Raw genomic sequence first — 57,133 nt, 5'->3', positions numbered from 1 at the left:
TTCTAAGGGGCAGAGCGCAAGGAGGAATTGCTATGCATCAACATTCATCACAAGTACACTCACATGATCATAAGGATCATACAGCTTGCAGCGATCAGGGAACTCGCAAAGGCCACAATCACGCACATGAAGGCCATCATCATGGGCACGATCACGGGCATCACCATCATGGGCATGGGGGAAATAAACAAGGACTGCTTATTGCACTTATCATCACAGCAGGCATTATGTTTTTGGAATTTATCGGTGGTTTATGGACGAATAGCTTGGCGCTGCTCTCGGATTCTGGACACATGCTGAGCGATGCCGGGTCGCTTGCTTTAAGTCTTGTGGCGATGTGGTTCGCAGCCAAGCCTACCTCTGCCAAGAAATCCTATGGCTTCCATCGGACCGAGATTTTGGCAGCCCTCTTCAATGCGGTGACCCTCTTTGTTATTGCGGGGTTCATCATTTGGGAAGCTGTCGGGCGATTCCTCCATCCTCCTACGGTGGCCAGCGGTTCCATGATGCTGATTGCCAGTGTAGGTTTGATAGCCAATCTGCTGAGCGCATGGACTCTCATGCGCAAAGGCGATGTGCACAGCAATTTAAATCTGCGCAGCGCTTATCTGCATATTCTTGGAGATGCACTGGGTTCTGTCGGAGCGATCGCAGCTGGAGCTGTCATGCTGATTTTTGGCTGGTATGCAGCCGATCCAATAATAAGTGTCCTTGTATCGCTGCTGATTCTAAAAGGAGCCTGGGGAGTACTGAAATCGACCATTCACATTTTAATGGAAGGAACGCCGCAGAGCGTCTCATTAGGGGATGTCCAACAAATGCTTGAGGGGATTGAAGGTGTCATTAATGTGCATGATTTGCACATATGGACGATCACATCAGGTCTTGATTCACTTAGCTGTCATTTGCTCATTGCCGATCACTTGGATAGTCAAGCCATTCTGCAGCAAGCCATTCATCTGCTGGAGGAACGCTTCCAAATCACGCATGCGACGATTCAAATCGAAAATTCAACAACGATCCATGCGGAATTGAAAGTATAGGAAAGAAGGGGATTGAACATATGTAGATCGGAAGTTACACAGCATGTGGCTGCTGCTTCCGATGGCTTATTCACGATTCGGGCCTTTCGGCTTTTCTTTCTTCCGCTTTTTTTGAATTTTGATTCAGTATCCACATGGCATATTCCAGCGGCCTTGAAACCGCCTTCTGATAGGTGGAGCTTTCGCCAATTTTGCGGAATACTTCTCTGGAAGGTTTGGGATTGACTTCGAGCAGCCAGATATGGCCGCCAGGATCTATGGCAATGTCCAACCCAAGCTCAACTAGCTTGCCGAATTTATTTTCTAGAAACTCAGCGAGTGTGTGGGCAAAGGTGTTCATTTCGTTCTTGATGGCATCAATTTTGCTTGCTGATGAGAAGCGATAGGATAATAATTTAGTTTGACTAACTGCGCTGCCGCCGCCGTGCAGGTTCGAGGTGATGCTGCGGTGTGGGCCGATGCGGCCTGCACACCCGGTAACTTCCCATTCACCCCGGCCATTTTTCTGAATAAGCAGGCGATAATCATGGACACGGCCGTCTTTCAACGTTAAGCGGATTCCTTGCTGCACAACATAATCAGAACTTAGTTTCAGTGTATGCAGCTTAACCATAAGCTGCTTTTCTGTTGCTTTGTAAGGGGCGATGATAGTTCGCTGCTCATTCCTTCCTTGCAGTAAATAGAGATCTGAATCCAACTGCTCTATGCGCAGAATCCCTCTTCCTCCCGTGCCATTCTTGGGTTTCGCATAGATGAGCTTATGTCTTTTCAAAGTTTTCACTAAATCTTGCACGGTGCTGAAGCGGACTGTTGCCGGTAAATAAGGACGAATGCTTTCACTCTCGGAAAGAATTTGATGCATCGCCCATTTATTTGCCAAGGGTCTGCTCAGGAAAATTAGCTTCGAATGACGGTTTCGAAATGCTTTGAGCATGCGGTAATTCGCCGCGGCTTTGTACCTGCAGCGATCATAGATGACGGGCGGCATAGTGGTTCGCCGCCGAATCCATTTCCTCAAACCGGGGTCGAAGGTTAAGGAGCGAACAGTATTGCCGCTTTCCACATCAACCGGGGAGAAAACTTCCACTTGAACACCGATTTTATTCCCTTCCTTGCTTAGCCTCTGGAAATAAGAGAGCTCCTCCAGCCGTGATTTGCCTAAATAAATAGCGAGTACGCCCAGTCGTTGTGAAGACAAGCATAATCACCTTCTTCTCCCATTATTCATTAAGTAGAGACTGTATCTAATAATACGTTCCAATGATTTCTGGCGAATGTTCGGTTCATCGAATTTCATCGGTTTGGAATTGGCCTCGAAGAACCAGATATGCCCGTTCGTATCCACACCGATATCCATGGACATTTCACCGAGCTGGTTCCCGGACGATTTTTCGATTTGTGTAGCAAGCGTAACGGCAGCTTTCCGAACGCGCAATAAAATGCTTTTGGCTTCTTTGGCTCCGAAGGCAGCCGTCAACAGTTTCAGCGGTTCGTCGATTGAGCCGCCGCGTGGGACGTGGGTCGTAATGCTGGCTTTGCCTGCAACGCGGGCACCTACACCGGAGACGCTCCATACACCTTTGCCCGTTTTTTGAATCAAAGCACGCAAATCGTATGCCCGCTGTTTATAGCGGGTTAACATGATTCCCTGCTGAACGATATAGTCGTGGGAACCTCTGTGTTTATCCCACTCAGTCCAGATATCATCAGCCGAGCTGTGGTAACTATAGGTCATTTTCTTATCTTCCTGACGACTTAACCTGTAATGAGATTGGTCGTTTTTGGTCGTTATTCGCTCAATACGCATAATCCCTCTGCCAGCTTTGCCTTTGACAGGTTTCAGATAGAGCACAGGATGCTTGCGCAGCAGCTGCGTAATGTCTTTGGCTTCGCTTAATTGCAGCGTATCAGGCATATAGACTTTACTTTCCTTGGCGCTGTTCAACCAACTAAACAATGTCCATTTGTTGAAGAAGGATGGATTGAATAACTGCACGCTGGAGCTGCGATTACAGGCTTGAATGGTTTGTTGGACTTCAGGCTTCATTTCCATTTTACGATATGGTATACGATTATAAACAACTTGCGGAGCGGGAACGAGTTCCCTGCTCCATTTCTTAGCTGCCGGTTTAAATCTATAGCCATAGATATCTGAACCCGAGAGGTTAAAATCTTTGGTTGTGACGACATAGACGTCAACACCGAGCCGCTCGCCCGTTTGAATCAAATCGAGAAAGTTGTTTAGATTACCGCGGAAGACCCGATTGCTATCCTTAACAGTGAGAATGCCAAGAGTAGGCTTTTGTCCTCTCTCATGCAGGATGAAGCCCATTAGTTTTCCCTCCTTGAGCGGAAGCGACTCAGATAGAGGCAGTGCTCGTAGATGTTTTGGATCGTGGCGATGTCCCCTTCTTTCAAGGAAGGGTGCTTAAAGATGGATCTTCCCGGTTTGGCATTGGCTTCGAACATCCAAATTTTCTCATTCTGATCGATCCCAATATCGAATCCCAGCTCTCCGAGCAAATGGTTGTAGTTGTTCTCGATGCCTTCGGCGAGTTTAATCGCGGTCTCTTTGGCATTCGTCAACACTTGTTCCGCTCGATTGCCATAGATCTGACGGAGTACTTGCTCCGGTGTCATTAACTGGCCTCCATTGCGAATATGGGTAGTGACGCTGCCTTTCCCTGATTTTTTGGCGCCAATGGCGGCAACGACCCAGTTGTTGCTCCCATTCTTCGTCAGGTGGAAACGGAAATCGATAGGACAGCTGTCAATTTCAATGAGGCGAATGCCTTGTTGGGCGACATAGTTGGTGAGGCGTCCGCGACCCGTTCCCAGCATTTGCATCAAGCCATCAAATTTACCGTAGCGTATGAGCACATTTTTGCCGCCTTTGCGATAACGGACGAAGTAACCGCGTTTTGGATTATACGTAACACGGAAAATACCGATCCCCAAGCTGCCTGCGGTTGGCTTCAAGTAAATGAATTTGTGCTTATCCAGCATTTCTTTGATTTGCTCGGCAGATGGGTTAATCCGTGACTCCGGAACGAAGCGGAAGGCATCGTCACCATCCAACATTTTATAGACATCCCACTTGTCAAAAAAGCTCCAGTTGAAGAGGGGGATGCCTCTTCGCACAAAACGATCTTTGAAGCCTTCCATGCCTGCCGATTTTTCTGCTTTCCGACTGGATAACCGGTTGTAGACGACGTCTGGCAAAGGAAAGGTTTTACGAATCCAGCCGCCGCCTTCTTTGGGAATCATTCCTGTTACGGTTTCTTGAACCCAGTTCACATTCTTGGGGCTGAACGCGAAAACAAAAGATTTGTTTGAACCCATATTGATAATCTGGCGAATAAAGCCTGTTTTGGTGCCGAAAGGGGACGCGCCACTCTCTACATTCGTAAGAATGCCAATGATAGGGCCAATGCGAAGTTCTTTATTGCTCGTATTGGAAACCAGAACGCTTCCTGCTCGCGGAATTCGCAAAGTTGCCATTAAAGAAAGCGGGATGTACATATGCTGACCACTTTTTTTGATCAGGCGGATCGGTAGATTGGTGGTTTTACTGCCGACCTTTACAGTAATCGATTTATTGCCGGTTAACCGTAAAGCTTTGACGAGTTCACTTGTTAAGTAGACCGATCTATCTGTTCGTTGTACGGCGTGGAGCATACACGTTGTCAAACTCATTAGGTTACCCTCCTAAACTTGTTGCCCTACGGGGCTTTCCGTGTCAAAACAGGCAGACATCACCCATCTGCCTGTTTTGACACTTACCAGCGAAGCCAAGCTCAGCTCAGCTTTTTGTGTAGTAAAAATCCAGCATAATGTATGGGGTTTGCAATTGCTTTTGTGCTTGCTTTGTCATTGTGCATGCGGGCAAAAATCGTCCGACCAGGCTTTGAGTTCACTTCCAGAATCCATACTCGCCCGTCGGCATCAATGCCGAGGTCGATCCCCAGCTCAGCCAGACGTCCATGGTGGGTTTCCAGTACATGAGGAATACGGCTGGAGAGGCTCCTTAGCGTTTCAATAAGTGCCGCCGCTCTAGCTGCTCCGAATTCTTTGGTAAGGAACTGGGAGACTTCCTCAGCGGTGCCGCCTCCGTGCAGGTTGGATGTGATGCTGCCCGGCTTGCCGATCCGCACGGCCATTCCTGTGCTTTCCCATAAACCCTGGCCGTTTTTCTGCACAAGGGAGCGAACATCATAGGCCATGCCCTGAGAGGAATGTAGGGTCAGATATACTTGGATAAGGTAGGGACGTGTTCCAATCGTCGTGCGAAGCCAGCTCCAGCAAGCATCGAAATGATGAAATTGATGCTCGATAGAACGGTTATGGGCATCGCGCCCTTTTATATGAAAGGTCTCATTGCCTTCCGTTGTCCTTAGATGGTGAAGGTGCAAAGCGCCTCGGCCCTGACTGCCGCCTTGAGGCTTAAGGAAGATATCGCTCCTTGTTTCGAGCCAGCGTTTTAACTGTAAACGGCCTGTAAGCAGACTCGTTTCGGGTAAATAGAGGTGCAGATCATGATCTTTCTGCAGGATTTGACCTACTTCCCACTTCCCGCTTAAACCATAGCCAAGAAAGCGAATATGAGGCATTTCACGAAGCTTGCTCACATGGTGACGGTATTGCTGATAGCTGCGCTTATTGCTGAAGAAGCAACGATCATAGATGAGGGAGGGGAGTGGGAAGAGCTTCATGATCCATTCTTTTTTTTCAAACGCATAGCTGTACCCTCGCACTAAACCCTGCTGCCAATCGATACGATTCGGAGAGAAAACGAATACCTCCAACCCCTCCTTGGCACCATGATACGTAAGATGCTTGTAGAAGTCCGAACTTGCAAAGGGCAGCTCTCGATTCAATTCCGTCACCATAATCCCCAGTAAGGGACGTTGTGCGCTTTGCCGCATGATTTCACCTCAGAATTTCGCCAGATACCGTGCATACTGCACGATTTGTTTGACGGATGGCCTTATTTTGCGTTCATTATTCAGTGCGGTATTGTCATCCTTGGATGGTTTGGAGTTGACTTCGAGCAACCAGACTTTTCCCGATTTATCAACAGCCAAGTCAATCCCGAGTTCGCCAAAATGGAAAGGGATTTGGGTTTCGATGCCTTTGGCGATGTCCAAAGAAGCTTTGCGCAAACGGGCTGTAATAGCGACGCGCGTGGCTGAGGAGAACGATGTTTTGGCAAGCGCGCCTGAAACGGTAGTCAGGCTTCCGCCACGCGCCAGGTTTGAAACGAAATGCTGAGTGCCTGCTATGCGTCCAACGATGGAGGTAATGTCCCATTGACCTGTGGAGCCTCGCTGAACGAGTGCTCGGAAATCGACAGGATTCCCATCGGCTGTGATGAGATCAAGCCCTTGCTGCAGTTGGTATCGTTGTGCCTTGAGCTTGCCGGACAAGGCTTGGAAGACAGCCGTTAACGAAGGGAAGGCCTGCCTGCGAACGCCGGAGAGATTGGTGAAATGGCAGGCATACGAATCTGCCGCCTCCCTGCGAATACGGATAATGCCTTTGCCCAGGCTTCCGGTAATCGGTTTAAGGAATAGGACCGGATGGCGGGCTGCCATAGATTTCAACATCTGATAGTTTTTAAATAGATAAGATTCGGGTAAGTATCCATGTAGGCTGTTATCTTTGCGCAATGCTTGAAATACTTCCGTTTTGTCTAAATATTTTTCATTGAAGATTTCCGTTTCATAACGGGTTTTGACATCTTTCATGAATAGTTGGACATTCGCTCTGTTCTCGAATCTGCGCGATGTTAGCCGATTGTAAATTACATTGGGAATCGGAAACGTTTTTTTGCTCCATGAACCATTGGAATACGAATAGGCGGAAAGGGATTGGGCATTGGCCCGCATTTCATCTGGTGGGAAAAAGCATACAACAGCACCAAATTGTCCACATGCATCCGTCATTTCTTTACAAAAAGCGGTGATAGCACCGAATGGGCGATCCTGTGAACTCGCATAAACGCGGCTAATCATAACGCCAATCAGAGGTCCAATCGACAAGGTGCCCGTACTTTGCCTATAATGAAGATTAAGGCGAGCTCCTTGATGCAGACCGATTTTGGAGGCGATCACAGGATTTAATCGTAAGCTGTTCGACGTAGCGGCTGTAACCACTTTGACATCCTGTTTGGCTGAGCCAAATCGCATGGTAATCGTTTGATTGGACGGAACTTTCCATTTTTTTGCAATGGCTTCACTTAGAACAACGGTCCGATCATCCAAATAGATGCTGGTGCCTTGAATGGATATTCCAACTTTCGTCCTGGTCAATAGCGAACACTCCTTCCAGCATGAGAAACCCCTATCGAGGCCATTCAAGGATGATCGACCGCGTTTAAAGGTAGGGTTTATTGCCAACAAGCAAAGTAAACTACTCCATCATATGAGGACATATATCCCTTGGTGCTTATGTATATGCCTGAAAGTGCAGTAGGAAAAGCCCAACCATAAAGGAGACAATTGAGGAGGAAGTCGAGTATGAATGTACATGATAAAGCGTATGAATTGGCTAATGCCATCAAGACCAGCACAGAATATCAGGATATGAAGGAAAGCCGCGCTCAAGTTGATCAAGATTCATCCAGCAAAAGTTTATTGGAAGATTTCCGTTTGCGTCAAAATGAGCTTCAACAGCAAATGGCTGGAGGCCAAATGCCACCGCAAGAGGAGATGGAACAGCTGCAGAAGCTGTACGAGCAGCTTGCGCTAAACCCGCGAATCAATCAGTTGTTCGATGCGGAGCGCAGGTTATCTGTGGTGCTGGAAGATGTGCAGCGAATTATCGCAGAGCCTTTGCAAGCGATGCTGAAATAAAGAAGAGGCTATCCGTTAAGTAGTTGATCTACTACTTAACGGATAGCCTCTTTTCAGTTAATTTTCAGTTACTATTAAGGGGAAATTCAGACGATCTAAGATCGTATTGATTATAATGAAATCAAGCCCATGCAGGCAGAGCGGAGGTACGATTGCAATGAAGAAAACCAAATGGACCAAATGGCAACTGGGAATTGTTATCGCAGCTATTCTCTTTTATTTATTCCAAGAAGTTAAAGCAAGTCCTCAATTTCTTGCAGCTGTCACAGCCGCTAGTTTGTCCCAAGGGCAGAAGGCCCCTGTAACCGTGCAAAAGGAAACGGATACTACGCGGGTTACGGGCCGCACGAATACGAGGATTAGGAATCAGGATCAGGCGGCGAGCGGTAGATCGGAATCTTCGCCATCAACGATGAAAGCCCATACCAGAAGTCAAGCTTCTTAATCATCAAGGAGTTGAGGGGACATGCATCAAACGATAAGCTTTCGGGCGATGAATACACAGATTCAAGTTCTGGTTGAACCCAAGAGTGAGGGAGTGAATCTGGCGTCGCACATCAGGCAGTATTTTGCAAATGCGGAGGCAAGGTTCAGTCGATTTCTCCCGGATAGTGAATGTTCGCATCTTAATCGCCATGCAGGGAGTCGCTGTTTGGTTTCGCTGGAGATGGCCGAGCTGCTGGAACAGTCTCAATATCATTTCGAACGGACAGAAGGCATATTCACGATTGCCATCCTGCCGGCCCTCGAGCGTGCTGGCTATGTTGGCAGCTTCGAAACGTTGCAGCAGCATGAGATAGAAAAGTTCAGCGGTTCCGATCCGTTGATCCCCGTTTCTGCCAAACACACGCACCTCGACTATGATAGAAAAATGCAATCGGTCCTGTTAACCTCACAACAGCGAATTGACCTAGGCGGTATTGGCAAAAGCTGGACCGTGCAAGGATTGGCTGCCGATCTTCGCAGCGACTGGCAGGTTCAGAGAGGGCTTATACAGGCTGGCGGAGATGTTGAAGTTTGGGGAGGCGCTGCGGATGCGGAGCCATGGGTGATTGCCGTTGCTAATCCGCAAAGTGAAGACCCATTGGATGAAGCGCTGCTTTGGATGAGAGACGGAGCTATAGCGACATCCAGTACACAGCGTAGGCGCTGGGAGACGAGCGAAGGGAGCAAGCATCATCTCATTGATCCTCGTACGATGGAGCCTAGTCAGTCTTCCGTGGTTCAGTGCTCAGTAGTCGGAGCGCACTTGGTGGATTGCGAAATTTGGGCCAAGGTCATGTGCATCCTAGGTATCGAAGAGGGGATTGCGCTCTTTAAACGGAAAATAGAACGAATGGAAGCTGTCATGTATACGAATGATGGGGCAGTTCATCATGTAAAGCCTGCTGCGAAGTGGTTCTATGGGGAATGGATAGGTCTGCGCGCAGATGTCGTGCACGAATAAAATAGGAAGGGAGGACATTAAACATGATTCAATGGCTGGTTGATTTACCTACATGGTCGCTTATTCGTGTATTTGGCATCCTCTCCTATCTCAGTCTATTTGTAGGGATGGCTATCGGAATTTCCTATAGTCTTCCATATTGGAAGGGCCCGAAGAAAGCGCAATTGCTGCGCTGGCATACATATGCCAATTATACGGGGACATTGCTTGCTTTAGCGCATACGATCCTGTTAGTTATAGATGCGTTCATGCCTTTCGAGTGGAAAGAAATTCTGATTCCATTTACCGCTAAGCAATCAACAGGGTTGAATGGTATGGGGACAATCGCGGTATATGGCTTGCTGCTGCTCATTCTAACAACGGATCTTCGCAACAAGTTACGAAGGAAGCTGTGGTTGGCTTTTCACATGCTGTCGTATCCGATCTTTCTTCTAGCTTTACTGCATGGATTGTTCATTGGAACTGACAGCGCGAATGTTTGGATCAAAACCATGTATGTCAGCACCTTTCTCCTATTGGTAGGTTTAACAGCTGCTCGCGTGTTTATAGGGGCCCGCAAACGTCAAGTCGTCAAGCCGAAAGTGTATCAGGCATAGTCAATCAAGCGTTCCTATTTCTACAAATAGGGACGTTTTGTGCGAGTGGATATTGCGAAACATGCCGGAAATGTCTATAGTTAAAGGGTATTTATGAGGAAAAGAGGATTTGAAACCGACATGGCTAAAGCAAAAATCACGGAGCTTGATATCGTAAGAGCATTTGCCATCCTTGCTGTCGTGCTGATTCACGTGACAGCTGATTGGACAGTGGATCCGGCTCTGAAAGGCAGCAGTACACAGCTGCTCGCATTATTTGTAAACAAAATCAGCTATTTCGCAGTTCCTGTTTTTATTTTCTTGAGCGGCATCGTCTTGTTCTATATTTATACAGACAATTGGAGCGCAAAGCAGGCAGGCATCTTCTATTGGAAACGTGTTCGGCAAGTTTTGATCCCTTATATTGTTTGGTCATTTTTCTACTATTTATATAATCCTTGGTTATGGACGCCTGAACATCCGGTAAAGCTTGATTTCAGCGTGTTTTTGGAGCAGCTGAAATGGGCGGATTCCGGGTATCACTTGTATTTTATGATCATTATCGTCCAATTTTATGTCCTGTTTCCATTGTTGGTTTGGGCAGTCAGGCAGGCAGCATGGTTCAAGCGAACATTGGCTTTGTGGGGACTAGCCATTCAAGCTGGCGTGTATATTTATAGCCATTGGTTCGGTACGATAAGTCACAAGCCAGAACTGTGTATCACGTATTTCGGCTACTTCCTCATTGGCGGTGCCATCGGTATCAACTATGGAGCCTTCCGCGCCTGGTTGGATCGCAACAAAGCATGGGTGCTCCCGGCAACACTCCTTATCGGGCTTACGTATGCCTCGCTGTATTTGCTTGGATTAAGAGGATATCAATTCGAAAATACCTGGTTTGAACTATTATGGCTGTTATACAGCGTAGGCATTGGTGTCAGCTTTATTTGGATCGCCAAATGGATGCAGCAGCAAATGGCTGGCTTAGCACGCTTCTTTGTTTCCTTGGGTTCCGTATCATTCGGTGTATATCTCATGCACCCAGCGCTGCTGTCTTTATGGAAATACAAAGTTCATGTGCCTGGCTCGATTCTTCTGTTCAATTTGTACAATGTAATCGTGTTTGTGCTCATTGTGGCAATTCCTTGGATATTAACACTGGTATATAGAAAAGCAAGGAAATGGTTGTCTATTTGAAGGAAGCTATGGAACGTAAGCCCTTCAAGCTTGCGTATTGAGTACAGATTGAGAGAGAACCTAGCCTGCGGCCTGCGGCTAGGTTTTTTGTGAATATTTTATATGTCTTGGAGTGATCGAGGAGTTAGCCGAGTTGCTCGAGTTGCCGGAGTTGCATCGTGCAGGGAGGGAACTACAGTGCGCTATAGTAGCAAAAAGTGACATGATCGGGAGGGAGGGGGAACTACAGTACGCTATTTTGCTGTTTGCTGGGAATTTTCAACGCTTTCTGTGGAAATAAGACCCTGTAGTTCCGCTATTACCCTCGCATCCCTGCTTTTTGCCTAATTAGCGTCCCCTAGTTCCCTTAATAAGATCTGATACTAGTAAGAGGCTCATTTCTTAAGGCAGGATGGCCGGTTTTCTTCATACCTATTGACATTCGTGAGCAATAAAAATACAATGAAACCAAGAAATATACTCGAGTAAATTACGAGGAAGGAGGATGTATGGTTACACGAAAAGATGTTGCAGAGCGCGCTGGTGTCTCCGTTGCTGTTGTATCCTATGTGATGAACAATAAGAACAATGTCAAGGAAGCTACGCGCAACAAGGTGCTGGCTGTTATTAAGGAATTGGATTATCGACCCAACCTTGTAGCCAGAAGTATGAAAACCAAGAAAACCCAACAGCTCGCTGTGCTCGTCAATAACCTAGGAAACCCTTTTGAAGCAGGGATTCTGATTAGTCTTGAGCGAAGCGCGATGGAACGCGGCTATTTTCTGTTCTTTCAAAAATTCCAATCCCAACAAGAAGAAATTCTCAAGTCGTTGTTTGCTGGAAGAGTAGATGGGATTATTCTTTTGGGTCAAAGTCTAGCGATGACAACGATTGAATATTTCCAACAACAAGGTATCCCTATTATTTCAATTATGGAGCCTAGCTCCAACGAGAAGGGCATTGTTCCGTTTCTTGATATTGACTGGGCCTCTGCGATGAAACAACTGTTTGTACATTTGAAAAGTCGCGGCTACCGTTCCATCGCTTATCTGACAGCAGGTCAGCAAATGAGCTCACAGCATTATGAAGTGCGTAACCGAGCATTGATTCATGCGGCTGGCGAAGAGGATATACAACTCGATGAATTGTTTGAGGTCGATTCCTGTAATTTCGAGACGGCTTACAGGCATTTGGTGGCCAAATGGACGTCGCAGTCCGATTTTTCTTATCAAGCGCTTTTATGTGTCAATGATTTAACGGCTGCAGGTGCTGTTGCTGCTTGCAAACAGCTGGGAATTGCTGTACCCGAGCGGTTGGCAATCGTAGGCTGTGAGGATATTCTCATGTCATCCCAGACATCGCCGACAATTACCACGATTCACTACCCAAGAATAGCCATAGGAGAGGCGACGCTTGAGCGGATGCTTGCGCTTATTCAAGGTCAAGCGGTTAAGAATGAAATCTTAAAGAATGAGTTGGTTGTTCGTGAAAGCACGTAGGAAGTGCCCCCAGAAATAGGGGGAATATTTTTTAAGTTAAAATTTACTCGAGTAAATAATGCGAATCCATGGAGGAATACGAGATGAATCAACGTACATTGGAACTTGCGCCTTTAGTTAAACAGTTTAATCAAGACGGTTATCTAATCTTGCGGAATATCCTTTCCAGTGAGCAAGTTGCCCATTTGAATGGGGCCATTGACCATATTCTCTCGGAGGAGAAACAGTCTCTGGCTCACAATATTTATCATAGCGTGGAGCGGCATCCGGCGATTGCTTCTCTCATCGATGAACCGACACTGCTGCCGCTTATCGTAAATTTGTTGGGGTATAACATTCAGCTGCATATTTCTCATTTGACGGTTCGGGAGCCGAATCCTAGTGATCTGAAGACGGAGACGAATAGTTTCATCAATTGGCATCAGGACGGTCCTAGTCCCCATTTTCCAACGATCAATGGACTAACGTCCATGTATTATATCAAAATCTGCTATATCCTTAGCGATATGTCTGAGCCGGACAGAGGCAATACGAAGATCATTCCTGGCAGTCACCGGATGCCTGATTATCGTCCTGTTCAGGGCAATGTTGATCTGCCGCTCGAAGGCGAGACGCAGGTATGCGGCAAACCGGGGGATGTGTTTATTTTTGCACAGAACCTGTGGCATGCGGGGGGCGTCAATCGCTCGGAGTTTACGCGCAGACAGCTGTTCATGGGCTATAGCCCAATTTGGATGAGACCGATCGATTACCACAAGGCGTCAGAGGATTTGCTGAAGAACGCGTCGCCCGAAGTCCGTCAATTGTTAGGGGATATTAGCCCGAATCCCTTTAAGCATTATGTGCCGGATGCAGATAGTGTGCCTTTGAAGAAGCTCTTTGTATAGCAAAAAGATTGCCAAACCACCAGTCCCTTAGGCCGGTTGGCTGTGGCAATCTTTTTTTGTTGCGGTTTGGCCCCCAGATAAGAGTCTCTAAGAGTCTGTCCGACGAAACAGGAATTAGTCAAACAATTCCGAATAAGTAGTAATAAGACTTCAAAAGGATGTGTCGTAGGCATGGCTAAATTCAAAGCATATACCACAGAGCAAGGTGAACTTCTACCTATCTATTTAAGCGAGTGGGTAACAGATGATCATGAAGTTAGACTTGTCAGCGACATCGTCGAGCAGTTAGACCTATCTGCCATTACTAACAAATACTCCAAGCGTGGAGAAGAAGCCTATCATCCTGCCATGCTGCTCAAACTGTGGTTCTATGGGTATGCGACAGGCGTCTTCACGTCTAGGAAACTTCAAATAGCTACGAAAGAAAGCATTCCTTTTCGCTGGTTATGTGGCGGATACCTGCCAGATTTTCGTACGCTGAGTGACTTTCGGAAGAACCACCTGGATACCCTTCCAGGTTTATTCAAACAAGTCATACAAATCGCTATGGAACTGGGCTATATCTCGCTCGGGCATGTGAGCATTGACGGTTCTAAAATAAAGGCAAGCGCCTCTAAACATAAATCGATGTCACGTGAGCGTATGCAAAAACGCCTCGTTCAATTGGAAGACGAAGTCCGGCAAGCATTGGAGTATTCTGCTACCGAGGAAATGTTGGAGGAACCCCATCCGACGAGTCCTTCCCTATCGTTGGAGGAACGCTATGCCCGCATCGCGCAAATAAAATCTGCGCTGGAGAATTTGGAAGAACAGCGGCCAGCGGAACAGGCCGAATCTCCTCAGAGCGATCAATTTAATTTTACCGATGCCGACTCTCGCATCATGAGCACGCGGAACCAAGGTGTCATTCAAGGCTACAATCCACAAATTGCCGTAGACAGCGATCATGGCTTCATCGTTGGACTTCAAATGAGTAACCAAACAACCGATCAACAGCAGTTTGAAAACGTGCTTCATTCCATGAAAACAATGACAGGAGATAGGCCTCAGAAGCTGAGTGCTGATGCAGGGTATTTTAGTGCGTCCAACATTGCAGCGGCGCTGGAGGCTGAAGTGGATGCCTACATTGCTGCCGATCGCGAAAACAAAAAAAAGAATAATGCCTACGACAAGACCAACTTCACTTATGTACCTGAGCTAGATTATTATCTCTGCCCTGCTGGCAAAGAGCTTACACGGAAACGAACCGTGCATGCGAATGATGCAGATAAGCCAACGACTTGGGTTTATGAATGCAGCGTCTGTAGCGAATGTCCTTTTCGAGACGAGTGTGTAAAAAGTAAAACAGGGAAGCGTTCCATCACACGTAGCGAGCATGATCCCCTGCGAGAGGAAATGCGAACGAAAGTGCAAAGTGATGAGGGAACAGCCGTTTACCGAATGCGTAAGGCGATCGTTGAACCGATATGGGGGCAGTTGAAGGAGGTTCAAGGATTTCGTCAATTCCATTTGCGGGGCGAGGATAAAGTATCTGGGGAGTTCATACTGCTCTCTCTAAGCCACAACATCCGCAAATTGCATGCGGCGAAGTATCCCAAACCAGCCACTTTGTACAAACGGGAGAGGTCTGCCCGTAAACAAAGAGTGGCTGGATGAGAGGGAGTAGGCTACGGAAAAACCAGATTGAACAGGGAAAAGCTACAAAGCTACACATAAAGAGCACTCATCGTTCAGTTTCACGATGGAGTGCTCTTTTAATTCTTTTCGTCGGACAGACTCCTAAAGACTTCTATCCATGTAAAATGGTCGCTTTTTTCGCAAATAGGAGCTGCTGGAGACTCTTATTCCTTCGTTTGTGGGGAGTTTTGCGTGTTTCTTCGGCGATAAGAGTCTATCGGGACTTCTATTCATGAAAACTGCCCCTTTTTTCCGCAAATAGAAGCTGCTGGAGACTCTTATTTGCCAATAGAGGGGCTGCTTCTAGGCTATGTGACTATTGTGACAGCCTTATCTTAGTAGGCCCGGATATACGGCTGCGGGATGCTGGTGTGATTGCTTTTCAAGGCAACAGCAGCATGTGTTGCCCAGTAAGGGTCACGCAGCAGGCCGCGCGCAATGGCAACCAAATCGGCATCTTCGTTGCCGATAACGGATTGAGCGAGCGCAGGATCCTCGAGCATGCCGACTGCGATGACAGGGACTTGCAGCGCTTCACGAATCTGGCGCGCGAACGGCACTTGATAACCGGGATGGTTGCCCGGTTTTCTTTGGCCGGCAGGGCCCTCTCCTCCTGTGCTCACATGAAAAGCATCGACGCCAGCAGCTTGATAGGCTTTGGACAGCTCGATGGCATGATCAATATCATAGCCGCCGTCCGCATACTCGACGGCAGAGATGCGGAAGATGAGCGGCATATCTGCCGGCATTTCTTTTTTCACCGCCTGAATGACTTCTACGCCGAATCGGGCGAGATCCTGACCGTAAACATCTTCCCTATTGTTCGTGAGCGGTGATTGGAATTGGTGAATCAAGTACCCATGAGCGCCATGAAGCTCAAGTGTATCTACACCAGCTTGGACTGCGCGGCGGGCAGCATCGGCAAATTGGCCAACCACTTCCTGCACTTCGCTTGTTGTCAGGGCATGGGGCATTTTGTAAGGAGCGCCTGGAAATTGGATCGCGGAAGGAGCTACAGGTACTGCCGCATCTTCGGCTTTACGTCCCGCATGGGCAATTTGAATGCCGATTTTGGCGCCATGCGCATGGACGCCATCTATGATTCTGGCGAATGCCGGGATATGTTCATCTGACCAAATGCCCAAATCACCATCGGTAATTCGACCGTCGGGATGTACATCCGTCATTTCCATGATTAAGAGCCCAGTACCGCCAATTGCGCGGCTTACATAATGGACATAATGCCATTCATTCGGTTTGCCATCTTTTTCGGTAACGGAATATTGACACATCGGCGCCATCACGACGCGGTTTTTTATATGGAGACCCTTGAGGTCATAAGGTGTGAATAAATCTTTTTTCATGCGAAATTCCTCCATCCGATAAATCGTGCTCTTTTTCTCTAGTGGCAAGTTGAGGTTCTGGTGATTATTGCGGATTGGTTGTCCAAATACCCGCTGTTTTAATGAATACACGGTCAGGCAGTTTCAAAGTGGCCATGAGGAGTTCAGCTACATCCTCAGGCTGCATCATGCGATCTTCGTCTCCGATGGGAAGTCCGGTATTGACGGCAAGATCAGTATTAACTGTACTAGGCGTTAGGGCAGTAACACGGATGTTCGATTTGCGCACCTCTTGCATCAGGGCTTCTGTCAAACCAAGGATGGCGAATTTGGAGGCGCAATAAGCAGAACCTGTGGCAAATCCGCGCTCTCCTGCGGTAGACGCTATGTTGACAATGCTGCCGCTGCGCTGCTCGAGCATGGCAGGAAGAACAGCCCGTGTTACATAATAAGTTCCCATGAGATTGGTTTGAATGATGCGCTCCCACTGTTCAGGGTCCATTTCAACCAAGGTGCCGAACTGCGCTACGCCTGCATTATTGAGCAGGATGTCAACGGATCCCAGGTCCTGAATAAGACCTTCAATCGCTCGATCAGCCTCATCCTTATTGGAAATATCTGCAGTGGCGATATAAACATTAACTCCGTAGGTGGTTGTTAGATGCTGTTTAAGAGCCTCCAAGTCACTTTGACTTCTGGAAAGCAGTCCTAGATGCACCCCTTCTTTGGCTAATGCAATGGCAGCAGCTTTGCCGATACCTTTTCCGGCACCAGTTAGAAGTGCTTTTTTATCTTTTAAATCCATATGTTCACTCCTTCTCTGTTGTCCGAAAGCCTATTTACTGGGATTCCCCAGCAGGTCTGACAACTATGCATTCTATTATCTGCTGTTATATAATTAATAACAAGTACCCACTTTTTTGTAAGATAGTATCTTTTAGTATACTTTAAGGAGTCGCTTGCTGTGGTTGAACGATTTTGAAAGTCATGGAGCAACTGGCAGTCTGTTTACGGGAATTAGAGGATGATGCAAGGCAGAGCGCGAAGACCATGTTCGGTCGTCATGCAAATCTAGAATAAATTCAGACAAGCTTCTGAAAGCTAAAGGCGAATAGGCCTAACGCTGCCGAAGTTTGTTTTTTTGCTTATTTCGTATTATTAATTTACAAAAAGTAAGAAGATGCTTATAGTCATATAAAAACGGAGGTTACCTGTATGATTCCTTTTTCTATTCTAGACTTGGCTCCTGTCATTGTTGGCGGGACGCCTCGAGATTCTTTTCAGCGTTCGCTGGATTTGGCTCAACATGCCGAGAAGTGGGGCTATCACCGCTATTGGCTGGCAGAGCATCACAATATGCCGGGCATCGCCAGCTCAGCGACGTCTTTGATTATCAGTCATGTTGCCAGTGGGACAAAGAAAATCCGTGTAGGCTCTGGCGGCATCATGCTGCCTAATCATGCGCCACTCGTCATCGCCGAGCAATTCGGCACCCTGGAATCGTTGTATCCAGGTCGTATCGATTTGGGCTTGGGACGAGCGCCGGGATCCGATCAACCTGCTATGCGAGCATTGCGCCGTGGTCTTGGCAGCGATGGTCATGATTTCCCCGAGATGCTTAGTGAACTGCGCGGCTATCTAGACCCATCCTTAGGGACTGCTATGCCGGGCGTGCGAGCTTTCCCTGGAGAAGGCATGAACATCCCGATCTGGCTGCTAGGTTCCAGCGGTTTCAGCGCACAATTGGCAGGTCAGCTTGGTTTGCCGTTTGCGTTTGCCAGCCATTTTGCGCCTGGCTACTTGCTTCCAGCACTTGACTTGTATCGGAGCAGCTTCCGCCCTTCGGATGTGCTCAGCAAGCCTTATGCAATGGTAGGAATCAACATCATCGCAGCGGATACCGACGAGGAGGCTCAGAAGCTGGCGACTTCGCAGCTGCAGCAGTTCCTGAATATTATCCGCGGGCGTACCGGACTGTTGAATCCTCCAGTTGACAGCATGGAGGAGCTTTGGACACAGACAGAAAAAATGTACGTTCAGCAGCAATTAAGCTATTCGCTTGTCGGGAGCCGAGAGACAATTCGCGCGAAGATGCAGCAGGTTCAGCAGCAAACGCAGGCTGACGAGTGGATTATTGCTGGACAAATTTATGACCATGAGGCACGATTGAAATCATACCAAATTGTGGCTGAACTGAGGGAAGAATTGAATCTCTCAAGCGAATGAATAGAGCATACAGTTGATCTGTCGACCATACCCTTGGAGACTTTCTCATATAAGGCACTTTATAGAAGGAAGGTTGTTATACGATGAATGAAATCATTTCTTTACTGCAAAATCACCGCTCGATTCGTAAATTTACGAATCAACCCGTAAGTCAGGATCAGTTGAACGCGATTCTGGCGTCGGCGCAAGCTGCTTCGACCTCAAGCAACATGCAAGCTTACAGTGTTATCCATGTCACAGACGAAGGGCTCAAGAGCCAATTGGCTGCATGGGCCGGCAATCAATCCTATGTCAGCGAGTGTCCGCTATTTCTCGTTTGGTGCGCTGATTTGCATCGCTATGAGCAAGCTGTTCAGCGTCATGGCGACACGCCTGTCAACGGTAATGCGGAGAACTTCATCGTTGCCACTGTCGATGCGGCACTAGCTGCGCAGAACGCCGCTGTTGCGGCCGAGTCGCTGGGCTTCGGCGTGGTCTACATCGGCGGGCTGCGCAATAAGCCAGCCGAAGTTTCCGCGCTGCTAGGCTTGCCGCAGCTGGTGTACCCCGTCTTCGGCATGTGCATCGGCGTGCCGGATCAAGAGCCGCTGCCAAGGCCGCGGCTGCCGCTTGAGGCCGTATACCATGAGAATCGGTATACGGATAACAAAGTCGCGGTCGACGAGTACGACGAGAGCATCCGCGACTATATGCACGTACGCTCGGACGGCAAAGTCGATACGACCTGGTCCAAAGAAATGGCGGCCAAAGCGCAGCGGCCGCGCGAGCACATGAAAGCGTTCCTGAGCACGCAAGGCTTCGAAGTGGAGTAGATCGCTAATCTTACGCTTGGACTCATATCTCGAGAACTTGTCTCATACAATGAATGGAGTAGGAGACAGGTTCTTTGATTTCCAAGTGAAAGGAGTGTGGTCATGGTGAAAGGCTTCAAAAATGTGGTGTATATGAGCTTAGCGATTGGCATGTTGTTCTATTCTATTCCCCAACTGAATTTAACGGATATGGGATCATTGCCCATGATATTTAGTGTGATTTGGATCGCTTTGGCGCTTCTTGTTATTGCTTCTCACTTGCATCAAATTTTGGGCGTTGATGAAGAAAAACGCAAAGAACTAAGCCGCATCAAACGGATGAAAAAGTGGCAAATGGAGCAGCTCGTCCAGGGACGCAGAAAAATGCTGCAATTTCGGAAGTAAGGATAAGGATAAGGGCACCGACACCGACACCAACACCAACACCAACACGAACACGAACACCAACACCAACACCAACACCAACACCAACACCAACACCAACACCAACACCAACACCAACACCAACACCAACACCAACACCAACACCAACACGAACACCAACACCAACACAATCACCGACACGATAAAAATTAGAGATTTCTATTTTGACTTCGAACATATGTTTGGTATACTGTGAATAGAGCATCCAATCCAATAGGATTGGATTTTTTTAAATTATAGAGTTTTTATGTTATGGAGTGAACGCGGAGTTGCTCCAGCTGCCTCGTGCGGACGTAAGGGAACTATGGTGCGCTATTCGAGCCAAAAGTGTCATTATCAGAGGGTTGAGGGAACTACAGTACGTTAATTTGCTGTTTCGTGGGAATTTCAACGCTTTTTGTGGAAATAAGACCCTTTAGTTCCGCTACTACCCTCGCATCCCTACTTTTTGCCTAATTAACGTCCCCTAGTTCCCTTACAAGGTTTTGCCGCTAAGAAGAGACTGATCTATCAGGGCGGCGAAACCGCTTTTCTTAGAATAATAGTATAAAGGTGGATTTAAGGAGTTCTACCTTTTTTGTTGACGTCCACCGCAGGCCTCTTGTTGCTTAGGAGGTTTTCGGTCTTGAGTGGTATCTAATGAACTGTAGGATGCTTATCGAAGAGGAAATGGCTACTTTGGAAATGTAATGAACTGGATTGGCGTTACCCGGTGCTTTATTGCCCGAATAGTTATCAATTGCTTGAAATAGCGCATCTGGCATTCATTAGATTTTCAGAATGAGTCATTTTGGCCGAATAAAGGTTATTGAGTTCGTAAGAAGGCTTGCGAAGGTGCATGGACTTGAAGACCCCGCCGCAGGCTAAGTCTTTTTTAAATTCAGGAGCATCACTTGCAATTGTTCTTCCTCTTGGGAACGCGTATACTAGTAGTACAGAGTAGTACAGTGACCAGTAAGAGAGGTGTAACAGTTTGGACTCACAATCTGCAGATACATTAACGAAGCATGAACAGATTTTGCGCTATATTGAGACGCTCAAGCTTGGCAGCCGGATCTCCGTTCGGAAGATTGCGAAGAACATGGAAGTCAGCGAAGGCACCGCTTATCGCGCCATTAAGGAAGCAGAGAATCAAGGTCTGGTTTCAACCAAAGAACGGATCGGAACCGTCCGGGTTGAGAAAAAGCTGCGGCAAAATATCGATAAACTGACTTTCGCAGAAGTCGTGAATATGGTGGATGGACAAGTCCTCGGCGGCTCGCGCGGTCTTCACAAAACGCTGCATAAGTTCGTCATCGGTGCGATGGAGCAAGATGCTATGATGCGTTACATTGAGGCAGGCAGCCTGTTGATCGTCGGCAACCGGAACAGGGCTCATATCTGTGCATTGGAGCAAGGTGCGGGCGTCTTGATTACGGGTGGTTTTGATACCAGTTCCGAGGTTAAGCAGCTTGCAGACAAGCTGGAACTTCCTATTATCTCCAGTAGTTATGACACTTTTACGATTGCGTCTATGATCAACAGAGCGATTTATGATCGCTTAATTAAGAAGAAAATTATGCTGGTAGAAGACATTCTGGCATCCGGCGCTTCCCTTTACGCCCTGAAAGCCAACAGTACGCTGAAGGATTGGCAGCGGCTTTCCGAAGATACCGGCTACAGCCGATTTCCCGTTGTGGACGAATGGAACCGGATCATAGGTGTCGTAACGTCCAAGGATATGGTTGGAGCAGGTTCTCTGCAAACAGTGGAAAAGCTCATGACACGAAGTCCGCTAACCGTAACGCCGCAGACCTCGGTAGCATCAGCAGCGCACATGATGGTATGGGAAGGTATTGAACTGCTGCCTGTTGTGGACACGAACCGCAAGATGGTCGGGGTGTTGAATCGCAGCGATGTCCTTAAAGCGATGCAGTATATTCAGAAACAACCGCAGAATGGGGAAACTTTCGAGGACTTGATCTGGTCTGGCTTGGAAGAAGTTAGGGACGAGAAAGGGGCGCTGCAGTTTCATGGCATCATTACTCCGCAGATGACGAATCATTTGGGTACCGTTTCTGAAGGGGTACTAACGACCTTGATGACGCAAGCTGCCTATCGAATCGTTCAGGAGCACAAGAAGGGCGATTTGGTCATGGACAATATGTCGACCTATTTCCTAAAGCCGCTGCAAATTGATTCCAAAATAGAAATACGACCCACCATCATTGAGGTGAGCCGTAAATTTGGCAAAATCGATGTAGAAATTTATCACGCCGGCGCGCTGGTTTCCAAAGCCATGCTGACAGCTCAGGTTATTTAACGCTGCATACGATCGAAATGTCCATGGTTGCGAATGCCTGCAAAGACGTTGAATACGCCCAGCAGCACGAGAACGGTGCCGAAGATCCGACGGAAGCTGGATTCACTGAAGAAGAAGATTTGTGTAACGGCAATCAGAATGAGCATGAGACCCATGCAAATATTCATGCGGGCCGAGTACAAACCTCGCTTCGTAACATCCTGTTCACGTCTGGAGCGAAAGCTGAAGTACACGGAGAGCGCCAACATTAGGCAAATAAGAATGAATAAAGTGATTTGTATCGCATACATGACCGCAATCCGTCCTTTTAGGTAAGTTTACTGTCTACTTTAGCGATTTTGGCCATAGATTGCAATCCTAGGTGCGTTTTTCTTGCGCCGTAATCCAGACGGTCAGTTCTGTTTGGATCAAGACGATAGACTTCACTTCAACGATATATTTTTTATCATGCAAAATGTACGTGCGACCTGTGATTAGCCGCTCATAGAGGGGCTGGGAATCCTTGACGTAGGTGGCTTTTTGACCAATGGCGAGCTTTAGCTCATTTTTCACATCACCTTCAATTTCTTTCTGAATATCTTCGCTGATTAGATCATCTTGATTTTTGGGAAGCAGATGCACGTTGATGATATTGATCAAAGACTGTTTATTGCGGGTTTTGTTCAAATTCTCAATATCCAAGCGAAGCTCCCGGTTTTCTTCCAAATATTTATGCATCTCCACATAGAGCTGGTTATAGGTATGCTGGTGAATGCTCATATAAATGGCGCTCCCTATGATGGCTCCCGAAACCATCAGTCCAAAGCCCATTAGGTGACGTTGATATCGGGAAAAAGGAGGGATTCTCAAGGCTGAGGATCCCCCTTGCAAATCATTTGAATGAGTGAAGTTCCCATTTGTGCGCCAATAAAGGCGATAACAATGAGAATGACTTGTTTAATGGCCGGATTCAAATGCCCTACAGCGACGTGGCTTTCAATAAACCGTATCGGATCAATGGTGCCGCCAACGGCTGCTACCATGGCCCATATTTTAATATTTTCGGACACCGCCATCATTTTCTCTGTGGGTGATTGAAGGGTCAGCACTGCGGCAATGCCGCTCAACATACTGCCTCCGAACACAACCCCAAATGCAATGCAGAAATACAAAATAATATTTGCCCAAAAGACATACATGTCTTTATCGCTTCCCTTCCAGCTAGAATAGGAGGACAAACTCTCTCCTCTTTTACTGTATGGGACTGCCTAGCTGCAATATGATAAAATATAAGGAATAAATGTACGAAGGGAGGAAATGCGGATGAGTTCGTTTGTCCATTTGCACGTTCATAGTGAATACAGTTTATTAGATGGTGCAGCACGTATGGAGGAGCTTGTAACACAAGCGGCTGATCTGGGCATGACCTCTCTGGCGCTCACGGATCACGGGGTAATGTATGGCGCAATTGCGTTCTATAAAGCTTGTAAGCAAAAAGGCATTAAACCGATTATCGGCTGTGAGGTTTATTTCACGGCGGGTTCGATTCGGGATAAAGGGACGAGACAGGAACAGCCTATTTATCACCTGATTCTGCTTGCCAAAAATAATGCAGGCTATCAAAATCTGATGAAGCTCTGTTCGATCGGACATTTGCAGGGCTTTCACTATAAACCGCGGATTGATCTGGAACATTTGGCCAAACATGCCGAGGGATTGATTTGCCTAAGCTCCTGCCTGGGGAGCGAGGTCTCCCAGCATTTGCTGCACAATCGCCCAGATGAAGCTAGGAAGGCGGCCGAGCGCTACCGCGATATCTTTGGCGAAGATTTCTTTCTTGAGATTCAGGATCACGGCATGATTGAGCAGAAAAAGGTCATGATCGCGATGATCGAACTCAGTAAAGAAACAGGTATCCCGTTAATTGCTACGAATGACGTGCATTATGTCACAGAACCGGATCATGTGATGCAGGACATTCTGATCTGCATCGGGACAGGCAAAACCGTGGAAGACACGGATCGGCTGCGCATGGGAACAAGCCAGATGTATCTCAAAAGCGAAGAAGAAATGAGAAGATTGTTCGTCCATGTCCCTGAGGCGCTTGCCAATACATCTGTCGTCGCTGATCGCTGTCAGCTGGAACTGGAGTTTGGCAAGTCCATTCTGCCGCGTTTTCAGCCGATTCCCGAGCCGCTGACGGCCGGGGCTTATTTGCAGCAGCTATGCAAGCAAGGGCTGGAGCAGCGTTACAGCTCTAAACCGGAGTGGCTGCAGCCTGATTCGGCGCTGCGCAGACAAGCGGAGGAACGTCTGGCCTACGAACTCGGCGTCATCGAGAATATGGGCTTTTCGGATTACTTCCTGATCGTCTGGGACTTCATCCGCTTCGCTCATGAGAAACATATCATGACAGGTCCCGGCAGGGGATCGTCGGCTGGAAGCCTGGTTGCCTATGTGCTGAAAATCACCAATGTCGATCCGCTCCGTTATAAGCTTCTCTTCGAGCGGTTCCTGAATCCGGAACGGATTACGATGCCTGATATCGATATCGATTTCAGCGATGAACGACGGGATGAAGTGATCGATTACGTGGTCCGCAAATATGGACATGAACACGTGGCGCAGATCATTACATTCGGTACCATGGCGGCCAAAGCTGCCGTCAGAGACGTAGGCCGAGTTCTCAATGTCCCTTATGGAGATGTAGACCGCGCAGCCAAAGCCATACCGAATCAATTGGGCATGACGTTGGCAGAAGCTTTGCAAGTGAGTACTGACTTGAAAGGTTTAGTCGCCAGACAGCCCAAGACAGCGGAATTGCTGGAGATGGCGATGCGCGTAGAAGGGATGCCCCGTCATGCCTCTACGCATGCTGCGGGTGTGGTCATTTCAAGAGAACCGCTGACGCAGTATGTGCCTCTTCAAGAAGGCACAGCACAGACGGCGCTTACGCAATATACGATGGAGCATTTGGAAGCGATCGGGCTTCTCAAAATGGATTTCCTCGGTTTGCGCACGCTTTCCATTATTGAACGGACGGTCGATTGGATTCAGCAGATGGAAGATGTGAAGCTGGATTTTGACAGCCTGGACATGGATGAGGATGCTGTTACTTACGGAATGCTTAGCAAAGGCGAAACAACCGGCGTTTTCCAATTGGAGTCGACGGGCGTTCGCAAAGTGCTAAAGGATTTGAAGCCTTCCGTCTTCGAAGATATCATCTCGGTATTGGCGCTGTATCGGCCAGGCCCGATGGAGTTTATTCCTAAATATATACATGGCAAACACGGGCAAGTGGAAGTCGTCTATCCGCATCCAACGTTAGAGCCGATCCTGCGCGATACGTACGGCATCATCGTCTATCAAGAGCAAATTATGCAAATTGCTTCTTCAATGGCCGGCTTCAGCCTTGGGGAAGCAGATCTGCTGCGGCGTGCGGTTTCCAAGAAGAAGCGGGAAGTACTTGATGAAGAACGGACACACTTTGTATCCGGCAGCTTGAAACAAGGCTTCCAAGCGGAAGATGCGAATCATGTGTACGATATGATTGTTCGGTTTGCGGACTATGGCTTTCCACGGGCGCATGCAACGGCCTATGGCGTTCTCGCGTTCCAAACAGCCTATCTCAAAGCACATTATCCAATCTATTTCATGGCTTCGATGCTAACGGCCGTGATGGGCAATCACAGGAAGGTAGCTGAATATGTGGATGAATGCCGCCGAATGAAGCTGGCTGTGCTGCCGCCGGACGTGAATGGCAGCAGAACCGTGTTCACGCCGGATTCGTCAGCCGGAGCGATCCGTTTTGGTCTTGCTGCTATCAAGAATGTAGGTACACAGGCGATTGATGCCATTCTGACCGAACGCAACAAAGACAAGTTCGAGAGTTTGCTGGATTTCTGTAGACGGGTGGATTTGCGCGTCTGCAACAAAAGGGTGATCGAATCGCTGATTCAGGGCGGAGCTTTCGATACGCTTGGCGGTCATAGAGCTCAGCTCATGGCCATCTTGGACGAAACCATCGCTTCTGCTACCAAATGGCGCAAGGAACGGGATGATTTGCAGCTTCATCTCTTTGGCTTCGTAGAGGAGCCGAACTGGGAAGTGGAGGTTCCGAACATTCCGCTGATGCCGCAAAGCAAGCAGTTGGAGCTCGAGAAGGAGCTCCTTGGTATGTATATCTCGGGTCATCCTCTTGATGCCTACACCCAGCAATTGGGGGAAATTGAAGCCGTTATGCTGCACCAATTGGAGGAACTGCCGGACAACAGTGAAGTGATTGTCGCGGGGATGATTCTGTCCAATAAGACGATCGTCACCAAGAAGGGCCAGCCGATGGCTTTCATGGAGCTGGAGGATCGGATAGACAAGGTCGAGGTGGTGCTATTCCCCGAGACCTGGAAGAACGCGGCTCCGCTCGTGCAGAAGGGCAGGCTCGTCCTTGTGCGGGCGAAGCTGCAGCTGCAGGACGAGGACCCGCCCAAGCTGCTCGCGGAGCAGGTGGTCGCGCTGGACGACCCTGCGGGTGTCCAGCGGATTCGGCGGCAGCCTGGGGCGCCCAGGCGGTCAGCTGACTCTGTCAGCGACCGGTCAGCGCGCGCGGCGGCTGCCGTTCAGGCGGCCCCGGCAGCGGGCCGCCAAGAAGCTCCCGCTGCGGAGCCGAAGGCGCAGCGGGTGTTCGTCAAGATCACGGCTGACTGCGAGCAGCCGGATAAGCTCTTGCAGCTGAAGGCGCTGCTGAAGCTGTACAAGGGGCCGCTCGCGGTTGCGCTTTTCTACGAAAGCAGCAACAAGCTCTTGGCCCTGAGCGACCAATATTTGGTCGATCCCTCCAGCGATCTGATCCGCATGATCGAGACGATTATGGGGAAGGATTCCGTCAGAGTGAAATAAGCTCAGTGCCAAATTTTACCTGCAATGGTGGTAAACAAAGATTCCTCCGCATATGAATAGGAACCCGGTTTTTCGGGGCTATCCATGGATAGGAGGAGGACTTATGACCGAACAACATATGATTCAATTGCTGCAAAGGCGTGGTGTGACCGTCGAACAAATTTCCGAAATTGTATATAAGCTTCAGAAGCCATACAATAATCAGTTAACCGCTGAGGACTGTACCGAAAGTGTGCTCGCTGTGCTCGGCAAGCGGGAGGTGCAGTACACGTTATACACGGGGATAGCGCTGGATGAACTAGCGGAAAAGAAGCAGCTCCCCGAGCCTTTGCAATCGATTTTGGACGCAGATGAGCCTTTGTTTGGGGTCGATGAGACTTTGGCTTTAGGTATTGTTCATGTCTATGGGATGATCGGTTTAACCAGCTTCGGATATTTGGATAAAGAAAAAATTGGCATTATCCGAGCTTTGAATGATGATCGAAGTGCTGTGCATGTTTTTCTGGATGATTTGGTCTGTGGATTAGCCGCAGCCGCGTCCGCTAGAATTGCTCATCAGAATGAGCATGCGCCTGATTATAGCAGTAAATTGGGTCTGGACTAGCTTCAATAGTTCAGACTTCACTTTTTTCATGAAAGTGCTCTGTTGCGGGAAAAAGATGAATTATGATATCATTATTCCATTGTGTGCGCCTGTGCTTATAGAAGGATGTTTACTATCATCGCTGCAAATTGCCCTAATCCATGTAGTTGCACTTCATAGGAGGTTTTTTTTCATGTGGACGGTGATATATATAGCTCCTACCGCAAAAATCGCAGAGCGGATTAAACAGAGGCTAACGGAAGAAGGATTTCTCGTACAAGTTCGAGGGATTTCATTATCCAAGAATCAGTTTGAAATTGTCGTTCCCGAAGGGGAATTGGAAGAAGTGCAAGAAGTGCTCAATTCTATTTTACATAGATAGTGAAAGTAGAAGTAAGTAACGTGGCTTGTAGCGGTACACGATAAAAGCCAAGTAGAGGTGGAAATGTGCTAAAGGATTTATTTCAAAAGCGTAAATATGCAACGATTCCTTCTGAAAAAACAAAAAGGGAAATTCCCGAGGGTTTAATGAATAAATGTCCGAAATGCGGAACGATTCAAACCAGTAAAGAGCTAGAGAAAAACCTGAAAGTCTGTACGGCTTGCGGCTACCATTATCGATTGAGCGCATTGGAACGCATTCAGATAACTTTGGATGAAGGCCATATTGTGGAATACGATGCGGATATGATTTCTGAAGATCCTCTGGAATTCCCGGACTACGTCGAGAAATTGGATAAGGCCAAAAGCACAACGAAGCTGCAAGATGCCATTATGACTGGCGAAGGTACGATTGGCGGCTATCCAGTGATCATTGCTGCGATGAGCTTTGACTTCATGGGTGGATCGCTAGGCTCCGTTGTTGGTGAAAGAATCACAAGAGCGATTGAAATGGCGATTGAGAAGAAATTTCCGATTATTATTTATTCCACATCTGGTGGAGCACGGATGCAAGAAAGCATTCTGAGCTTGATGCAAATGGCCAAGACAAGCGCAGCCATATCCAAGCTGAGCGAAGCAGGCGGATTGTTTATTTCTGTTATTACGGATCCGACTTTCGGTGGCGTATCAGCGAGCTTTGCCATGCTGGGCGATATAATTATTGCGGAACCAGCAGCACCGTTCGGCTTCACAGGCCGCCGGGTTATTGAGCAAACGATCAAACAAAAGCTGCCTGATAATTTCCAGACATCTGAATTCAATCTCGAGCATGGTCAGCTCGACAAGGTCGTCAGCCGCAAGGATATGAGACCTACGTTAATCAAGCTGTTGGACATGCACGGCGTGAAGGAGGAGGCGACTTATGGCGAGTGATATGCTCTTTGAACAGCCACTGTTTGAGTTGAAGAAAAAGATTGCCGAGCTCCGTTCGTTTGGCGCCGAGAAGCAAATTGACTTCTCCGAGGAAATTCGTCGCTTGGAAGAAAGATATGCGCAATTAGAAGATGAGTTGTATGCAACGATGTCGTCAGCTGAGAAAATGCAGCTTGCCCGTCATCCGCAAAGGCCTACAACAATTGATTATATTAGTACCATTTTCACAGACTTCATTGAGTTTCACGGGGATCGCCTATATGGAGATGACCTGGCAATCGTTGGCGGCCTTGCCAAGTTGAACGGCATACCGGTGACGGTTGTCGGTCATCAAAAAGGGAAAGATACGAAGGACAATATCGCCCGCAACTTCGGATGTCCGCATCCGGAAGGGTTCCGCAAAGCGCTGAGAATGATGCGTCAAGCGAATAAGTTCAAGCGTCCGATCGTAACATTTATTGATACCAAAGGGGCATTCCCTGGGAATGCTGCAGAAGAGCGCGGTCAAGGAGAAGCGATTGCCAGAAATTTGCTGGAAATGGCCTCTTTTCGTGTGCCGATCATCTGCGTTGTTATTGGCGAAGGCGGCAGTGGCGGCGCCCTGGCGTTAGGTGTAGGCAATAAGGTGTTAATGCTGGAGAATGCGATTTATTCGGTTATTAGTCCCGAAGGCGCGGCCTCCATCTTATATAAAGATGCTTCCAAAGCGCTGCACGCGGCAGAAGCGATGAAAATTACTGCGGATCATATTTTGGAGCTGGGCGTAATCGATGGCATTATTCCCGAGCCCAAAGGTGGCGCACATCGCGACCCAGCAGCACAAGCCGAATTTATTAAAACAGCGATCTGGGAACAGCTTCAGCATTTGCTAAGTATGAACGAACAGGAGCTGTTAGAGGACCGTTACCAGAAATTTAGAGATATTGGGCGGTTCACATTCAACCAGGAGGGAAACCATGCGTAAAACGAAAATTGTCTGTACCATTGGACCTGCAAGCGAATCACAAGAGAATTTGAAAAAACTTCTAGAAGCGGGAATGAATGTTGCCCGTCTTAACTTCTCCCACGGAGATTTTGAGGAGCACGGCGCACGTATCCGCAACCTTCGCGCAGCATCCGCTGAGACAGGCAAAATAGCTGCTATTTTGCTTGACACCAAAGGACCGGAAATTCGCACAGGCAAGTTGAAAGAAGAGCCGATTGAGCTTGTTCAGGACAAGCATATTATTCTGACAACAGAAGAAATCCTAGGCGATGCAGACCGCATCTCCGTCACGTACTCGGAATTGCCGCGTGACGTTGCTGTTGGATCAACGATTCTTATTGATGATGGCTTGATTGGCCTTACGGTTGTTGATATTCGTGGAACGGAAATCGAGTGTCGCATCGTGAATGGCGGAACGATTAAGAGCAAAAAAGGCGTTAACGTACCAGGTGTCAAAATCAGCCTTCCTGGCATCACAGAAAAAGATGCGAACGATATCGTATTCGGTATCGAGCAAGGCGTCGATTTCATTGCCGCTTCTTTTGTTCGCAAAGCAAGCGATGTTATGGAAATTCGTGAATTGCTGGAGAAACACAATGCTTCCCACATTCAAATCATCAGTAAAATCGAAAACCAAGAAGGCGTTGACAACTTAGACGAAATTCTTGAAGTATCCGATGGTCTGATGGTTGCCCGTGGAGATCTCGGTGTTGAAATTCCGGCGGAAGATGTTCCGGTTGTTCAAAAACAAATGATTAAAAAATGTAATATCGTAGGGAAACCGGTTATCACGGCAACGATGATGCTGGATTCCATGCAGCGCAACCCGCGTCCTACTCGTGCAGAAGCGAGTGACGTTGCGAATGCTGTATTCGATGGCACTGACGCTGTGATGTTGTCCGGAGAAACAGCTGCTGGGAAATACCCGGTTGAATCCGTTCAAACGATGGCTCGTATTGCAGAGCGTGCGGAAGCAGCTTTGGAATACAAAGAGATTTTCCTTCGCCAAGCGCAAGCGCAGCAAGTGACAGTTACGGAAGCCATTTCGCAAGCCGTAGCGAACTCTGCTCTGGAGCTTGGTGCCAAAGCGATTCTGACTGCAACGGAAAGTGGATATACAGCACGCATGGTATCCAAATACCGTCCCAAATCACCAATTATTGCCGTTACGCCTAGCGATCAAGTCATTCGCCGCTTATCCCTTGTATGGGGTGTTATTCCGGTGAAGGGAATAACAGCGAAAACAACGGACGAGCTGTTCAATCTTGCGGTAGACAGCAGTATCAAAACAGGCTTGGTTTCCCTTGGCGATATCGTCGTTATTACAGCAGGTGTCCCAGTAGGACGCTCTGGAACAACGAACTTGATCAAAGTTCACCATGTGGGTGAAATGATTGCCAAAGGTACAGGTATCGGCATGCAAACGGCGACGGGCATCGTTGTAACTGCTCGCACACCGGAAGAAGCGAATGAGAAAATGGTTGACGGCGCTGTTCTTGTTACGGTTTCGACCGATAAAGAATATATGCCGGCTGTCCAACGCGCATCAGCGTTAATTACCGAAGTAGGCGGCATCACATCCCATGCGGCTGTTGTTGCTTTAAGTCTTGGCATCCCGGTTATCGTCGGCGTTGAGAACGCAGTGGAAATAATCAAAGACGGTACAGAAGTTTCGATCTATCCAGAAGTAGGCGTTATCTACTCTGGACAAGCTAGCGTACTGTAAGATATAGCAAAAGAGTGAAGCGAGAGTATTCTCGGCTTCACTCTTTTTTTGTCCAGAGATAAATCAGCAAGCAAACAGGGATGGCATCTTCAAAGCCAAAAGCAATTTTGCTAAGCCATCTTCCCATCATGTCATTCTGTGTGAAGGAAGGCATGAATAGCAGTGTGCCAGCTGCAAGGATCAACCAAATCACCCGCAACGGATTGCGGTGATCTGGTTTGCCTAGCATCCAGCTTACGCAGAAAGCCGATGCGTGGAAAGTGGGGATCCAAGACAAGGAGAACATAAATAAATAAAAGGAGATAAATACGACTTCGATCCGCTCGATAAACTTAAACTCGATGTTTTTGAGTACATTGACGACAGGTTCGTTATATTCCTTAATTTCACTAGGGCTGAAATAGACGAAACAAATCAGTGAGATCATTAGGAACACCAGCATCGACACGGTGTTCGAGATGGCGACACCTGCGAACGCTTGCCGCTTGTGCAGCAGGAAAGGATACAGGACCATTGTAATTCCGATCCCTGAAAAAGAGAGGAAGGCGATTTCTGCCGCGCTGAGGATAGGCAGCCAGCCTTCTTTGAGAACCGGCAGCAAATAGAGCCACTGAGCATCCTGAAGGGGCAGCAGATAAGCAAAAGGAATCCATAGGGAAATAAAGAAAACAAGTTCCGCGTATCGCCCAACAATACGAAGACCATTCCGGGCAACTGTGTAAGTGGGGATGAGAAGCAATAACATAATCTGAAATGTGGAAGTTTGCGGTAGAAGCCACTGCTTGACATAGAGAATCGTTCTCGTGATGCCGACGTAACCATATAAAAAGAAGTAAAGGGCAAGAAGCACAGCGGCGATTTTTCCCACCCAGCGGCCACAATAATGAGTTAACAGGTCCATCATGGTTCCTTGCGGATAGCTACTCATGACGCGGACGATGATTAAATTCGCTATGACAGTAAACACCCAAATGAGAAGAAGGCCAATCCATCCGTCCGTTCCTGCCCTTTGTGCAAGACGCTGCGGAAGGGCTAGCAAGCCTACGCTAAGTTGAACGCCTGACAGGATACAAATAAATTGCATAAGGGTTATCTCGTTATAAGCATATTTCTTCACCTTGGTTGCCCTTCCTTCCCGCAGATTACTTGACAGGTCCCATAGCGTCTATCTTTATTTTTACTTGAACCCGAATGTCCGCGCTAGACAGAGCCTTTCCCCAATCATTTTTTACAGCTTTATATTCCTTATATTCAAAAGCACGTGCGTGCAGGCCAAGTCCAACCGGATCAATGGCGTGTTGTTGTATTTTTTTTATAAGTTTTTCGAACTGCTTTTGCATCTCTTCACTAAGCAGTTGCTCAAGCTCGGGAGTCTTATTCTCTATATCATAGGGGAATAGGACTTCGAATAAACTTATTTTCATTTTAATGATGATATCGAAGTGAAATTCTCCTTGGTGGGTAGATGTTATTGTTTTCGTTTCTGTTCTTGTCTGGTCGGTGGCAAAGCTGATTTTATCCAGATGAAATGGCTTCTGTTCCGGTTCACCTGGCATAGAAAGCGTAATACTAGCAGATTTTTTGACCTTGTTTTGCAAGATTCGCAGAAGAACGGTCTCGGAAGTATCCAAGGAAGTGACATATTTACCTTGATGATTCAACAGTGCCGTTCCGTTCAGCTTAATATTCTTTTTGGCGTCCAGACGAACCTCAGAGATAGAGGGCGTCATGCCAGATTCAAAAAGCTGGCGGTGCAGTTCCTGCAAATTCGTATTTACCGTTTCGGATTTGCCGCTCTTCGTATCTACCATGCCACGCAGAAGAATCGGCAGCAATGGTTGGTCTTTGGGATTTAAATAAATGATATCGGCGAGCGGGCCATCGAAGACAATAACCCGATCCGATACAGTGTTTTTGGAATCACGGAAGATGACATCGAGCATCTGAAACCAATTCTCCTGCTCAAGCATCCGCTTGCCGATCAGGAAGACTTGATAATTCCTGCCTGAGAAAACACCGGCTGAATGGGCATCCTGTTCTGCTCTTGATTGACGGAAGGTCCGTGCGCGCGCAGATGTTTCTTGCGTTTTCTTTTTGGAGTTTTTGGTGAAAACAGGGAAGGTGGAGTACATGACGGGCTCGTTGTCTTGTCCAAGATCCAGCCCGAGTGTCAAGGGAATCGAAGCGTTCTCCATATCAAGTCGATCGGCGCACCCGGTTAGTAGTCCGGTCGTGGCGGCAAGCAGCAGGATAGGAAGAAGCAGTTTATTCATCGGCATCGCTACCTTCTTTCTTTATTATCACTTGATCGTTCCCACTCCCTCTATCGTCACTGTGACGGACAGGTGGATGTTTGCTTCGGATAGCGCTCTTCCCCACTGATCTTCCACTTTTTTATAGGGTTTATAAGTGAAGGCTTGTGCATGAATGCCTAATCCAATCGGATCGATTTGATGGGACTGGATTTTGCCGATCAGGCCCTCGAACTGTTTCTTAAGTTGCTCGGCAATGGCCTTTTCTAACACGGTGGATTTATGGTGCATATCATAAGGAAATAATCGTTCGGTTAAGGCAATTGACAGGTGGACAGCCAGATCGAATTGGAAATGACCATCATGAAAAGCTGTTTTAATATGGGTTTTTGCCTTGTTTGTACTGAAACTTAGCTTGTCAGTATTCAGAGGGCCTCGTTTGGCCTGTCCTGGTATTGCGAGTGTAAGGCTGACTGCGTGTTTAGCTTGGTTTTGCAAGATTTGCAGGAGGATCGTCTCTTGTGCGTCCAGAGAATCAGCATATTTCCCCTGATGATCCAATAAAGCAGTCCCGTTTAGTTTAATTTCATTTTCCAAGCGGATTTCTGCTATAGAAGGTGTTTTACCTTTTTCAAATCGCAGGCGATGCATGTCTTGAAAAGTTGTTTTTACCGTTTCAGATCTTCCGCTCTTCGTATCCACCATGCCGCGGAGCAGCAATGGAAGGAATGGCTGATCCTGTTGATTCAAATAGATAACCTCGGACAGTGGTCCGTCGTACATAATCATTCGGCAGGTTAAGGGGTTCTTCGCGTCTCGTGAGAAAACATCAAGGATTCGGAACCAGTCAACATGTGCCAAAAGGCGTTTGCTCACAAGGATCACCAGCATTTTGCGACCTTGAAAAACAGCGGGCCAATAAGCATCTGACTGTTGTCTTGCCTGTTGGAGAGTCTTCGCTCTGACGCCCAGCTCCTGCGTTTTCTTCCTGGCACTCTTGCTAAACTCGGGGACGGTCACATAAGTTAGTAAATTATTCTTCTCGTCGAGATCATAGCCTCCCAGAAGGGGGAAGGCAGCATCTTCGAGATCCAGTCGATCGTTGCACCCTGAAATCAGCAAAACGGAGATGGCAATGAAGACATGGAGCCAACACTTGCTCATGCCTTTTTCCTCCCCGAAAACCGGTCGTGTACCGAAACGTAAAGGAGCAGGAAGATAGGAAGGATATATTCAATAAGGATTCCGAGCCTAAGAAAGATTTGCTCGATCATTTCATTTTGATGGAAATCTGGGATGAAGAAGAATGAACCGATGGCCAGTAAGAGACAAAAGAAACGGACGTGATTGCGTTCGGCCTGCGTATTTCTTAACCAATTGGTACAATAGGCGCAGATGTACAAGGCGGGAATCCAGCCCAAGGAGAAGACTAACAGATAGAAAGCGATAAAGATTACCTCGATCCTTTCGATAAATTTGAACTCAATAATTTTCAAAACGTTGATGGCGGGTTCATTATATTCCCGGATTTCGTCTGGACTAAAATACACATAGCAAACTAAGGTTACGAACAGATGAGCGAGCAGCGTCAGGGAATTGGAGACAGTTATAGCCATGGAAGCTTGTGATTTATTTTGTAAAAACGGATAAAAAATAAATGTGGATACGAAGCCTAGAAAGCAATAAAGCGAATAGGGGACACCAGCGCCTATTGGCTGCCAACCTTCGCCTGCAATAGGAAGCAAGTGCAGCCAGTGAGCTTCTTTCAGTGGAAGTAAATAGACGAGCGGAATCCATAACGATACGAGGGTAACAATCTCCGCGTATCTGCCAATAATGCGAATTCCTGAGATGGCTACGATATAGGTTGGGATCAGCAGCAGCAGGATAATCATATAGGCAGATGTTTGGGGGAGAAGCCACTCTTTCGTAATCAGAGCGGTTTGTACGAGACAGCTATACCCAAAGTAAAAGAGATAAAGGAGTAGGCATACAGCTGCTGTTCGTCCGGCCCACTTGCCTCCATAGTGTGTTAAGAGATCGAGCAAGGTCCCCTCTGGGTATCTGGCCATGATTTTGACGACGATCAGGCTTGCAGCCACCGTGATCATCCATCCAATGATGAGCGAAACCCACCCGTCAGTGCCAGCCTGTTCGGCTAATATTCGTGGCAATGCGAGAAAGAAGACACTCACCTGCAAGCCTGAATTAATGAGAATGTATTGTAAATTTGTTATTTTGCTGCTAGCAGATACATTCATTTGCCATCCCCTTCTGGATGATTATCTACTTGTCTAGTGGATTGAATGGGTCTTGCGGATAGAGGCCGCTTGCGCATTTTCCACACGGGCATCCGAATGAAGGTATCCTTCCAATCCGCGAAACGCATCGGGGCGAAAGGAGTCGTATAGGGCGTGCCAAGTGATTCCAGCGAAATCAAATGACCAATCATGGTCATCATGCCAATAATGATGCCGACAAAGCCAAACATGGCAGCCGCAATCATCATGGCAAAACGGATGAGCCGGATAGCTGCAACCATATCGTAGTTGGGCAGGATGAAGGAAGCGATAGCGGTAAACGCAACGACAATCACCATAATGTTATTGATGAGTCCAGCTTGCACAATGGCTTGTCCAATAACAATACCGCCAACTATCCCAACGGTTTGACCAACCGGGGCAGGCAAACGCACGCCTGCTTCACGCATCATTTCAAGAGTGATCTCCATAATAACCGCCTCAACGAAGGGAGGAAACGGTACCCGCCCTCTGAACTCGCCGATCGTAAGCAGCAGCTTAATCGGGATAATCTCGAAGTGATAGGAGATAACGGCAATATAGAATGCGGGTAAAAAGGTTGCAATGAAAAAGGCGAATACGCGAAGAAGGCGTATAAAGGTTGCGATCGACCAACGCGTGCTGTAATCGTCTACACTTTGGAAGAAGGAAGTGAAAGTAACAGGGCCAACGAGTACGCTAGGGGAACGATCCAGTACGGCGACGATTCTTCCTTGCAAAATTTGTGACGCAGCCGCATCGGGCCGTTCTGTCAAAATAAATTGCGGGAATGGAGAGTAAGGATTATCCTCGATATATTCAGCCAATTCTCCTGTATTGATCACTGTATCAACGTCCAGCATCTTAATCCGGTCTTCAAACTCCTGCAGCACTTCTGGGTTCGCAACATCTGCAAGGTAAAGGAGTGAAACAGCTGAATTTGCTCGGAGTCCCACTGTTAATTCCTTCATTTTCAGCTCTCTGTTGGAAATATAACGTCTGATTAAAGCGATATTCTGGGTACCTGTTTCTACGAAGCCCTGGTGTGCGCCTTTTAATGAAGCCTCAATTGCTGGATCTTCGATTGCCCGCTGGGGCCATCCCTGTGTATCCAATGCAAATGTCTCAAGCCGTCCATTGACGAAAAGCAAGCTGCGGCCTTGGAGGATCGCATTTTCAACAAGCGGCCATGTGTTCAATCTGAGAATTTGGCCGATTGATAGGCGGAAGCTGCCATCCGTGTCGGTAATATCTGTATCGAATTGCAGCGGCTTCAATACATTGTTGTTGATTGAACTCTTATCGACCAGCCCCATCAGATAGACTAACGCTGCTGGCTCCCCCGTATGTTTAATTGTAAATTCTCGAACAATGAGATCGGGTGTATGCGTGAATATACTTTGCAATACCACCAAGTTCTGGGCTAAAGATGCGTCTATGAAGTCGGTATGAGCTTGTTTTTGAGCTTTTGTTTGAGGAAGTGTACGGTACTTTTTCCTGAAAAACCAACTCGAGTATCGCATAGTGGATAACTCCGTTCTGTGCGGTGTTTTTTGTATATGTTGTTCTAAATTGGTAAAATTATTCTGCTTAATCATGATCTTTACGGCACGTGGAGAAGGTTTGAAATGTGGTATAATAGCTCTTATACCACTTGTCACTAGGAGATGTGCATGAACATGACTCAGGAGCGTTGGCATCGACACCAGCTTCGTGTGCGATATGAAGAAACGGATCAAATGGGTGTGGTCTATCATGCCAACTATTTGACATGGTTTGAGATTGGACGAACGGAGTTCATTAGAGGGTTGGGGTATTCGTACCGCCGAATTGAAGATAAGGGGCTTTTTCTGCCTGTTGTTGAAGCGGAGAGTAAGTTCAAGAAGCCAGCCCGTTATGATGATCTGGTATGCATCTATACACGGGTGGTTGAGATGAGCAGTGTAAGGCTTCATTTTGCTTATGAAGTTCGCAAATTGCCAGAAGCCTTATCTACGGGATTACCGGATTCATCCGATTTTACAACAGAACCTGAGGGTGAATTACTTGTCATCGGCACAACCAAACATGTTTGGGTGAATCCTTCTTGGAAGCCAATACGTATAGAGAAGGAAGCGCCGGAATTGTGGCAGCTGCTAACCGAGTATACTTAAAAGGGGCTGAACGTATGTTTCGAATCATCATTGCCATATTAATTCTTGTACCTGCTATAGAAATCACACTTCTATTCACCCTGGGGCATTATATCGGCGGCTGGATGACCTTTGCGCTGATCTTGTTGAGCGGCTTCTTGGGTGTCTATTTTGCTAAACGGGAAGGGCGTAAAGTTCTGGCGTATGCCAAGTTTGAATGGTCGCAAGGGCAATTGCCTGCACAGCATTTATTGGATGGGATTTGTATTTTCTTAGGCGGTATTTTATTGATTACCCCAGGGTTTATAACTGATATTTTTGGATTTCTACTCGTTTTTCCATACACAAGACCGATATTCAAAGTTCTGCTCCTTGCCTTGATTCAAAAGCAAATCAGCAGAGGCCGTATCAGCTTAATAAATCGCAGATAACTCGAATGCTGAAGGATTGCAAAAAAAGGCTCGATGCCCCCTACTCAGGAGGAATCGAGCCTTTATGTATGTAGGCCGCGATATCATGAAAGATGCGTGCGCGATAAAAGGCGGAAATCAGAATGAGTGACACGGGGCCGATGATGAGTCCCAATAGTCCAAAAAGTTTGAGTCCGACGAACATGGCAATTAATGTAGCAAGCGGATCTAAGCCTACGGAAGAGGCAAGTACCTTGGGTTCCATGATCTGTCTGGCAATCACGATGGCTCCATATAATACACTAAGCCCAATTCCTAAATAAATATCGCCTTGCGCGAAAAATACATAAAGGATCCATGGGACCATGACAGCGCCAGTTCCCAAATAAGGCATGAGATCGGCTAAACCCGTTAGTAAACCAATCGTAATGGCATAATCTACGCGTAAAACCAGCAGTCCGATAATGACAACTAGCGCTGTTAACGAAACCAGAATCAACTGGGCGCGCAAATAGCCGAACAAAGCCTTCTGCAGATCGGTACGAATTAATTGTGTTGTTTTCACGATCATTTCGGAGAAAATCCCTTTGTAGCGTTTAATCAGTTGGTACCAGTCTTTACTGATGAAAAAAGTAGCCAACATCACAATAATCGTAATGGTTGCGATGTTCGGCAAAGACGTAAGGAACCTTCTTAAAGCGTCAAAGACATAACTGATAATAAATTTGCTAATGTCGGCTATTGAACCTGCGGTTGAAGACAGATTGTTGTTGACCGTTTCTTGGTATTTGGGGTTATTTTCAAAGAAATCATTGATTCGTTCAATCCACTCTTGGAATGCTGTTGAATTAATGAAAACATTGAATTGTTCGACCCAACGGTTAATTTGCAGCTGCAAAGTATCCGCAAGAGAGCCTAGTTCCACCACAATATTGGCAACTAATAACGTGATCGCGGCAATCATAGCGCTTATAAATAACAGCATGGAAAGGGAGACAGCCAGCCACCGTGGAAATTTCAATTGGAACTGGAAAAAATTAACCACAGGATTCAACATAAGCGCCAGCACCCAGCCAAAAATAAAAGGATAAATGAGTGGAATCACAAAATAGAAAGCAAAGCCGATTAGCAAGATGATAAGCGCCACCCACATACCCCTGAATATCTGATGGACTAAGCGGGGATTCAGGATTCTCATGGTTTTTCTCTCCTTGGTTGAAGTGTTTATATTGTAACATGAAGTTGGATAAATACGGAAACGAACATTCATTTACAAAATCTTAATATAATAGATGTAGGGGTTCTGCATTGTCGGTGCACAAGACACATAGTACAATGTAGATATTACTATTGCAAAATAGATTATACACTTTGGAGGCTTTATGAGTATTGCAGGAGAACCTGATCTGAAAGAACTTAAAGAGATGAAAGAGATCAAAGAAGTCAAAGAGATTTCGACCAAGTACCTGAACCGTGATTTAAGCTGGATCGAGTTCAATTGGCGTGTTCTGGAGGAAGCGCAGGATGCGAGTACTCCACTGCTTGAACGTATGAAATTTCTGGCTATCGTATCTAGCAATCTCGATGAATTCATGAGTGTTCGCGTGGCTGGGCTCAAGGATCAAATTAAGGCGGGCTATACCAAGAAAGACTTCACAGGCTATACCCCCGCTGGACTCATCAAGCGTATTATGAAGCGTACGGCCAAAATGGTGACGGAACAGTACAAAACGTATCGGGAAGTTACAAGGCTGTTAACCAAAGAAGGTATTGTGTTTACGGAATATGAAGACTTGAATACGAGCCAGAAGAAAGCCATGGATGCGTATTATCACGATATTATTTTTCCAGTTCTAACGCCGATGGCTGTCGATCAAAGTCGTCCATTCCCACTCGTTCATAATCATTCTGTCTATTTGGCTGTCTTGTTGGTGCGAGAAGGCGATGATCTGGATGATGAACCTTATTTTGCCATCGTTCAAGTGCCAAGCAACTTATCCCGATACATCTCTGTACCCACAAGAACGAATAGTAAAAAACAAGAATTTATTTTGTTGGAAGAATTAATGGAGCATCATATCCAGTCCTTGTTCAGCGGCTATATTCCGATTTCGGTCCATGGATTCCGAGTGACTCGAAATGCAGATCTAACGCTGAATGAAGAAGGGGCCGAGGATCTGCTGGAGGAAATTGAGAAAGAGCTTAGACGCAGGCGCTGGGGCGCTCCTGTGAGGCTGGAAGTGCAAGAAGGGATTCATCCTTATGCGCTTGCCCAGCTTCAGGATGAATTTGAGATTGAAGAGCAGATATTCGAAATCGACGGGCCGCTCGATATCACCTATTTGATGAAGCTGGCGGGCACGCTGAATGGATTTGAGAATCTGAGGTATCCGCGCGTTAATGCCAAATATCCGGTTGAGTTCGAGGATACGGTCGATTTCTTCGACGTACTCAAAAACAAGGATGTGCTCGTACATCATCCGTATGAAACCTTCGATGCCGTGACCGATTTCATCGTTCATGCCGCTTATGATCCACACGTGCTCGCGATCAAAATGACATTGTACCGGGCAAGCGGTAACTCTCCGATTATTCAATCGCTCGCAAGAGCCGCGGAATCTGGCAAGCAGGTTACGGTAGTAGTTGAGCTTAAAGCCCGTTTCGATGAAGAGCGCAATATCGCGTGGGCTCGGATGCTGGAGAAATCAGGCTGTCATGTTGTATACGGCCTTGTTGGTCTCAAAACACACGCCAAGATAACGCTTGTTGTGCGTCAGGAAGAGCACACACTTCGCCGATATGTACATGTCGGAACTGGCAACTATAACGATAGCACAGCACGTTTGTATACAGACGTTGGCTTATTTACCTCAAACAGCGTCATTGGTGAAGATGCATCAGCACTCTTCAATGAGATTACAGGCTACTCTGCGCCGCATGATTGGCAGTCTTTTGCCGTGGCGCCAACCGATCTCAAAGATAAGCTCTTCGAGCTGATCAAGCGGGAAACCGAGCACGCCAGAGCAGGCAGACCGGCGCGTATTATCGCCAAGATGAACTCCTTATCCAATCAGGAGATGGTGGATGCGTTATATGAAGCCTCGCAAGCCGGCGTGAAGATCGATTTGATTATCCGCGGCGTATGCTGTTTACGGCCTGGTGTAGTGGGTCTAAGTGAGAATATTACGGTACGCAGCATTGTAGACCGATTCTTGGAACATTCGCGGATTTATTATTTCGAAAATGGCGGTTTGGTCGATGTTTACTTATCATCAGCCGATTGGATGACTCGTAACTTGACTCGTCGAATTGAGTTGATGTGTCCTGTACTTGATCACGAAATGAAGAAAATGATGATTCAAATTCTGAACGTAAGTCTTAACGATAACGTCAAAGCGCGGGAACTCATGCCTAACGGGATGTACAGCCGCATAAAAAATGAACTGACCCCTTATCGGAGCCAGTTCGAGGCATTGAAGATTACGTCTTGGAAAAAACTCCGGCTTGAGTTTTAAGCTTCAAGCTCCAAGCTTTCTCGAATTCTTTGCTAACCACAGCGAGTTCCTTTAACTCCAAGATCGGATTGTGAATGCACATCAGCTTTAGGGTTAGAGCCGTTTCACTTTTCGTGAGCTGAAGTTCCTGAACCGGCTGAGTTTCACTGTAATCCAAAGCGATTGCTAATTTGAGTAACGTACCTAATTTAATGATTAATGCCTCGTCGGTTTCCGTCAGAAGGTCCTTGTGCGCAAGGGCTTGCTGATGGATCCGGCTTTTTGTTTTGTACGTCGCAATGAAGGAGCAAATCACAATCTCACGGTGGCTGAGACCGTCGATATGGGCGTTAGCCATCATATATTGTGTATGTTTAAGATATTGATAGTAATGGATACTGGCGCCGATCCGGTGGAGAAGTGCTGCTGCATGCAGATAGCGTTGGGAGCGTTCGCCTAACTCAGCTTTGTCTGCCAGCTTCTGATACAACTGCATAGCCATGCGATCAACATGCCTGACATGCTTCTCAGCCGCATTGGGATGGAGCGCAAGCAAATTGTCGATGCTGGCCTCCAGTACATGATGTTTGATTGGATGCTGTGGATCGAACGTTTCGTGAAATAGACCATCGCGAAGGCCGGAACCGCTGATAATACAGGCAGATGCCTGGGTGGCTTCAAAAATGGTAGCCATAATCATCAAACCAGGCACCATAATATCAGCTCGTTCCTTGGAGAGTCCGTCTATCTTCTTTCTTTTATCTAAAGGCAATGAGGATAACAACGTAAGGAAAGCCGGGAGCTCGCCTGACTTCAGTACGTAATTATGAGCGAGTTGAAGCGAATATTTATTGCGCTTTTGACTCATTTTGCCCAGCGTTCGAATGGTTCCACCCAAACCGATCATTGGCAGATTCGGCGACTCTTTGAGCCAAGGATGCTCCGAGATTGCCTCCTCCACCATCCGGCGAATATCGGCCATTTCTTGTACGATTAAGTTGTTATTTTTCATAAATTGACGCGTCGTATTTACAGCCCCGAATGGGAAGGACACGCTGTGTTTCAGCTTGCGATCACGGAATAGAGTGACCTCCGTACTTCCACCGCCTATGTCAATGATGAAACCATCCTGGATATCGATGGAATTGATGACTCCCAGATAGCCAAATCTTGCTTCCTCTGTCCCGCTCAGCACCTCAATATGAAGGCCTGTCTGTTCTTCGAGTATCCGTACGATTTCGGCTGAATTCGCTGCATTGCGGATAGCTGCCGTCGCCACGGCACGAATGGTTTGCACTTCATGTACCCTACATAGCAGGGCGTAGTGAGAAAGAATAGGAACGATGGAAATAATATCTTTGCTATGTAAAATGCCATCGTATCCGATGCGCTCACTTAGTCTTGCTGAATCTTTGTGCTCGCTCACAACACGGTAGGCCCCTTGGGCATTAATTTCGTAAATGACGAGCCGAATCGAGTTCGATCCGATATCGATGATGCCGATACTTGTGCCGCTGCTCATGTATTTGCTCCTTTGTCAGAGAAAAATCACTGGTTCTTTGCCTACATTGTATCAATCTGTGTGCTTCTCGACAAACTTTTCGTTGTGTGGTTGTATTCAAGCTTGGAAAATTTCAACCACGCCTAACGGCTCTAATTTAATGGCGTACTGCTCATTTAATATGATATACAAGCCATATTTCTCCAAATAGCGGCCAATGGCAGCTTGCAGGAATTCTTCCGTTACACCAAGGAATTCGGCAATTTCATAACGTCCCTTAACTCGGGCATTATGTGCATCAACAAGACGCTCCAATGGAATCATCTTATGGTGTGCCCATTGTCTGGCAAGAAGCTCCTGCTTTCTGTTGCGGACGTCCGACTGATCGGTGATATCTCCAACACTGGTGTGGTGATGTCCTAATTCTTCAGCGAGAATACAGCTCTTCTCTACACGGGTGGATAAGCGCTTGTTGATCCAAATGGTATTGTCTGCATAAAGTCCGTGAGTAGTTGGTAATAAATTTCGCTCCGATACATCAATGGATAAAGCAGCTGCTTCTTTGAGCAGCTTATCGTAAAGCATAAGCTAATCTCCTTGAAGTTGGCGTTTGGAGCGTACAAAGGCTTTAAACCTTTCAAGCTCCTCCAACTCTTCTTCTGTCCAATTATCCCCTTCATGATGGGCAGCAATCGTTTCTGGCTTCTGTATTTCAGCCATAACGACTAGTTCTTCAACGGTAATATCTAATGCCCGGCAAACTTTGATGACATTATCAATGGAAGCTCTTCCAACACCGCGGCTGAGCATAGATTGGAGTGTTGTTGGGGGAATGCCAATTTCCTCAGCAAAAGCCCTTCTGCTGCCCCGTCTATCAATCAATTCAGACAAAATTTCAGCCTTTCTATCCACCGGACACACCTCTCAAAATGAGTTCAAATAAACGCTTCTTCGTATGTATTGCTATCGTAACTCATTGAAAATACATTGTAAAGACAGGTTTTGTACGTAAATGCGTTTAAAATTCAATTAAAATGTTGACTATAAACGCAATAGCGTTTAATATTGCGATAAACATTGACGCAAATGCATATACTCAAATAGAGAGATTAAGGGTAATCGTTTGCAAAAAAAACGAACATATGTTTCATTGATTGAGAGGAGGAAAGAAATGGATCAGCAAATAAACAGCTTTAATGCGTATGCTTCATTGAACAATTATTTCGCTTTGACGCAATGTAATCGACCTACGGAGGAGCAAGCGAAAGCTGCCGTTCTCATGTTGTGCAGGTTATATGGAGGAGAGAGCGAGGCAGACATTTTCAAACAAGCAGATATAGAACTCATCCAAAGCTTTTTGGATACGAAGGCCAAAATTATGGAACGGTTGAATGGCAAGGACAGAGGGGGACCTTGGTTGGACAGTATAAGTGAGCTTCGACGCACTTATCGGGAGACATATCAACGATTGCTTCAAGCGAAGGGGGAGGTGAATCGGACGAAGAATCAGGTTTCCAAAAAAATAATTAATGACATGATATCCGATGTAAACTTTGCCATTGAGTGGATGGATACAGCGAGAAGACCTGGGAATAAAAGAGGGATCGAACGCAGGTCGGCCTATCAGCGAAGTATTCTTGTCGATCCAATGCGTTTGCAAGCCATTAGCGACCGGGCCAATGAGATAAGTTCTCCCCAGCTCTCTGAAGCACAAAGAGATCAGGTTGAGGCTGCGATGGAATTGCTTTCGGAGAGGGAGCGGGCTTGCTACACGATGGCTTATGGAGAAGGATTTTCAAGAAGTTATATTGCTGAAATGCTGGGTGTAACGAAGGATAGCGTGAAAGTATATCTTGCTCGGGCGCAAAAAAAGTTTTCAATAGAATTGCAAAATGGCTTATTTTTCTAAAAATGAGCTCATCCTTGTCCCCCGAATGCCACCTATATATGAGAACGTTAGTTCGGTATTCTTACTGCCCTGCCAAATGGCTTTAAACTGGGTTATATAATTTACTGAATTCATTAGGTTAGAGATGAGGTTGATGATCATGCAAAAAGTACGATAGCAGGTAGGAAGTTTTAATTAAGGAAAAATAGTTAATCAGGATTACGAATTTGAGGTGGTAAAGTGATCGAAACGCTAAATGGAATCAAGGGAAAGTTACATGAACTGGAACCAGAGATTCCGATCTACAACGAACAGGTGGGGGAGGGAAATCAGGGACCTGCTTTTCTGGTGATGCAGATCAAAAGCGAACAATTGAACGGTTTGAACGGCAGATATATTCGCACTACGCAATATGATGTCGAGTATTTTCCCGATCTGAACAGTCCCTCGAAAATAGAAGACTGTCGAAGTATGGGGGAGCGACTTTATGAAGCATTAGCGTTTATCAATGTTAATGGCCAGATTCGTGCCAAAGCTATGAGTTACGAAATCATAAATCGCGTGCTTCATTTTCATGTTAACTTTACGGTTACACTTTTTGAGGAAAAGCCAGTGGAACCCAAAATGCAGAAGCTAGAAGAGGAGGTTCGTACATGAACAAAACAAAGCTGCTGAGAGATGTGAGTAGTCCTTTATATGTAAAAGAACAGTTTGTAGGCTCTGAGCGATTCACGGGTACACAGAAAGATGTTCTGAGCGCTTTGCTTGAAGAGGGAAGAGGCTATACAGAAGAACAAGTGTTGGAAATCATGAATGGATATTTAGAAGGGATGGTGCAGTAAATGGCGGGTGGAACATATACGGTACAAAATAAGGTTCGTCCAGGGGCCTATTTCAATTTTACTACGAATGCTTCGTTAGGCACACTTGGTGACAGAGGGATTACTACTATGGCGCTTAAACTGAGTTGGGGGCCTGTTAAACAAGTTTTAACAATTCATGCTGGTGATAATATCAAAACATTGCTTGGTTATGATCTCACCGATTCGAAACTTATGTTGATTCGTGAAGCTCTCAAGCGTGCAGGTACGCTTCTTCTTTATCGATTAAATGCTGGTGTCAAGGCTTCTGCTACAGCAGGCGGTTTAACGGCTACAGCAAAGTATGGCGGTGTGAGGGGAAACGAATTGAAGGTAATTGTCCAGTCGAACGTCGATGATGCTGCCAAATTTGATGTCAGAACGCTGCTAGGATCCGAAGAGGTAGATAAACAGGTTGTTGCCGATATTTCTGGACTCATTCCTAATGAATGGATCGTATGGAGCGGAACAGGATCGTTGACAGCGACGGCTGGTGCATCACTCACAAGCGGTGCTGATGGAACGGTGTTGAATGCCGATCATTCGGATTACTTAAGCGCGATCGAGGTCTTCGATTTTCAGACTGTGGCGCTTCCAAGCAATGATCCGACACTGAAGTCAGTCTATGCTGCCTTCGCGAAACGGTTGCGAGAAGACGAGGGTAAGAAGATCCAAGCGGTGCTTGAGAATTATTCATTAGCCAACTATGAAGGTGTCATTAGTGTCAAAAATGGCGTTGTACTTTCTGATGCGACAGTTATTGATTCCGTATCAGCTACCGCATGGGTAGCAGGAGCGACGGCTGCGGCACGTGTAAATGAGACTTTGACATATCAGGCATATGATGATGCTGTTGACGCTAATCCCCGCTATACGAATAGTCAAATTGAGGCGGCACTCAAAGCCGGAGAATTCGTATTTACACAAAATCAAGGTAGAGCTCTTGTTGAGCAAGACATTAATTCCTTAACGAGTTTTACAGTTACAAAAGGAAAGCCATTCTCCAAAAATCGCGTGATTCGAGTGCTGGATGCGATCAACAATGATTTAAAACGAACATTTGAGTCTTTCTATATCGGGAAGGTAGACAATAATCCGGACGGTCGAAACCTGCTCAAAAATGAATATGTTAAATATTTGGAGTCTTTGCAGGCGATTGGTGCTTTGAAAAATTTCAACTCTCAAACGGATATTACCGTCGTGCAAGGTGAAGCGTCAGATAGCGTGTATTCTCAGGTTGCTGTTCAACCAGTAGATGCTGTAGAGAAAATTTATACGAAAGTGAAGGTGAGCTAAGATGGGTTTTCTCCATGCAAAGGATACGATCTCAGGACAATCTGCTAAGGCTTATGCCACGATTAATGGACAAGTAGAAGAAATGTTCTACGCCAAAAAATTCGAAGCCAAAATCAAAAAGAATAAAAAAGAAATTAAAACATTGGGTAAACTTGGAACCCAAAACAAGGCCAATGGATTTACCGGCACAGGCACCATGACCATTTATTATGTTACCTCTGCTTTTCGTCAGTTGATGTTGAATTACACGAAAAATGGCATTGATAATTATTTTGATATACAAGTTGTGAATGACGATCCGAGTTCATCGGTTGGCATTCAAGACACTGTTATTAGAAACGTTAACCTAGACGAGATCACGATCGCCTCGTTTGACGTTGAGTCAGAGTCATTGGAAGAAGAAGTGAGCTTTACCTTCGATGACTGGGATATGTTCACAAAATTTAAGCAGCCTACACTAAACTAAAAACCGGAGGAGGAATAATTGATGAGTGATATTAGCGTTTTTTTGGCCGGAAATGTTTCGACGGAGACGTCGGAGGAAGTGGTTGTTTCTGACCGTTTCAAAAATAAGGACGGGAAGCCTGTTTCTTGGGTTCTTCGTTCGATTACAGAAGAAGAAAATGACACTATTCGCAAAGCGGCTACGAAACGCAGCAAAGGCAAGGGTGGCCAACAAGTGACAGAAATCGATCAGACCGAATATTTGTCCAGATTGGCAGTAGCTAGTGTTGCCTTCCCAAACTTGAAAGATGTCGAGCTGCAGAAATCGTACGGCGTGCTTGGAGCTGAAACATTAATTCGGAAAATGCTGCTAGCTGGAGAGTATGCCAATCTCATCCTCAAAGTTCAAGAAATTAATGGATTCGATAAGGATATTAATGAGCTGGTAGAAGAAGCAAAAAACTAATCGAGGGGGGATACGATGAGTATGGGGAAAGGTGTGACCCCGACTCCACTGCTATTCTCCTCTATTACGCTCTTTTCAAGCTTCGAAAACTTCCTCATGAAATTATGAGGCTTCCATTAAACGAGCGAGCATTCGTGTTCGCCGCTATACAGTTGTATTCGAAAAAAGAGTCGGATGCGGCTAAAAAAAGATAAATGATAAAGGAGGCTGACTCAGAAGGATACAAACCTAGAGAGCAGCCTCTATTTTTCGAAATGCAACTACTCTTAGAAGAAAGGAGTGAATATATGGCGACCGTTGGATCTGCGCTCAAACTATTTGATCAAATCAATAATACGATTAAGAAAGTTATTTCCTCGAAAGAAATTAAATTAACCGATGAGTATATAACTATACAAGCAAAGTTGAAATTCGTGAATGATGGTAATCAAGCGCCACAGGCGCTTCAAAATGCCATATTTGCAGCGGCAAACCGTTCTGGAAGCGATTATGGCACGATGGCAGGCATGGTTGCTAAATTAGGGCAGACGGCAGGCGGGGCGTTTAGCGGTAATAAAGAAACCATTTCATTTACTGAGCTCATCCAAAAATCATTGAAAATTGGTGGTAGTTCCAAGCAGGACCAACAAGCAGGAATGTCACAAATTACAAAAATTATGGCATCTGGAAAAATGCAAGGTCAAGATTTTGGAGCCTTAATGGAGAGCGCACCCGTTTTGGCTGAATCTATTGCTAATTTTGTCGGCAAATCAAAAGAACAATTGAAGACAATGGGTACCGAAGGCACTATTACTTCCACTGTTCTTAAAGGTGCTATTTTTAAGGCTGCCGATGATATTAATAGTAGGTTTGATAAGCTGCCTAAAACCTTTGAGGATGCGATGACCATTTTCAAAAATAATGCTTTACAAGCGTTTGGCCCTGTCATGGAGAAAGTAAATAATTTGCTTAATTCATCAGCTGGGGGCGAATTGTTTTCTGGCATTTCCATAGCACTGAATTTTGCTGCGGCTGCTGCAGGAGGATTTGTGAATGTAATAAGCGGGCTGATTGGATTAATTCAAGCGAATTGGCCATTTGTTGTAGGATTGCTAACTGCAGCTGCAGTCGTAATCGCAGGCCTGATTATTCCAAAACTGTGGGCAATGATACCTCCACTCTGGGGGCAAGTTACTGCTGCGTATGCTCTTGCTGGTGCTTGGTTTGCTCTTAATTTGCCTCTTTTAGCAGTTGCTGCATTAATTGGCGCCATTGTTTTTGTGTTATTAATGAGTGGGGTTACTGCTGAGCAAGTTGTTGGGACCATTGCGGGATGCTTTATGATGCTCGTGGGGTCAGTTAGCAATTCATTCGCTTATTTATACAATATTATAATCGGATATGTAGAATTTTTCAGAAATTTGTTTATTGATCCAATCTATGCCGTACAAAATATGTATTACAATTTGGCAATGAATTTTGGGAATTACATGTTAAATATGATCCTAAGCACGGAGAACTTTGCCGGAAGTTTTATGAAGTCTATTGTGCGAGGGATTAACGGGGCTATTGAAGGGTTTAACTGGCTCGCGAGTGCAGTATCTGGGATATTTGGAAAAGATTTTAAAGGATTTGAGTTGTTGGATGAATCTAATATGCACGCTGTTAGCGATACAGTGAAAAATGTGATGGATATGATGGAAAAACCAGTTAGTGATAAAGCGGTAGTCTCCATGCAAAGAATGGGGTTCAAAGACCAGAAAAATGAATTCGACTACGGCTATAAATCAGGCGCGGGAATTATGAATAAAATTTCTAGCATTGGAAACGGGCTTAAAGACAGCGGACTTAAAGATAAGGGATTTAACGACAGCTTGCCACTTAGCAACAATACGTTAGGCAAAGTGAACGAGGTTGGAGCGATTAATGACACGGTTGATATCTCCAATGAAGACTTAATGCTCATGCGGGACGTAGCGGAACGCGATAGTATCAAAAATTTCGTTTCACTGACGCCTACTGTAGCAGTTGGGGACGTTCATATTCACGATACGACCGATGCAGATGAAATGATTCGCCGGATTACTGAGGCGGTAGAGGTCGAAGTCACTAACCATGCTCAGGGGGTGTATGCAGGATGAGTTATGGCATTTATTTAAGTTTTAACAACCAAATGGAAGGATTCCAAATTCCCGTTAATCCGGAGACGATCGACATTTCGGGAAGTGGAAACAGCAAAACGTACGACCTTATCGGCCGCGGTGGCGGGACAGAGGAAACAAGAGCCGGTGAAGTGAATGTCATTAAAAATCCGAAACTCCGTGAAGTTTCGTTCAGCAGTTTCTTTCCGGCAGCCATTTACCCGTTTATTCAAGCGGATATCGTGTTTGAGCCGATGCATTATATTCGCCTAATTGAGAAATGGATGGCAACTAGGCATCCGATTCGATTCATTTATACGGGTAGGCATTCAGATCCAATGTTGGTGGATAGCCAGGGAAGGAAAGAACTTAATTTCCCTGCTTCCATTGAGAAATTTGATTGGAAAGAAGCAGCCGGTTCACCAGGTGAAATAGAGTATAGCCTTACCCTGAAAGAATACGTATTTTATTCAGCCCGCAAGCTAGAAATAATAACCGCTGTGGACGGCAGTCAGGCAACAGTATCAGCAGCGCCGAAAAGACCCGACGAGCGAATCCGTGCCCAATTTTATCGATTGAAGAAAAATGAAACCATTGTCGATGTCTCCATGAAGTTTTTTGCTGACGCTGTTGGGAAACCAGATAGCACGCGGTATCGTGAAATTCAAAGGATAAATGAATTATCAGATAATCAAGTGAAGCAACTAAAAGAAGGCGATATGCTGAAAATTCCTCCATATTGAGGTGATGACATGCTAACAGTTGAAATAGACAACAAAGACGGGAACATGTGGGAGCTGCCCATTAGCGCATTGCAGTTCAGCTCGACCAGATACGGCAAGCCATCCAGCTGCTCGATCACGATGTTACGTGGCGGATGGTATGAAGAGAATGCATTTAAATATAACAACGGGGATGTTGTACGAGTAAGGCTGAACGGGAAGCCCGTGTTTTATGGGTATATTTTCTCCATAGAGTCTGGTCGGGATGAAGAAGTCAAGCTAATAGCATATGATCAACTCCGCTATTTGATGTATAACGAGACTTATGTGTTTAAGGACGCCAAGGCTAGTGAAGTTATTAAACAAATTGCAGGAGATCTTAAACTTCAAATTGGAGAGATCGAAGATTCGGGTTACGTTATTCCATCGATTATTGAGGATGGGACCAAATTGATGGACATTATGTGTAAAGCCTTAGATAAAACGTTGATCTCCACGAAGAAAATTTTTGTCTTGTATGATGACTTCGGCTCATTGCGGCTGCGTGATGCGGATAAATGGGTGATGGACTTTGCTCTCGGTGATGTAAGCCTTGTCTATGACTACAGTTTTAATCGATCCATTGATACGGATACGTACAACAGAATTAAGATCGTTCGTGACAATAAGGAAACGAATAAACGCGAAGTGTATATCGATCAAGATAGCAACAATATAGCGAAATGGGGCAGGTTGCAGCAATTTCGCAAAGTGGAAGATAAGATGAATGAAGCTCAGATTACGGAGTTGTTAAAACTGATGCTTGGCGCCAAAAACCGGGAGACCAAAACCTTTTCATTGAATGCCATCGGCGATATCCGGATTAGAGCAGGCTGCCGTGTATTTATCAACATCGAAGAAGCTGGAATCAGCCAGTTTTTTCAAGTGGAAGATTGTACGCACAATTTTGAAGGATCTGAACATACGATGAAACTGGATTTGAAGGTGGTCTCATGAACAATGTAACGAAATTGGTGCGAGCTTTAAAAAGCGCCAGTGTTGGGGCTGTGGAAGCCGGCACGCCCGTTCATATTACGTTTGGCGAAGTCATCAGCATCCATCCTCTCCAGATTACTGTGGATCAACGGTTTTCATTAGATCAGGATTTTTTAATTGTTCCAGAGCAGTTAACGCCTTATCAAATCATGATCGAAGGTCAGCCTGTTGTCATTAGACGTGGTTTGGAAGTTGGTGACAGTTTGCTTCTTTTACGTATGCAGGGCGGGCAAAAATATGTCCTTTTGGACAAGGTGGTGGAGGCATGATTCCGCAAGGAGGGTTTGGCAATTCACTTTTTCAGCAAATACAGCTACCAAGCAAGAGTTATCAGATTGATTCTGTCAATCGACGGATTGTAGGCCATGTGGACGGACTAGAGGCTGTTCAACAAGCTGTTTATAAAATTTTGCAGACGCAGCGATTTGAGCATTCGATTTATAGTTCCAATTATGGCAGCGAATTATCTTCTATTATCGGGCAAAATGCTGATTTTGTTCAGTCTGAGCTAAGCCGACGCGTTCAACAAGCACTTCTGCAAGATGAGCGCATTCAGGCTGTAGAGAATTTTAACGTTACCTTCACAGGCGACTCGGCATTAATTGAATTTCAAGTTATAACCCAATATGGAAGCTTTGAAAGTGCAAAGGAGGTGTGACACTATGTTTGAATCACAAAGTTATGCAGTTATTATGGAGCGTATGTTGGAACGCGTTCCTGCCGACATGGATAAACGCGAAGGAAGCGTCATTTATGATGCCATTGCTCCTGCAGCGCGCGAGTTGGCAAAGATGTATGTCTCGGTGGACGCGAACCTTCGAGCCGTTTTCCCGCATACAGCGACCGATGAACATTTGGATGCAATTACGGAGCCATTTGGCGAATCTCGCAAACAAGCTACGTATGCCGTGCGCAAGGGGCTTTTTTACGGAACTCTCAATATGCCGATTGACGTTCCATTAGGAAGTCGCTTCTCCATTTCCGGTGTGAAGTACACCGTCGTTCTTAAGCTAGCTGTCGGACAATTCGAATTGCGCTGTGAGACAGCGGGAAAAGTCGGCAATCAGAAATTTGGCACCATGCTGCCATTGGATTATTTGGACGGTCTGGTAAGTGCCAGTTTAACGGATGTGCTGATTCCCGGAGATGACAAAGAAAGCGATGACGAATACAGAGTCAGATTTATGCAAAAAGTACGGCTCCCGTCAACAAGCGGGAATAAAGCAGATTACAAGAAGTGGGCGCTAGAGGTTGATGGTGTGGGGGCTGTTCAAGTCATCCCTTTTTGGAACGGAGGCGGAACGGTCAAAGTGGTTATCATTGACACTGACATGAAACCAGCAAGCACTCAGCTTGTGCAGAACGTACAGGGGTATATATCCCCGGCAGCAGGTTATGGCGAAGGCATGGCACCTGTTGGGGCAAGCGTAACGGTAGCAGCTGCCGCTTCGGTGCTGGTTCAGGTATCTGCGAAAGTCATTCGCAATGGAACGCGAACGATTGCTCAAATCAAGGGTGACTTTGAAAAAGTATGCGAGGACTATTTGGCTAGCCTTGCATTCGGACAAGACCCTTCTGTGAAATATGCAAAGGTTGGAGCCCTTATGTTAAGTATTCCAGGCGTTCAGGATTATACAACATTTCAGTTGAATGGAACGACGGGCAATATCGCGGTGACGGAAGGATCGGTTGCGGTGAGGGGGACGGTGACATTAAGTGAATAATTTTGGTATTGTTAGTCCGTCTGGGGAACGAATGCTGGATGCGCTGCCGAGTCTATATGAGGATATTTATGAAATGCGAGTTCTCATGGAAACCGATGGTCAAGAGATGGATCTCATGACAAGCAAAATCAAGGAAGTTCTGGACCAGTCGACAATTGATCTAGCCACATGGGGGCTGGATTATTGGGAGTATTTTCTCGGTATTAAGACAGAGTCAGGGAAACCACTCGATCAGCGCAGGTCGGTTATAAAGTCGAAGATCCGTGGCACAGGTACGGTGACTTTGAGCCTGTTGAAGCGCGTCGCTGAAGCTTATGACAATGGTCAGGTAGAGGTTACCGAAGATGCCGCGAACTACAAGGTGATCATAAAATTCGTCAGCACGCATGGTATACCGACGAACTTGGCTGATATTGAGAAGGCTTTACTTGATATCATGCCTGCTCATTTGGTCATTGAATTTGTGTTTAGTTATCTTTCTTGGGGGGCGTTCGACACACATGGATTTACTTGGGAATCGCTTTCCGCGATGAATTATACATGGGACCAACTTGAACGGTTGGCCTAAGGAGGGATTATTTATGTCTACAACAACACCAAAATTGGGTTTGCCGCGTCCGGTCGCTTCGGACAATGTGACTTTGGCGAATCAGCAGGCTTTGATTGATGCGATTGATAGTGGGGTTGCTGCATACGTAAGGTCAGTAAACAAAAACATTGGTGATACGAATACGGATATTGTCAAGAACAAAGCAATCTGGCTGGATATAGATACGCGAACAACCGTAATGACCTACACATCCGGGAAACTAATGAAGGTAGAGGAGAAAGACGCATTATCCGTTGTTAAATCCACAGTAATGACTTATGACGGAAACGATCGATTATTTACCATAGCAGAAACAGCCGGCGGCGAGACAATCACGAGAACGATTACTTACGATAACAACAATAATATTTCAACAGTAACAAAGGCGGTGTCTTAATGACGATTGATCCAGCGGCTTTAGCGGAGTTAATACAAGTTAAAAATAAAATCGGTACAAATGCAGATACTTCAGGTACTAACACGTTGTTTGCTAGATTAGCCCAGATTGCTGCATATGTCGACCAGGTGGAAGGTTACACGGACACGCTTGAAACACTGCTCGGATTTACGGGCGATGCTGCAAGCGGAACCGGTTCGGTTATGGCTCGCTTGGCTCAGTTAAATTCATTTCTCGGGACGGTAAACACCAATGTAAATACGGCTAATACAAATATTACTGCAAATGGTTCAAAAATCGGTTCGAATACAGATTCTTCTGGTACAGCTACTCTGTTTGCACTACTGAAAAAGCTAGACGCAAAGGGTGTGGGACAAACAGAAATACAACCAACTTATACAAGGACTGCTTCCATACCAGGCGGACAATCTAATCTAAGAAACCCCCGAGTTTGGTATACAATAGCTGACATACAGAATAAAAAAGGGGTAATAATGGCCTGTTATGCTTTTGGGAGTTGCGGTTCTTATGATTCTGGAGGAGACAGCACTTTGGTTGGTGGAATTATATCTTACAGATTAACAATAGATGACCAGGTGGAAACGATAAACTTTGGATTTGGGCCGGGCCCATTCTCAAATACCAACTATTATGAGAATTATGGATTTGGCCTGTATATCATAGATGATAACCAGTTTTATGGAGGGGACAACACATATAGAACTTTTAAAAGGCAAGATGCTCTCTACTTCTCTAAGAATTTTAAATTCGAAGTCATGATAAATCCCACTCAAACAGGATTTACGAATAATCAGGTTCTATTAACCACTAATATTGTTAGGTATGCTCTGCATGTGGGACAATAAGGAGGTCATTGCCATGAGTGAAATAACAACATATACCAAGTTCGAGAATATGGTAATCAGAAGGGTTTCAAAAGGAGACAATAAAAACAGTTACGTGGAAGATACCTTCGGATTAGTCAATAAAATCGAGACGATCAGATTAAATACTATGACAGTTGTAGATATCTCTTACGTGTTTGATTTTGAATTGAGTGTTTATACTGAAACAGGAAGAATTAACCGAATTGAACCGTTACCGTCACAACCAGAGACAGTCGATCAAAAGATAATTCGGTTTGAAGCAGAAAACGCAAAAAATAAATCCGATAAAATTATGATCATGGAAGCTGTTACTGAAGTTTACGAAATGTTACTAATGTTTCAGGAAGGAGTATAACATGGTCCAACTTTATTACAATCTAATTAAAGAAGGTTATCGAACAATTAACCAGGTACCCGAGAAACACCGAATTGATGTTCAAACATTACTTGACGCTGATCAAGCTCAAGTAGGTGACTAATGATCTTTATTATTAGGGATCTTTTTGATGCTAAAGTGGTATAGTCTCCCTACTCATCTGTTTTTGCCACATCAGATAAATATTATCAAGGCCGACCACCACCAGCAGTGAGGACTTAGAGGGTACCAAGAATCAATGAAGATGTTGGAGTTTTTTATAAGTTGCGTGATTTTTCTTAAGAATTTCATACTGTATTTCATCAGCCCGAAAAGTGGACGATTTTAACAAAACAGCCCGCTTCCCGGGCTGTTTTCTGTTTATAATGGAGTAGGCAAACAGCTGTGCTAACTATGAAAAAGTCACTCAAACAAAATACATCATAATTATGTTTTTTCAAGATTCATTTTGGAGATAGTAACAAGAGAAAATTACAGAGCACAAGAATGGATGAGTGTGGAATTTTGCAAGTTG

The 57,133-nt window shown here is 46.1% G+C and carries 58 protein-coding genes; 38 read left to right on the top strand and 20 right to left on the bottom strand.

Annotation, left to right across the window (positions count from 1 at the left end; translation table 11 throughout):
- The first annotated feature begins 32 nt into the window (after positions 1-32).
- Entirely contained in the window at positions 33-1,043 is a 1,011-nt protein-coding gene (locus LOZ80_RS22345) for a cation diffusion facilitator family transporter (RefSeq protein ID WP_238166775.1), read from the top strand.
- A gap of 70 nt (positions 1,044-1,113) precedes the next feature.
- Here LOZ80_RS22345 and LOZ80_RS22340 read toward each other — a convergent pair whose 3' ends face one another.
- The 5 genes from LOZ80_RS22340 to LOZ80_RS22320 form a co-directional block, all read right to left on the bottom strand.
- The gene (locus tag LOZ80_RS22340) at positions 1,114-2,241 is read right to left on the bottom strand and encodes a YheC/YheD family endospore coat-associated protein (protein ID WP_238166774.1); all 1,128 of its coding nucleotides are present in this window, start codon (positions 2,239-2,241) and stop codon (positions 1,114-1,116) included.
- A gap of 6 nt (positions 2,242-2,247) precedes the next feature.
- Complete coding sequence (locus LOZ80_RS22335) at positions 2,248-3,375, bottom strand: YheC/YheD family endospore coat-associated protein (protein ID WP_238166773.1); 1,128 nt, start codon at positions 3,373-3,375, stop codon at positions 2,248-2,250.
- Positions 3,375-4,739: a YheC/YheD family endospore coat-associated protein gene (locus LOZ80_RS22330; protein ID WP_238166772.1), complete on the bottom strand. Its 1,365-nt coding sequence runs from the start codon at positions 4,737-4,739 to the stop codon at positions 3,375-3,377. The genes LOZ80_RS22335 and LOZ80_RS22330 overlap by 1 nt, the downstream gene beginning before the upstream one ends.
- 101 nt (positions 4,740-4,840) lie before the next feature.
- A complete protein-coding gene (locus LOZ80_RS22325; protein ID WP_238166771.1) occupies positions 4,841-5,968 on the bottom strand; it encodes a YheC/YheD family endospore coat-associated protein in 1,128 nt (375 codons plus the stop codon).
- 9 nt (positions 5,969-5,977) lie between these two features.
- Entirely contained in the window at positions 5,978-7,354 is a 1,377-nt protein-coding gene (locus LOZ80_RS22320; RefSeq protein WP_238166770.1) for a YheC/YheD family endospore coat-associated protein, read from the bottom strand.
- Positions 7,355-7,561: 207 nt separating this feature from the next.
- Here LOZ80_RS22320 and LOZ80_RS22315 point away from each other — a divergent pair, with 207 nt between their 5' ends.
- The 8 genes from LOZ80_RS22315 (at position 7,562) to LOZ80_RS22280 (ending at position 15,137) form a co-directional block, all read left to right on the top strand.
- The gene (locus tag LOZ80_RS22315; protein ID WP_238166769.1) at positions 7,562-7,897 is read left to right on the top strand and encodes a YlbF family regulator; all 336 of its coding nucleotides are present in this window, start codon (positions 7,562-7,564) and stop codon (positions 7,895-7,897) included.
- A 157-nt stretch (positions 7,898-8,054) separates the two neighbouring features.
- A complete protein-coding gene (locus tag LOZ80_RS22310; protein WP_238166768.1) occupies positions 8,055-8,342 on the top strand; it encodes a hypothetical protein in 288 nt (95 codons plus the stop codon).
- A gap of 21 nt (positions 8,343-8,363) precedes the next feature.
- Positions 8,364-9,344: an FAD:protein FMN transferase gene (locus LOZ80_RS22305; RefSeq protein ID WP_238166767.1), complete on the top strand. Its 981-nt coding sequence runs from the start codon at positions 8,364-8,366 to the stop codon at positions 9,342-9,344.
- A 23-nt stretch (positions 9,345-9,367) separates the two neighbouring features.
- The gene (locus LOZ80_RS22300) at positions 9,368-9,940 is read left to right on the top strand and encodes a ferric reductase-like transmembrane domain-containing protein (protein WP_238166766.1); all 573 of its coding nucleotides are present in this window, start codon (positions 9,368-9,370) and stop codon (positions 9,938-9,940) included.
- A 120-nt stretch (positions 9,941-10,060) separates the two neighbouring features.
- Positions 10,061-11,116 carry an acyltransferase gene (locus LOZ80_RS22295; protein WP_238166765.1) on the top strand — a complete coding sequence of 352 codons (1,056 nt, stop codon included), beginning with the start codon at positions 10,061-10,063 and terminating at the stop codon, positions 11,114-11,116.
- 488 nt (positions 11,117-11,604) lie between these two features.
- Entirely contained in the window at positions 11,605-12,594 is a 990-nt protein-coding gene (locus LOZ80_RS22290; RefSeq protein ID WP_238166764.1) for a LacI family DNA-binding transcriptional regulator, read from the top strand.
- Between the two features lie 83 nt (positions 12,595-12,677).
- Entirely contained in the window at positions 12,678-13,481 is an 804-nt protein-coding gene (locus LOZ80_RS22285; protein ID WP_238166763.1) for a phytanoyl-CoA dioxygenase family protein, read from the top strand.
- Between the two features lie 171 nt (positions 13,482-13,652).
- Positions 13,653-15,137 (top strand): IS1182 family transposase, encoded by a 1,485-nt coding sequence (locus LOZ80_RS22280; protein ID WP_238166762.1) that lies wholly within the window; start codon positions 13,653-13,655, stop codon positions 15,135-15,137.
- A gap of 356 nt (positions 15,138-15,493) precedes the next feature.
- Here LOZ80_RS22280 and LOZ80_RS22275 read toward each other — a convergent pair whose 3' ends face one another.
- Positions 15,494-16,522: an NADH:flavin oxidoreductase/NADH oxidase gene (locus LOZ80_RS22275; RefSeq protein WP_238166761.1), complete on the bottom strand. Its 1,029-nt coding sequence runs from the start codon at positions 16,520-16,522 to the stop codon at positions 15,494-15,496.
- Positions 16,523-16,586: 64 nt separating this feature from the next.
- On the bottom strand, positions 16,587-17,306 hold the full coding sequence (locus LOZ80_RS22270; RefSeq protein ID WP_238166760.1) for a 3-ketoacyl-ACP reductase: 720 nt from the start codon (positions 17,304-17,306) through the stop codon (positions 16,587-16,589).
- A gap of 410 nt (positions 17,307-17,716) precedes the next feature.
- On the opposite strand from LOZ80_RS22270, the gene LOZ80_RS22265 reads away from it, so the two are divergent.
- Positions 17,717-18,727 carry an LLM class flavin-dependent oxidoreductase gene (locus tag LOZ80_RS22265; RefSeq protein WP_238166759.1) on the top strand — a complete coding sequence of 337 codons (1,011 nt, stop codon included), beginning with the start codon at positions 17,717-17,719 and terminating at the stop codon, positions 18,725-18,727.
- A gap of 83 nt (positions 18,728-18,810) precedes the next feature.
- Positions 18,811-19,539 carry an oxygen-insensitive NADPH nitroreductase gene (gene nfsA / locus LOZ80_RS22260; RefSeq protein WP_238166758.1) on the top strand — a complete coding sequence of 243 codons (729 nt, stop codon included), beginning with the start codon at positions 18,811-18,813 and terminating at the stop codon, positions 19,537-19,539.
- 310 nt (positions 19,540-19,849) lie between these two features.
- Here nfsA and LOZ80_RS22255 read toward each other — a convergent pair whose 3' ends face one another.
- On the bottom strand, positions 19,850-20,140 hold the full coding sequence (locus LOZ80_RS22255) for a hypothetical protein (RefSeq protein WP_238166757.1): 291 nt from the start codon (positions 20,138-20,140) through the stop codon (positions 19,850-19,852).
- 795 nt (positions 20,141-20,935) lie between these two features.
- On the opposite strand from LOZ80_RS22255, the gene LOZ80_RS22250 reads away from it, so the two are divergent.
- Positions 20,936-22,264, top strand: a complete 1,329-nt coding sequence (locus tag LOZ80_RS22250; protein ID WP_238166756.1) for a DRTGG domain-containing protein — start codon at positions 20,936-20,938, stop codon at positions 22,262-22,264.
- On the opposite strand, the gene LOZ80_RS22245 is transcribed toward LOZ80_RS22250, so the two are convergent.
- From LOZ80_RS22245 to LOZ80_RS22235, 3 genes are all read right to left on the bottom strand, one after another.
- The gene (locus LOZ80_RS22245; protein WP_238166755.1) at positions 22,261-22,554 is read right to left on the bottom strand and encodes a YtpI family protein; all 294 of its coding nucleotides are present in this window, start codon (positions 22,552-22,554) and stop codon (positions 22,261-22,263) included. The two genes, LOZ80_RS22250 and LOZ80_RS22245, sit on opposite strands and share 4 nt — an antisense overlap.
- Before the next feature lie 67 nt (positions 22,555-22,621).
- Complete coding sequence (locus LOZ80_RS22240) at positions 22,622-23,023, bottom strand: sporulation membrane protein YtrI (RefSeq protein WP_238166754.1); 402 nt, start codon at positions 23,021-23,023, stop codon at positions 22,622-22,624.
- Between the two features lie 86 nt (positions 23,024-23,109).
- Complete coding sequence (locus LOZ80_RS22235) at positions 23,110-23,442, bottom strand: YtrH family sporulation protein (RefSeq protein WP_238166753.1); 333 nt, start codon at positions 23,440-23,442, stop codon at positions 23,110-23,112.
- A gap of 124 nt (positions 23,443-23,566) precedes the next feature.
- Here LOZ80_RS22235 and LOZ80_RS22230 point away from each other — a divergent pair, with 124 nt between their 5' ends.
- The 6 genes from LOZ80_RS22230 to pyk all read left to right on the top strand — a co-directional run bounded on the left by LOZ80_RS22230 (position 23,567) and on the right by pyk (position 31,747).
- Positions 23,567-27,139 carry a DNA polymerase III subunit alpha gene (locus LOZ80_RS22230; RefSeq protein ID WP_238166752.1) on the top strand — a complete coding sequence of 1,191 codons (3,573 nt, stop codon included), beginning with the start codon at positions 23,567-23,569 and terminating at the stop codon, positions 27,137-27,139.
- Between the two features lie 103 nt (positions 27,140-27,242).
- The gene (locus LOZ80_RS22225; protein ID WP_238166751.1) at positions 27,243-27,743 is read left to right on the top strand and encodes a phosphatidylglycerophosphatase A family protein; all 501 of its coding nucleotides are present in this window, start codon (positions 27,243-27,245) and stop codon (positions 27,741-27,743) included.
- Between the two features lie 172 nt (positions 27,744-27,915).
- On the top strand, positions 27,916-28,104 hold the full coding sequence (locus LOZ80_RS22220) for a hypothetical protein (protein ID WP_028554922.1): 189 nt from the start codon (positions 27,916-27,918) through the stop codon (positions 28,102-28,104).
- Positions 28,105-28,169: 65 nt separating this feature from the next.
- A complete protein-coding gene (accD, locus tag LOZ80_RS22215; protein ID WP_238166750.1) occupies positions 28,170-29,036 on the top strand; it encodes an acetyl-CoA carboxylase, carboxyltransferase subunit beta in 867 nt (288 codons plus the stop codon).
- On the top strand, positions 29,026-30,000 hold the full coding sequence (locus LOZ80_RS22210; RefSeq protein WP_238166749.1) for an acetyl-CoA carboxylase carboxyltransferase subunit alpha: 975 nt from the start codon (positions 29,026-29,028) through the stop codon (positions 29,998-30,000). Before accD ends, LOZ80_RS22210 begins: the two co-directional genes overlap by 11 nt.
- Complete coding sequence (pyk, locus tag LOZ80_RS22205; RefSeq protein WP_238166748.1) at positions 29,993-31,747, top strand: pyruvate kinase; 1,755 nt, start codon at positions 29,993-29,995, stop codon at positions 31,745-31,747. The genes LOZ80_RS22210 and pyk overlap by 8 nt, the downstream gene beginning before the upstream one ends.
- 37 nt (positions 31,748-31,784) lie before the next feature.
- On the opposite strand, the gene LOZ80_RS22200 is transcribed toward pyk, so the two are convergent.
- The 5 genes from LOZ80_RS22200 to LOZ80_RS22180 are packed head-to-tail and all read right to left on the bottom strand — an operon-like array spanning position 31,785 to position 37,801.
- Positions 31,785-32,864, bottom strand: coding sequence for a GerAB/ArcD/ProY family transporter (locus LOZ80_RS22200; RefSeq protein ID WP_238166747.1), 1,080 nt, complete (start codon positions 32,862-32,864; stop codon positions 31,785-31,787).
- 25 nt (positions 32,865-32,889) lie between these two features.
- Positions 32,890-34,020: a Ger(x)C family spore germination protein gene (locus tag LOZ80_RS22195; protein WP_238166746.1), complete on the bottom strand. Its 1,131-nt coding sequence runs from the start codon at positions 34,018-34,020 to the stop codon at positions 32,890-32,892.
- Between the two features lie 27 nt (positions 34,021-34,047).
- Positions 34,048-35,163 carry a Ger(x)C family spore germination protein gene (locus tag LOZ80_RS22190; protein WP_238166745.1) on the bottom strand — a complete coding sequence of 372 codons (1,116 nt, stop codon included), beginning with the start codon at positions 35,161-35,163 and terminating at the stop codon, positions 34,048-34,050.
- Entirely contained in the window at positions 35,160-36,260 is a 1,101-nt protein-coding gene (locus tag LOZ80_RS22185; RefSeq protein WP_238166744.1) for a GerAB/ArcD/ProY family transporter, read from the bottom strand. Before LOZ80_RS22185 ends, LOZ80_RS22190 begins: the two co-directional genes overlap by 4 nt.
- Entirely contained in the window at positions 36,257-37,801 is a 1,545-nt protein-coding gene (locus LOZ80_RS22180) for a spore germination protein (RefSeq protein WP_238166743.1), read from the bottom strand. Before LOZ80_RS22180 ends, LOZ80_RS22185 begins: the two co-directional genes overlap by 4 nt.
- A 156-nt stretch (positions 37,802-37,957) precedes the next feature.
- On the opposite strand from LOZ80_RS22180, the gene LOZ80_RS22175 reads away from it, so the two are divergent.
- Both LOZ80_RS22175 and LOZ80_RS22170 read left to right on the top strand, forming a co-directional pair.
- Complete coding sequence (locus tag LOZ80_RS22175; protein ID WP_238173075.1) at positions 37,958-38,431, top strand: acyl-CoA thioesterase; 474 nt, start codon at positions 37,958-37,960, stop codon at positions 38,429-38,431.
- Between the two features lie 14 nt (positions 38,432-38,445).
- Positions 38,446-38,841, top strand: coding sequence for an FxsA family protein (locus tag LOZ80_RS22170; protein WP_189007535.1), 396 nt, complete (start codon positions 38,446-38,448; stop codon positions 38,839-38,841).
- Positions 38,842-38,881: 40 nt separating this feature from the next.
- Here LOZ80_RS22170 and ytvI read toward each other — a convergent pair whose 3' ends face one another.
- On the bottom strand, positions 38,882-40,018 hold the full coding sequence (ytvI, locus tag LOZ80_RS22165; protein ID WP_238166742.1) for a sporulation integral membrane protein YtvI: 1,137 nt from the start codon (positions 40,016-40,018) through the stop codon (positions 38,882-38,884).
- 226 nt (positions 40,019-40,244) lie between these two features.
- On the opposite strand from ytvI, the gene LOZ80_RS22160 reads away from it, so the two are divergent.
- Positions 40,245-42,335 (top strand): RNA degradosome polyphosphate kinase, encoded by a 2,091-nt coding sequence (locus LOZ80_RS22160; RefSeq protein ID WP_238173074.1) that lies wholly within the window; start codon positions 40,245-40,247, stop codon positions 42,333-42,335.
- Here the strand turns inward: LOZ80_RS22160 and LOZ80_RS22155 are convergent.
- From LOZ80_RS22155 to LOZ80_RS39550, 3 genes are all read right to left on the bottom strand, one after another.
- Positions 42,301-43,836, bottom strand: coding sequence for a Ppx/GppA phosphatase family protein (locus tag LOZ80_RS22155; RefSeq protein WP_238166741.1), 1,536 nt, complete (start codon positions 43,834-43,836; stop codon positions 42,301-42,303). The two genes, LOZ80_RS22160 and LOZ80_RS22155, sit on opposite strands and share 35 nt — an antisense overlap.
- Positions 43,837-43,932: 96 nt before the next feature.
- Positions 43,933-44,400 (bottom strand): ImmA/IrrE family metallo-endopeptidase, encoded by a 468-nt coding sequence (locus LOZ80_RS22150; RefSeq protein WP_238166740.1) that lies wholly within the window; start codon positions 44,398-44,400, stop codon positions 43,933-43,935.
- 3 nt (positions 44,401-44,403) lie between these two features.
- Positions 44,404-44,727: a helix-turn-helix domain-containing protein gene (locus LOZ80_RS39550; RefSeq protein WP_238166739.1), complete on the bottom strand. Its 324-nt coding sequence runs from the start codon at positions 44,725-44,727 to the stop codon at positions 44,404-44,406.
- A 259-nt stretch (positions 44,728-44,986) separates the two neighbouring features.
- On the opposite strand from LOZ80_RS39550, the gene LOZ80_RS22140 reads away from it, so the two are divergent.
- From LOZ80_RS22140 to LOZ80_RS39545, 17 genes are all read left to right on the top strand, one after another.
- Positions 44,987-45,724, top strand: coding sequence for a sigma-70 family RNA polymerase sigma factor (locus LOZ80_RS22140; protein ID WP_238166738.1), 738 nt, complete (start codon positions 44,987-44,989; stop codon positions 45,722-45,724).
- Positions 45,725-45,943: 219 nt separating this feature from the next.
- Positions 45,944-46,360: a phage tail terminator family protein gene (locus LOZ80_RS22135; RefSeq protein WP_238166737.1), complete on the top strand. Its 417-nt coding sequence runs from the start codon at positions 45,944-45,946 to the stop codon at positions 46,358-46,360.
- Positions 46,357-46,545 (top strand): hypothetical protein, encoded by a 189-nt coding sequence (locus LOZ80_RS22130; protein ID WP_238166736.1) that lies wholly within the window; start codon positions 46,357-46,359, stop codon positions 46,543-46,545. Before LOZ80_RS22135 ends, LOZ80_RS22130 begins: the two co-directional genes overlap by 4 nt.
- The gene (locus tag LOZ80_RS22125; protein ID WP_238166735.1) at positions 46,546-47,859 is read left to right on the top strand and encodes a phage tail sheath family protein; all 1,314 of its coding nucleotides are present in this window, start codon (positions 46,546-46,548) and stop codon (positions 47,857-47,859) included.
- A gap of 1 nt (position 47,860) precedes the next feature.
- A complete protein-coding gene (locus LOZ80_RS22120) occupies positions 47,861-48,325 on the top strand; it encodes a phage tail tube protein (RefSeq protein ID WP_189007563.1) in 465 nt (154 codons plus the stop codon).
- 21 nt (positions 48,326-48,346) lie between these two features.
- Positions 48,347-48,769 (top strand): phage tail assembly chaperone, encoded by a 423-nt coding sequence (locus LOZ80_RS22115; RefSeq protein ID WP_238166734.1) that lies wholly within the window; start codon positions 48,347-48,349, stop codon positions 48,767-48,769.
- A gap of 287 nt (positions 48,770-49,056) precedes the next feature.
- Positions 49,057-50,889, top strand: coding sequence for a tape measure protein (locus tag LOZ80_RS22110; RefSeq protein WP_238166733.1), 1,833 nt, complete (start codon positions 49,057-49,059; stop codon positions 50,887-50,889).
- Complete coding sequence (locus LOZ80_RS22105; protein ID WP_238166732.1) at positions 50,886-51,632, top strand: LysM peptidoglycan-binding domain-containing protein; 747 nt, start codon at positions 50,886-50,888, stop codon at positions 51,630-51,632. Before LOZ80_RS22110 ends, LOZ80_RS22105 begins: the two co-directional genes overlap by 4 nt.
- Before the next feature lie 9 nt (positions 51,633-51,641).
- Entirely contained in the window at positions 51,642-52,607 is a 966-nt protein-coding gene (locus LOZ80_RS22100; RefSeq protein ID WP_238166731.1) for an XkdQ/YqbQ family protein, read from the top strand.
- Positions 52,604-52,915 (top strand): DUF2577 domain-containing protein, encoded by a 312-nt coding sequence (locus LOZ80_RS22095; RefSeq protein WP_238166730.1) that lies wholly within the window; start codon positions 52,604-52,606, stop codon positions 52,913-52,915. Before LOZ80_RS22100 ends, LOZ80_RS22095 begins: the two co-directional genes overlap by 4 nt.
- Complete coding sequence (locus LOZ80_RS22090; RefSeq protein WP_238166729.1) at positions 52,912-53,304, top strand: DUF2634 domain-containing protein; 393 nt, start codon at positions 52,912-52,914, stop codon at positions 53,302-53,304. The genes LOZ80_RS22095 and LOZ80_RS22090 overlap by 4 nt, the downstream gene beginning before the upstream one ends.
- A gap of 4 nt (positions 53,305-53,308) precedes the next feature.
- Positions 53,309-54,370 (top strand): baseplate J/gp47 family protein, encoded by a 1,062-nt coding sequence (locus LOZ80_RS22085; RefSeq protein ID WP_238166728.1) that lies wholly within the window; start codon positions 53,309-53,311, stop codon positions 54,368-54,370.
- On the top strand, positions 54,363-54,938 hold the full coding sequence (locus LOZ80_RS22080; protein WP_238166727.1) for a putative phage tail protein: 576 nt from the start codon (positions 54,363-54,365) through the stop codon (positions 54,936-54,938). Before LOZ80_RS22085 ends, LOZ80_RS22080 begins: the two co-directional genes overlap by 8 nt.
- 13 nt (positions 54,939-54,951) lie before the next feature.
- Positions 54,952-55,356 carry a hypothetical protein gene (locus LOZ80_RS22075; RefSeq protein ID WP_238166726.1) on the top strand — a complete coding sequence of 135 codons (405 nt, stop codon included), beginning with the start codon at positions 54,952-54,954 and terminating at the stop codon, positions 55,354-55,356.
- Entirely contained in the window at positions 55,356-56,222 is an 867-nt protein-coding gene (locus tag LOZ80_RS22070) for a hypothetical protein (protein WP_238166725.1), read from the top strand. Before LOZ80_RS22075 ends, LOZ80_RS22070 begins: the two co-directional genes overlap by 1 nt.
- A 13-nt stretch (positions 56,223-56,235) precedes the next feature.
- Positions 56,236-56,598 carry a hypothetical protein gene (locus tag LOZ80_RS22065; protein WP_238166724.1) on the top strand — a complete coding sequence of 121 codons (363 nt, stop codon included), beginning with the start codon at positions 56,236-56,238 and terminating at the stop codon, positions 56,596-56,598.
- 1 nt (position 56,599) lies between these two features.
- Positions 56,600-56,722: a CD1375 family protein gene (locus LOZ80_RS39545; protein WP_443146971.1), complete on the top strand. Its 123-nt coding sequence runs from the start codon at positions 56,600-56,602 to the stop codon at positions 56,720-56,722.
- Positions 56,723-57,133 lie beyond the last annotated feature (411 nt).

The sequence above is a fragment of the Paenibacillus sp. HWE-109 genome (assembly GCF_022163125.1).
Lineage (GTDB): Bacteria > Bacillota > Bacilli > Paenibacillales > NBRC-103111 > Paenibacillus_E.
The sequence above is the reverse complement of the archived record's forward strand: the minus strand, read 5'-3'. Positions and strand labels throughout refer to the sequence as shown.

Bases quoted from the DNA above. Each gene is read 5' to 3' on its own strand.
- LOZ80_RS22345 (WP_238166775.1), top strand. From the start codon at position 33: ATGCATCAACATTCATCACAAGTACACTCACATGATCATAAGGATCAT.
- LOZ80_RS22335 (WP_238166773.1), bottom strand. From the start codon at position 3,375: ATGGGCTTCATCCTGCATGAGAGAGGACAAAAGCCTACTCTTGGCATT.
- LOZ80_RS22330 (WP_238166772.1), bottom strand. From the start codon at position 4,739: ATGAGTTTGACAACGTGTATGCTCCACGCCGTACAACGAACAGATAGA.
- LOZ80_RS22325 (WP_238166771.1), bottom strand. From the start codon at position 5,968: ATGCGGCAAAGCGCACAACGTCCCTTACTGGGGATTATGGTGACGGAA.
- LOZ80_RS22315 (WP_238166769.1), top strand. From the start codon at position 7,562: ATGAATGTACATGATAAAGCGTATGAATTGGCTAATGCCATCAAGACC.
- LOZ80_RS22310 (WP_238166768.1), top strand. From the start codon at position 8,055: ATGAAGAAAACCAAATGGACCAAATGGCAACTGGGAATTGTTATCGCA.
- LOZ80_RS22305 (WP_238166767.1), top strand. From the start codon at position 8,364: ATGCATCAAACGATAAGCTTTCGGGCGATGAATACACAGATTCAAGTT.
- LOZ80_RS22300 (WP_238166766.1), top strand. From the start codon at position 9,368: ATGATTCAATGGCTGGTTGATTTACCTACATGGTCGCTTATTCGTGTA.
- LOZ80_RS22295 (WP_238166765.1), top strand. From the start codon at position 10,061: ATGGCTAAAGCAAAAATCACGGAGCTTGATATCGTAAGAGCATTTGCC.
- LOZ80_RS22290 (WP_238166764.1), top strand. From the start codon at position 11,605: ATGGTTACACGAAAAGATGTTGCAGAGCGCGCTGGTGTCTCCGTTGCT.
- LOZ80_RS22285 (WP_238166763.1), top strand. From the start codon at position 12,678: ATGAATCAACGTACATTGGAACTTGCGCCTTTAGTTAAACAGTTTAAT.
- LOZ80_RS22280 (WP_238166762.1), top strand. From the start codon at position 13,653: ATGGCTAAATTCAAAGCATATACCACAGAGCAAGGTGAACTTCTACCT.
- LOZ80_RS22275 (WP_238166761.1), bottom strand. From the start codon at position 16,522: ATGAAAAAAGATTTATTCACACCTTATGACCTCAAGGGTCTCCATATA.
- LOZ80_RS22270 (WP_238166760.1), bottom strand. From the start codon at position 17,306: ATGGATTTAAAAGATAAAAAAGCACTTCTAACTGGTGCCGGAAAAGGT.
- LOZ80_RS22265 (WP_238166759.1), top strand. From the start codon at position 17,717: ATGATTCCTTTTTCTATTCTAGACTTGGCTCCTGTCATTGTTGGCGGG.
- nfsA (WP_238166758.1), top strand. From the start codon at position 18,811: ATGAATGAAATCATTTCTTTACTGCAAAATCACCGCTCGATTCGTAAA.
- LOZ80_RS22255 (WP_238166757.1), bottom strand. From the start codon at position 20,140: ATGTTCGAAGTCAAAATAGAAATCTCTAATTTTTATCGTGTCGGTGAT.
- LOZ80_RS22245 (WP_238166755.1), bottom strand. From the start codon at position 22,554: ATGTATGCGATACAAATCACTTTATTCATTCTTATTTGCCTAATGTTG.
- LOZ80_RS22240 (WP_238166754.1), bottom strand. From the start codon at position 23,023: ATGAGCATTCACCAGCATACCTATAACCAGCTCTATGTGGAGATGCAT.
- LOZ80_RS22235 (WP_238166753.1), bottom strand. From the start codon at position 23,442: ATGTATGTCTTTTGGGCAAATATTATTTTGTATTTCTGCATTGCATTT.
- LOZ80_RS22230 (WP_238166752.1), top strand. From the start codon at position 23,567: ATGAGTTCGTTTGTCCATTTGCACGTTCATAGTGAATACAGTTTATTA.
- LOZ80_RS22225 (WP_238166751.1), top strand. From the start codon at position 27,243: ATGACCGAACAACATATGATTCAATTGCTGCAAAGGCGTGGTGTGACC.
- LOZ80_RS22220 (WP_028554922.1), top strand. From the start codon at position 27,916: ATGTGGACGGTGATATATATAGCTCCTACCGCAAAAATCGCAGAGCGG.
- LOZ80_RS22210 (WP_238166749.1), top strand. From the start codon at position 29,026: ATGGCGAGTGATATGCTCTTTGAACAGCCACTGTTTGAGTTGAAGAAA.
- pyk (WP_238166748.1), top strand. From the start codon at position 29,993: ATGCGTAAAACGAAAATTGTCTGTACCATTGGACCTGCAAGCGAATCA.
- LOZ80_RS22195 (WP_238166746.1), bottom strand. From the start codon at position 34,020: ATGAATAAACTGCTTCTTCCTATCCTGCTGCTTGCCGCCACGACCGGA.
- LOZ80_RS22190 (WP_238166745.1), bottom strand. From the start codon at position 35,163: ATGAGCAAGTGTTGGCTCCATGTCTTCATTGCCATCTCCGTTTTGCTG.
- LOZ80_RS22185 (WP_238166744.1), bottom strand. From the start codon at position 36,260: ATGAATGTATCTGCTAGCAGCAAAATAACAAATTTACAATACATTCTC.
- LOZ80_RS22180 (WP_238166743.1), bottom strand. From the start codon at position 37,801: ATGCGATACTCGAGTTGGTTTTTCAGGAAAAAGTACCGTACACTTCCT.
- LOZ80_RS22175 (WP_238173075.1), top strand. From the start codon at position 37,958: ATGACTCAGGAGCGTTGGCATCGACACCAGCTTCGTGTGCGATATGAA.
- LOZ80_RS22170 (WP_189007535.1), top strand. From the start codon at position 38,446: ATGTTTCGAATCATCATTGCCATATTAATTCTTGTACCTGCTATAGAA.
- ytvI (WP_238166742.1), bottom strand. From the start codon at position 40,018: ATGAGAATCCTGAATCCCCGCTTAGTCCATCAGATATTCAGGGGTATG.
- LOZ80_RS22160 (WP_238173074.1), top strand. From the start codon at position 40,245: ATGAAAGAGATCAAAGAAGTCAAAGAGATTTCGACCAAGTACCTGAAC.
- LOZ80_RS22155 (WP_238166741.1), bottom strand. From the start codon at position 43,836: ATGAGCAGCGGCACAAGTATCGGCATCATCGATATCGGATCGAACTCG.
- LOZ80_RS22150 (WP_238166740.1), bottom strand. From the start codon at position 44,400: ATGCTTTACGATAAGCTGCTCAAAGAAGCAGCTGCTTTATCCATTGAT.
- LOZ80_RS22140 (WP_238166738.1), top strand. From the start codon at position 44,987: ATGGATCAGCAAATAAACAGCTTTAATGCGTATGCTTCATTGAACAAT.
- LOZ80_RS22130 (WP_238166736.1), top strand. From the start codon at position 46,357: ATGAACAAAACAAAGCTGCTGAGAGATGTGAGTAGTCCTTTATATGTA.
- LOZ80_RS22125 (WP_238166735.1), top strand. From the start codon at position 46,546: ATGGCGGGTGGAACATATACGGTACAAAATAAGGTTCGTCCAGGGGCC.
- LOZ80_RS22120 (WP_189007563.1), top strand. From the start codon at position 47,861: ATGGGTTTTCTCCATGCAAAGGATACGATCTCAGGACAATCTGCTAAG.
- LOZ80_RS22115 (WP_238166734.1), top strand. From the start codon at position 48,347: ATGAGTGATATTAGCGTTTTTTTGGCCGGAAATGTTTCGACGGAGACG.
- LOZ80_RS22110 (WP_238166733.1), top strand. From the start codon at position 49,057: ATGGCGACCGTTGGATCTGCGCTCAAACTATTTGATCAAATCAATAAT.
- LOZ80_RS22105 (WP_238166732.1), top strand. From the start codon at position 50,886: ATGAGTTATGGCATTTATTTAAGTTTTAACAACCAAATGGAAGGATTC.
- LOZ80_RS22100 (WP_238166731.1), top strand. From the start codon at position 51,642: ATGCTAACAGTTGAAATAGACAACAAAGACGGGAACATGTGGGAGCTG.
- LOZ80_RS22095 (WP_238166730.1), top strand. From the start codon at position 52,604: ATGAACAATGTAACGAAATTGGTGCGAGCTTTAAAAAGCGCCAGTGTT.
- LOZ80_RS22090 (WP_238166729.1), top strand. From the start codon at position 52,912: ATGATTCCGCAAGGAGGGTTTGGCAATTCACTTTTTCAGCAAATACAG.
- LOZ80_RS22085 (WP_238166728.1), top strand. From the start codon at position 53,309: ATGTTTGAATCACAAAGTTATGCAGTTATTATGGAGCGTATGTTGGAA.
- LOZ80_RS22075 (WP_238166726.1), top strand. From the start codon at position 54,952: ATGTCTACAACAACACCAAAATTGGGTTTGCCGCGTCCGGTCGCTTCG.
- LOZ80_RS22070 (WP_238166725.1), top strand. From the start codon at position 55,356: ATGACGATTGATCCAGCGGCTTTAGCGGAGTTAATACAAGTTAAAAAT.
- LOZ80_RS22065 (WP_238166724.1), top strand. From the start codon at position 56,236: ATGAGTGAAATAACAACATATACCAAGTTCGAGAATATGGTAATCAGA.
- LOZ80_RS39545 (WP_443146971.1), top strand. From the start codon at position 56,600: ATGGTCCAACTTTATTACAATCTAATTAAAGAAGGTTATCGAACAATT.